Annotated in this window: 61 protein-coding genes (2 of these 61 cut by a window edge); 33 read left to right on the top strand and 28 right to left on the bottom strand. The window is 67.5% G+C overall.

Going from position 1 to position 54813, the window contains the following annotated elements; genetic code table 11:
• The 3 genes from AC07U4_RS09230 to AC07U4_RS09220 form a co-directional block, all read right to left on the bottom strand.
• Positions 1-176 carry the 5' portion of a nucleotidyl cyclase domain-containing protein gene (locus AC07U4_RS09230; RefSeq protein ID WP_495195222.1) on the bottom strand. 1378 nt of this gene lie to the left of the window's left edge, so only the first 176 of its 1554 coding nucleotides appear in the window; its start codon is at positions 174-176; its stop codon lies off the left edge, out of view.
• 191 nt (positions 177-367) lie between these two features.
• Complete coding sequence (locus AC07U4_RS09225; RefSeq protein ID WP_495195221.1) at positions 368-1288, bottom strand: CPBP family intramembrane glutamic endopeptidase; 921 nt, start codon at positions 1286-1288, stop codon at positions 368-370.
• Positions 1289-1888: 600 nt separating this feature from the next.
• Positions 1889-2983, bottom strand: coding sequence for an SGNH/GDSL hydrolase family protein (locus AC07U4_RS09220; RefSeq protein WP_495195220.1), 1095 nt, complete (start codon positions 2981-2983; stop codon positions 1889-1891).
• Positions 2984-3300: 317 nt separating this feature from the next.
• Here AC07U4_RS09220 and AC07U4_RS09215 point away from each other — a divergent pair, with 317 nt between their 5' ends.
• From AC07U4_RS09215 to AC07U4_RS09200, 4 genes are all read left to right on the top strand, one after another.
• Positions 3301-4146 carry an alpha/beta hydrolase gene (locus AC07U4_RS09215; RefSeq protein ID WP_495195219.1) on the top strand — a complete coding sequence of 282 codons (846 nt, stop codon included), beginning with the start codon at positions 3301-3303 and terminating at the stop codon, positions 4144-4146.
• A 467-nt stretch (positions 4147-4613) separates the two neighbouring features.
• Positions 4614-6200, top strand: coding sequence for a flavin monoamine oxidase family protein (locus AC07U4_RS09210; RefSeq protein WP_495195218.1), 1587 nt, complete (start codon positions 4614-4616; stop codon positions 6198-6200).
• Positions 6201-6566: 366 nt separating this feature from the next.
• Positions 6567-9146 (top strand): TonB-dependent receptor plug domain-containing protein, encoded by a 2580-nt coding sequence (locus AC07U4_RS09205; RefSeq protein ID WP_495195217.1) that lies wholly within the window; start codon positions 6567-6569, stop codon positions 9144-9146.
• 18 nt (positions 9147-9164) lie between these two features.
• A complete protein-coding gene (locus AC07U4_RS09200; RefSeq protein WP_495195216.1) occupies positions 9165-9674 on the top strand; it encodes a RidA family protein in 510 nt (169 codons plus the stop codon).
• Positions 9675-9745: 71 nt separating this feature from the next.
• On the opposite strand, the gene AC07U4_RS09195 is transcribed toward AC07U4_RS09200, so the two are convergent.
• Entirely contained in the window at positions 9746-10639 is an 894-nt protein-coding gene (locus AC07U4_RS09195; protein ID WP_495195215.1) for a LysR family transcriptional regulator, read from the bottom strand.
• A gap of 90 nt (positions 10640-10729) precedes the next feature.
• Here AC07U4_RS09195 and AC07U4_RS09190 point away from each other — a divergent pair, with 90 nt between their 5' ends.
• Positions 10730-11590, top strand: coding sequence for an aldo/keto reductase family oxidoreductase (locus tag AC07U4_RS09190; protein ID WP_495195214.1), 861 nt, complete (start codon positions 10730-10732; stop codon positions 11588-11590).
• Here the strand turns inward: AC07U4_RS09190 and AC07U4_RS09185 are convergent.
• Positions 11587-14841, bottom strand: coding sequence for a PAS domain S-box protein (locus AC07U4_RS09185; RefSeq protein ID WP_495195213.1), 3255 nt, complete (start codon positions 14839-14841; stop codon positions 11587-11589). The two genes, AC07U4_RS09190 and AC07U4_RS09185, sit on opposite strands and share 4 nt — an antisense overlap.
• Positions 14842-15079: 238 nt before the next feature.
• On the opposite strand from AC07U4_RS09185, the gene AC07U4_RS09180 reads away from it, so the two are divergent.
• Both AC07U4_RS09180 and rpsU read left to right on the top strand, forming a co-directional pair.
• Entirely contained in the window at positions 15080-15985 is a 906-nt protein-coding gene (locus AC07U4_RS09180; RefSeq protein ID WP_495195212.1) for an alpha/beta hydrolase, read from the top strand.
• A 34-nt stretch (positions 15986-16019) separates the two neighbouring features.
• Complete coding sequence (rpsU, locus tag AC07U4_RS09175) at positions 16020-16220, top strand: 30S ribosomal protein S21 (RefSeq protein WP_037535892.1); 201 nt, start codon at positions 16020-16022, stop codon at positions 16218-16220.
• 54 nt (positions 16221-16274) lie between these two features.
• Here the strand turns inward: rpsU and AC07U4_RS09170 are convergent, their stop codons facing one another.
• Positions 16275-16643: a DUF4440 domain-containing protein gene (locus AC07U4_RS09170; protein ID WP_495195211.1), complete on the bottom strand. Its 369-nt coding sequence runs from the start codon at positions 16641-16643 to the stop codon at positions 16275-16277.
• Between the two features lie 138 nt (positions 16644-16781).
• On the opposite strand from AC07U4_RS09170, the gene AC07U4_RS09165 reads away from it, so the two are divergent.
• A complete protein-coding gene (locus AC07U4_RS09165; RefSeq protein ID WP_495195210.1) occupies positions 16782-17012 on the top strand; it encodes a hypothetical protein in 231 nt (76 codons plus the stop codon).
• 10 nt (positions 17013-17022) lie between these two features.
• Here the strand turns inward: AC07U4_RS09165 and AC07U4_RS09160 are convergent, their stop codons facing one another.
• Positions 17023-17481: a MarR family winged helix-turn-helix transcriptional regulator gene (locus AC07U4_RS09160; RefSeq protein WP_495195209.1), complete on the bottom strand. Its 459-nt coding sequence runs from the start codon at positions 17479-17481 to the stop codon at positions 17023-17025.
• Between the two features lie 116 nt (positions 17482-17597).
• On the opposite strand from AC07U4_RS09160, the gene AC07U4_RS09155 reads away from it, so the two are divergent.
• Positions 17598-18023 carry an organic hydroperoxide resistance protein gene (locus tag AC07U4_RS09155; protein WP_495195208.1) on the top strand — a complete coding sequence of 142 codons (426 nt, stop codon included), beginning with the start codon at positions 17598-17600 and terminating at the stop codon, positions 18021-18023.
• A 123-nt stretch (positions 18024-18146) separates the two neighbouring features.
• Positions 18147-18611, top strand: a complete 465-nt coding sequence (locus tag AC07U4_RS09150) for a DUF4126 domain-containing protein (protein ID WP_495195207.1) — start codon at positions 18147-18149, stop codon at positions 18609-18611.
• Between the two features lie 10 nt (positions 18612-18621).
• Here the strand turns inward: AC07U4_RS09150 and AC07U4_RS09145 are convergent, their stop codons facing one another.
• Entirely contained in the window at positions 18622-19146 is a 525-nt protein-coding gene (locus tag AC07U4_RS09145; protein WP_495195206.1) for an MAPEG family protein, read from the bottom strand.
• A complete protein-coding gene (locus AC07U4_RS09140; RefSeq protein WP_495195205.1) occupies positions 19143-20357 on the bottom strand; it encodes a UbiH/UbiF/VisC/COQ6 family ubiquinone biosynthesis hydroxylase in 1215 nt (404 codons plus the stop codon). The genes AC07U4_RS09145 and AC07U4_RS09140 overlap by 4 nt, the downstream gene beginning before the upstream one ends.
• Before the next feature lie 132 nt (positions 20358-20489).
• Here AC07U4_RS09140 and AC07U4_RS09135 point away from each other — a divergent pair, with 132 nt between their 5' ends.
• The 4 genes from AC07U4_RS09135 (at position 20490) to ribA (ending at position 25667) form a co-directional block, all read left to right on the top strand.
• Entirely contained in the window at positions 20490-22811 is a 2322-nt protein-coding gene (locus AC07U4_RS09135) for a DNA translocase FtsK (RefSeq protein ID WP_495195204.1), read from the top strand.
• Between the two features lie 114 nt (positions 22812-22925).
• Positions 22926-23531, top strand: coding sequence for a LolA family protein (locus tag AC07U4_RS09130; RefSeq protein WP_137897593.1), 606 nt, complete (start codon positions 22926-22928; stop codon positions 23529-23531).
• A 286-nt stretch (positions 23532-23817) separates the two neighbouring features.
• Positions 23818-24609, top strand: a complete 792-nt coding sequence (locus AC07U4_RS09125; RefSeq protein WP_495179624.1) for an exodeoxyribonuclease III — start codon at positions 23818-23820, stop codon at positions 24607-24609.
• Entirely contained in the window at positions 24606-25667 is a 1062-nt protein-coding gene (ribA, locus tag AC07U4_RS09120; protein WP_495195203.1) for a GTP cyclohydrolase II, read from the top strand. The genes AC07U4_RS09125 and ribA overlap by 4 nt, the downstream gene beginning before the upstream one ends.
• A gap of 15 nt (positions 25668-25682) precedes the next feature.
• Here ribA and AC07U4_RS09115 read toward each other — a convergent pair whose 3' ends face one another.
• From AC07U4_RS09115 to AC07U4_RS09065, 11 genes are all read right to left on the bottom strand, one after another.
• Positions 25683-26174, bottom strand: coding sequence for an MmcB family DNA repair protein (locus tag AC07U4_RS09115; RefSeq protein ID WP_038664611.1), 492 nt, complete (start codon positions 26172-26174; stop codon positions 25683-25685).
• Positions 26175-26224: 50 nt separating this feature from the next.
• A complete protein-coding gene (locus tag AC07U4_RS09110) occupies positions 26225-26884 on the bottom strand; it encodes a cell wall hydrolase (protein ID WP_495195202.1) in 660 nt (219 codons plus the stop codon).
• 154 nt (positions 26885-27038) lie between these two features.
• Entirely contained in the window at positions 27039-27365 is a 327-nt protein-coding gene (locus AC07U4_RS09105; RefSeq protein WP_137897588.1) for a DUF1491 family protein, read from the bottom strand.
• Complete coding sequence (locus tag AC07U4_RS09100; RefSeq protein ID WP_038664619.1) at positions 27362-27817, bottom strand: PaaI family thioesterase; 456 nt, start codon at positions 27815-27817, stop codon at positions 27362-27364. Before AC07U4_RS09100 ends, AC07U4_RS09105 begins: the two co-directional genes overlap by 4 nt.
• Complete coding sequence (locus AC07U4_RS09095) at positions 27807-28271, bottom strand: PTS sugar transporter subunit IIA (protein WP_495195201.1); 465 nt, start codon at positions 28269-28271, stop codon at positions 27807-27809. The genes AC07U4_RS09100 and AC07U4_RS09095 overlap by 11 nt, the downstream gene beginning before the upstream one ends.
• A 64-nt stretch (positions 28272-28335) precedes the next feature.
• Entirely contained in the window at positions 28336-28944 is a 609-nt protein-coding gene (gene hpf, locus AC07U4_RS09090) for a ribosome hibernation-promoting factor, HPF/YfiA family (protein ID WP_038664624.1), read from the bottom strand.
• A 50-nt stretch (positions 28945-28994) separates the two neighbouring features.
• Entirely contained in the window at positions 28995-29687 is a 693-nt protein-coding gene (gene dnaQ / locus AC07U4_RS09085) for a DNA polymerase III subunit epsilon (protein ID WP_038664627.1), read from the bottom strand.
• 10 nt (positions 29688-29697) lie between these two features.
• Positions 29698-30288, bottom strand: a complete 591-nt coding sequence (gene coaE / locus AC07U4_RS09080) for a dephospho-CoA kinase (RefSeq protein ID WP_495195200.1) — start codon at positions 30286-30288, stop codon at positions 29698-29700.
• The gene (gene aroE, locus AC07U4_RS09075) at positions 30285-31127 is read right to left on the bottom strand and encodes a shikimate dehydrogenase (protein WP_495195199.1); all 843 of its coding nucleotides are present in this window, start codon (positions 31125-31127) and stop codon (positions 30285-30287) included. Before aroE ends, coaE begins: the two co-directional genes overlap by 4 nt.
• Positions 31124-31711: a Maf family protein gene (locus AC07U4_RS09070; RefSeq protein ID WP_495195198.1), complete on the bottom strand. Its 588-nt coding sequence runs from the start codon at positions 31709-31711 to the stop codon at positions 31124-31126. Before AC07U4_RS09070 ends, aroE begins: the two co-directional genes overlap by 4 nt.
• A gap of 346 nt (positions 31712-32057) precedes the next feature.
• Entirely contained in the window at positions 32058-32876 is an 819-nt protein-coding gene (locus tag AC07U4_RS09065) for a pyruvate, water dikinase regulatory protein (RefSeq protein ID WP_038664630.1), read from the bottom strand.
• 313 nt (positions 32877-33189) lie between these two features.
• On the opposite strand from AC07U4_RS09065, the gene hemE reads away from it, so the two are divergent.
• The 6 genes from hemE to AC07U4_RS09035 all read left to right on the top strand — a co-directional run bounded on the left by hemE (position 33190) and on the right by AC07U4_RS09035 (position 37490).
• A complete protein-coding gene (hemE, locus tag AC07U4_RS09060) occupies positions 33190-34209 on the top strand; it encodes a uroporphyrinogen decarboxylase (protein ID WP_495195197.1) in 1020 nt (339 codons plus the stop codon).
• Positions 34209-34655: a CopD family protein gene (locus tag AC07U4_RS09055; protein WP_495195196.1), complete on the top strand. Its 447-nt coding sequence runs from the start codon at positions 34209-34211 to the stop codon at positions 34653-34655. Before hemE ends, AC07U4_RS09055 begins: the two co-directional genes overlap by 1 nt.
• 39 nt (positions 34656-34694) lie before the next feature.
• Complete coding sequence (locus AC07U4_RS09050) at positions 34695-34952, top strand: type II toxin-antitoxin system ParD family antitoxin (RefSeq protein WP_495195195.1); 258 nt, start codon at positions 34695-34697, stop codon at positions 34950-34952.
• Complete coding sequence (locus AC07U4_RS09045) at positions 34949-35236, top strand: type II toxin-antitoxin system RelE/ParE family toxin (protein ID WP_495195194.1); 288 nt, start codon at positions 34949-34951, stop codon at positions 35234-35236. The genes AC07U4_RS09050 and AC07U4_RS09045 overlap by 4 nt, the downstream gene beginning before the upstream one ends.
• Positions 35237-35384: 148 nt before the next feature.
• Positions 35385-36641 (top strand): transcription termination factor Rho, encoded by a 1257-nt coding sequence (gene rho, locus AC07U4_RS09040; RefSeq protein ID WP_038664639.1) that lies wholly within the window; start codon positions 35385-35387, stop codon positions 36639-36641.
• Between the two features lie 147 nt (positions 36642-36788).
• On the top strand, positions 36789-37490 hold the full coding sequence (locus tag AC07U4_RS09035; protein WP_179944589.1) for a TerC family protein: 702 nt from the start codon (positions 36789-36791) through the stop codon (positions 37488-37490).
• Between the two features lie 37 nt (positions 37491-37527).
• Here the strand turns inward: AC07U4_RS09035 and AC07U4_RS09030 are convergent, their stop codons facing one another.
• Positions 37528-37695 carry a YegP family protein gene (locus AC07U4_RS09030; protein ID WP_137897647.1) on the bottom strand — a complete coding sequence of 56 codons (168 nt, stop codon included), beginning with the start codon at positions 37693-37695 and terminating at the stop codon, positions 37528-37530.
• Between the two features lie 103 nt (positions 37696-37798).
• Positions 37799-38521: a dienelactone hydrolase family protein gene (locus AC07U4_RS09025; protein WP_495195193.1), complete on the bottom strand. Its 723-nt coding sequence runs from the start codon at positions 38519-38521 to the stop codon at positions 37799-37801.
• Positions 38522-38593: 72 nt separating this feature from the next.
• On the opposite strand from AC07U4_RS09025, the gene AC07U4_RS09020 reads away from it, so the two are divergent.
• The 7 genes from AC07U4_RS09020 (at position 38594) to AC07U4_RS08990 (ending at position 45144) form a co-directional block, all read left to right on the top strand.
• A complete protein-coding gene (locus AC07U4_RS09020) occupies positions 38594-38836 on the top strand; it encodes a DUF6489 family protein (protein WP_038664647.1) in 243 nt (80 codons plus the stop codon).
• Entirely contained in the window at positions 38833-40104 is a 1272-nt protein-coding gene (mnmE, locus tag AC07U4_RS09015) for a tRNA uridine-5-carboxymethylaminomethyl(34) synthesis GTPase MnmE (protein WP_495195192.1), read from the top strand. Before AC07U4_RS09020 ends, mnmE begins: the two co-directional genes overlap by 4 nt.
• Positions 40105-40267: 163 nt before the next feature.
• The gene (mnmG, locus tag AC07U4_RS09010) at positions 40268-42103 is read left to right on the top strand and encodes a tRNA uridine-5-carboxymethylaminomethyl(34) synthesis enzyme MnmG (RefSeq protein ID WP_495195191.1); all 1836 of its coding nucleotides are present in this window, start codon (positions 40268-40270) and stop codon (positions 42101-42103) included.
• Positions 42100-42717: a 16S rRNA (guanine(527)-N(7))-methyltransferase RsmG gene (gene rsmG / locus AC07U4_RS09005; protein WP_495195190.1), complete on the top strand. Its 618-nt coding sequence runs from the start codon at positions 42100-42102 to the stop codon at positions 42715-42717. The genes mnmG and rsmG overlap by 4 nt, the downstream gene beginning before the upstream one ends.
• Positions 42714-43502 (top strand): ParA family protein, encoded by a 789-nt coding sequence (locus AC07U4_RS09000; protein ID WP_038664658.1) that lies wholly within the window; start codon positions 42714-42716, stop codon positions 43500-43502. Before rsmG ends, AC07U4_RS09000 begins: the two co-directional genes overlap by 4 nt.
• Positions 43499-44401, top strand: coding sequence for a ParB/RepB/Spo0J family partition protein (locus AC07U4_RS08995; RefSeq protein WP_038664661.1), 903 nt, complete (start codon positions 43499-43501; stop codon positions 44399-44401). The genes AC07U4_RS09000 and AC07U4_RS08995 overlap by 4 nt, the downstream gene beginning before the upstream one ends.
• Positions 44401-45144, top strand: coding sequence for a dienelactone hydrolase family protein (locus tag AC07U4_RS08990; protein ID WP_495195189.1), 744 nt, complete (start codon positions 44401-44403; stop codon positions 45142-45144). The genes AC07U4_RS08995 and AC07U4_RS08990 overlap by 1 nt, the downstream gene beginning before the upstream one ends.
• A gap of 13 nt (positions 45145-45157) precedes the next feature.
• Here the strand turns inward: AC07U4_RS08990 and holA are convergent, their stop codons facing one another.
• The 4 genes from holA to AC07U4_RS08970 are packed head-to-tail and all read right to left on the bottom strand — an operon-like array spanning position 45158 to position 49627.
• Entirely contained in the window at positions 45158-46177 is a 1020-nt protein-coding gene (gene holA, locus AC07U4_RS08985) for a DNA polymerase III subunit delta (RefSeq protein ID WP_495195188.1), read from the bottom strand.
• Positions 46174-46680 carry an LPS assembly lipoprotein LptE gene (gene lptE / locus AC07U4_RS08980; RefSeq protein WP_447797238.1) on the bottom strand — a complete coding sequence of 169 codons (507 nt, stop codon included), beginning with the start codon at positions 46678-46680 and terminating at the stop codon, positions 46174-46176. Before lptE ends, holA begins: the two co-directional genes overlap by 4 nt.
• A complete protein-coding gene (gene leuS, locus AC07U4_RS08975; RefSeq protein WP_495195187.1) occupies positions 46677-49175 on the bottom strand; it encodes a leucine--tRNA ligase in 2499 nt (832 codons plus the stop codon). Before leuS ends, lptE begins: the two co-directional genes overlap by 4 nt.
• A gap of 8 nt (positions 49176-49183) precedes the next feature.
• A complete protein-coding gene (locus tag AC07U4_RS08970) occupies positions 49184-49627 on the bottom strand; it encodes a DUF3576 domain-containing protein (RefSeq protein ID WP_038664675.1) in 444 nt (147 codons plus the stop codon).
• Between the two features lie 254 nt (positions 49628-49881).
• On the opposite strand from AC07U4_RS08970, the gene AC07U4_RS08965 reads away from it, so the two are divergent.
• Complete coding sequence (locus AC07U4_RS08965) at positions 49882-50562, top strand: hypothetical protein (protein WP_038664678.1); 681 nt, start codon at positions 49882-49884, stop codon at positions 50560-50562.
• A 51-nt stretch (positions 50563-50613) separates the two neighbouring features.
• Here the strand turns inward: AC07U4_RS08965 and AC07U4_RS08960 are convergent, their stop codons facing one another.
• Complete coding sequence (locus tag AC07U4_RS08960; RefSeq protein ID WP_495195186.1) at positions 50614-51132, bottom strand: thiamine phosphate synthase; 519 nt, start codon at positions 51130-51132, stop codon at positions 50614-50616.
• 20 nt (positions 51133-51152) lie between these two features.
• Here AC07U4_RS08960 and AC07U4_RS08955 point away from each other — a divergent pair, with 20 nt between their 5' ends.
• Together AC07U4_RS08955 and AC07U4_RS08950 are read left to right on the top strand one after the other, a co-directional pair.
• Positions 51153-51824 (top strand): YggS family pyridoxal phosphate-dependent enzyme, encoded by a 672-nt coding sequence (locus tag AC07U4_RS08955; RefSeq protein WP_495195185.1) that lies wholly within the window; start codon positions 51153-51155, stop codon positions 51822-51824.
• Positions 51821-52492, top strand: coding sequence for an HAD family hydrolase (locus AC07U4_RS08950; RefSeq protein WP_495195184.1), 672 nt, complete (start codon positions 51821-51823; stop codon positions 52490-52492). The genes AC07U4_RS08955 and AC07U4_RS08950 overlap by 4 nt, the downstream gene beginning before the upstream one ends.
• 68 nt (positions 52493-52560) lie before the next feature.
• Here AC07U4_RS08950 and AC07U4_RS08945 read toward each other — a convergent pair whose 3' ends face one another.
• Positions 52561-53157, bottom strand: a complete 597-nt coding sequence (locus tag AC07U4_RS08945) for an ankyrin repeat domain-containing protein (RefSeq protein ID WP_038664693.1) — start codon at positions 53155-53157, stop codon at positions 52561-52563.
• 63 nt (positions 53158-53220) lie between these two features.
• Here AC07U4_RS08945 and AC07U4_RS08940 point away from each other — a divergent pair, with 63 nt between their 5' ends.
• The 3 genes in view from AC07U4_RS08940 to AC07U4_RS08930 are tightly spaced (each overlapping or abutting the next) and all read left to right on the top strand, a layout consistent with a single transcriptional unit that may run on beyond the window.
• The gene (locus tag AC07U4_RS08940; protein ID WP_495195183.1) at positions 53221-53802 is read left to right on the top strand and encodes an SCO family protein; all 582 of its coding nucleotides are present in this window, start codon (positions 53221-53223) and stop codon (positions 53800-53802) included.
• On the top strand, positions 53799-54227 hold the full coding sequence (locus AC07U4_RS08935) for a YcgN family cysteine cluster protein (RefSeq protein WP_038664698.1): 429 nt from the start codon (positions 53799-53801) through the stop codon (positions 54225-54227). Before AC07U4_RS08940 ends, AC07U4_RS08935 begins: the two co-directional genes overlap by 4 nt.
• Positions 54224-54813, top strand: the 5' portion of a protein-coding gene (locus AC07U4_RS08930; protein WP_495195182.1) for a M48 family metallopeptidase. The gene runs 85 nt beyond the window's last position; 590 of the gene's 675 nt are visible here — the first part of the coding sequence; it begins with the start codon at positions 54224-54226; its stop codon lies off the right edge, out of view. Before AC07U4_RS08935 ends, AC07U4_RS08930 begins: the two co-directional genes overlap by 4 nt.

Genomic DNA, 54813 nt, shown 5'->3' with positions numbered 1-54813 from the left:
GCGTCGCCTGGCTTGAGGTCCCTGACCACAGGCGGAGTTTCCGCTTCGCCCATCTTCGCGCGAATCTCGCGGAGGCGGGGCAGGTACTCCTCTTCGAAAAGCTGGACTCGCATCTGCGGGGAAGACGCGATCGACGCTGCTATCCGGTTGCGGGCACGCGAGTGACTCCAGCTCACGCTGAACCTCTTTCTATCTGTTGGCGCTAGCCTTCGGGAGAACCCAGTGCTCACCCGCTTCCAGACGGCGAATACCACGGCCGCAATAGCTGGTGGAACAAAATGGCACCGGATCGACCACGATAGTCGTTGACACGCGTCCGAACATGCCGGCCGACACCGTACCCTTAGATGCTCAAGACCGAAGCGATCTACATCGTCGAAGCGCTACGAGGCGCTGTGCCGGCGTTCGATGCAAAGTGCCTTCCCCGTCTTGCGAGTACCAGCGTGCCTGCGAATACAAACAAGCCAATGCAGACCGCAGGTGCGGACGCCTCCGGCCCGAAAGAGCCGCCTGTCAGGACCCGTGATGCCCCCGTGACGGGTTCGCTGACAAGGAGACTGCCTGTGCTACCTATGCCGGAGACGCGCGCGCCGAAGACGGATCCCTGAACGAAGTTCCAGCCCGCGTGTGCGCCCACCGACATCCAGATGCGGCCTGTCAGGATATAGAAGCTGGCGAGCATCAATCCCGCCTCGACGGCGATGGCTAACGAGGAATAGAAGGTTGCATGATCGTTGCCGAGGTGGGCGGCGCTGAACACCGCGGCCGACACGATCAGTCCTGCCGTCATGCCGAAGGCACGAACAAGAAGACGGAAAATGACCAGCCGGGCCAGTAGCTCCTCGAGGAACCCTGTGCCTAGAGCTTCGCGAATGTCGTGCGCGCAGTCCGTCCAATGGCCCGGCTGTATGGCGTACCACCCAGCCAGCCACAGAGACAGGATTACCATAAGCATAGCTGCCGAGCCGATGACGATGCCCGTGACGAGCTCGGTAGGATGGAAGGACAGCTGCAGCTCCGTCGCCGGCCGGCGCTCGCCCCATCGAACGAGACCGGCATAGGTGAGATAGGCGAGAATCGTACAGACGAATGCCATAGCCAGAAGCAGGGCCGGATTGGCATTGATCGACCGGACTATCGTCTGAAGCGATATGACGAAGGCGATGATCGCGAGGCAGAGCAGCATCCAGGTGAGCGAGCGGAGCCAGACCAGCTTGCCTTCCTTGAGAACGCCACACATCGCGCGATACGAAGGTACCTCAGTAGGCTGAAGGTGTTCTTCGGTCACAGTCTTACCGTCCTCATATCCGCGGGCCGCGAAGGGAAGCGGAGCGGATGACGACGGCGATTAGATCGCGCCATACATGATCACGAACGGGGTAGTTCAACCATCGTATGCCTTACGGGACGACGTCGATGACGTCAGGCGGAGAGCTAGGTCTGCGACGCACAAGTCGATGCTAATGTTGCGGAACGGGTTCGCCAGGCAGCCGCATCACCTTGGTCGGCAAGACGGTTAAGTGGTCTTGAGCTGCGAACGATGCATTCTTAAGTGGCGCCGTCGACAGCCTCGCCCTCGGGAAAGGGCGGCCACGCCATGCAAGCGTTAAGTGGTTTCCGCATTTCTTCGCTGCACCGTCGTGCAGTCACCTGTCGCGCGGTGATCTGGCCATCCGGTCGCGTGCGATCTCCTCTTCTACTACGGTCTTGTACGGCGTGTGCTGGCCATTCTGCGCTGCTGGAACGACCCGGCATGATAGCCGCCGTGTGCGACAACCGCTGCCGTCCAGACGGACGGACACCACGTGATATCTCGCGGACTGCGTCAGAAGCCGGGATTCAAGCTTCGATCATCGTCGAGAGCGGCATCGCAGCGGTACGCGCCACGTCAGCCGCCCCACGCGCCTATCTGCGTGTCGATCGCTCCGGCGATCCGTTCAGCGATGACCTTCTGATCCGCCAACGACGGGTGTGAGTTGCAACCGGTGAATGACAGGCCATTCACAGGGACGTAGGCGAGCCGCTGCTCGCCGGACGAGCGCAATAGATGGACGACCTTCGTGACTTCCGCCTCGATCTCGCCGTCGGCGAGGTCCGTCGCCCATAGCACGATCAGCGCGTTTGGATTTCGCGCGCGAAGCGACTGCACAAAGCTCACATATCTCGCCTCGTAATTCGCATGAAGCGTCGCGCGCGTGGCCCATGTCTCGCCGGTATGAAGCGGCGTGGTGAAGTCGTTGGTACCCAGCGCAACGACGATCACTTGCGGGTGCCATTGGGGCTCGGCCGCGCGCGATCGGCGATCGAACATCGCATAGGGATAGGCGTCGGGCAGCGTATCCGCCGCAAAGCCGTTGTAATTGCGGACGACGCCCCGCCCGGAGATCGCGTTGATCTCGTAATCCGCTCCGTAGCGGCGTGCCAGGAGCGCACCGAAGCCGCGCGACGTGTCGGTGGTCCTCCAGACGTCATCCTGCGTGCATTCGCGCGTGGCTGACGTCACCCCGTAGCCGACCGTATGGGAGTCGCCGATGAATTCGATCTGGCGGGCGCGGCGCGGCGGCGATGTCGCCACCGGGCGCTGGGCAGCGTAGAACGGTCCCAATGCCGTCGGCCCGGCCTGGCTTTCCGAAGCGACCTCGACACGCAGTTCATGCCGGCCGCGAGGAAGTCCGTCGATACGGTACAAACCTGGTGCGGGCCTCACAAGCGTATCGATCATCCGCCCGTCGACGAGGATGTGCAGCCCGACTTCGCCCGGACCGATCTTGAAGAAGGCTGCCGCCCCTTCGAAGACAGTCTCGAAATAGCTGCCCGGCCACTGCCGGACGAATTCGTCGCCCTTCCGCTCGACGCGTCCATGAACCTGTACCGGCAAGATCGACAGATGCGCCGGGAGCACCTCGACACGCTCGACCTGACGCGCCGCAGCAAATCCGACGGGCGCGATCGCCATCGTCAGCGCCGTCGCGATCCCGGTCACCAGCCTGTGCTTCCTCACCTTACTCTCCCGACGTGTCGCCGCTGCCTATCACGGCTTCCGGCCTGCGCCAGAACGCCCCCATGCGATAGGCAGGATCGCCAGACATCGTTCGCCCGCTGCCAAACCGGAAAACCGTCTGTCGAACATGCGGTGATCCCGTCACCATTTCAGTCGAGACCAAGGTCGCAATGGCTACTTGGGGTCAGCGGCATCAGTGTCGGCCCGATGTGCCCGTCCAGAGCGGCTTCCCGTCTTTCAGGCTCGTGGGACGTTCACCAAGAGGACCCTGCCCAGTGCCATGCCCGCGCCACCTCCTTGTGCTCTTCCTCGCGCTGGCGTGTCCGGTGAGCGCCGCGACGGATGCAGACACCGCCGCCATTCCGATATGGCCCAAGGCCGCGCCGGGTTCGGAGCGACGTGCCGCCGAACCCGAGCAACTGGAAGCCGGAGCCTATGTCCATAACGTCCACCTCCCGTCGCTGACGGTCTCCCGCCCCGATGCCCGGCGCGCCAACGGCGCCGCCATCATCGTCGTGCCCGGTGGCGGTCATCGGATGCTGGTCTTCCAGAACGAGGGCATGGTTCCAGCCCGGGCGCTGAACCGCTACGGTATCACGACCTTCGTCCTCAAATACCGGCTCGCGCGCGAAGCCGGCTCCACCTATACGATCGAGGGCGATGCCGTTGCGGATGCCAGGCGCGCGATCCGATGGGTCCGCGCCCACGCCAAAGATTATGGTGTCGACCCGCACAGGATTGGCATCATGGGCTTTTCCGCCGGCGGGGAACTGGTGTCACTGCTCGCCGACAATCCTCAGCCAGGCGCGCCGGCACCGGCCGATGCGGTCGACCGCCAGAGCGGCCGGCCCGATTTCCAGATCCTGATCTATCCCGGACCGCTCGGTATACCGGCACGATCCGCAGCAGGTGCGCCACCCGCCTTCATCGCTGCCGGTACCCTTGATCGCTGCTGCGCGCCGCCGGCGCTCACGCTCTACACCCAGCTTCGCGAGGCCGGCGTCTCCGCCGAACTCCACATGTTCGCCAGCACGGACCATGGTTTCAACGTCGCCGTGCACAACGATCGTATCTCGATACAGCATTGGCCCGATCGTCTGGCCGACTGGCTGAGCGACGAGGGATGGCTGAACGCAGGCCACTGATCGTTCGTGGGGCATCCCGGTCGGCGATCTGTGTCGGAGGGCAATGACGTATTCCCTCAGCGCTTCCGGACGGATCGGCGACGGCTCTCTGCGTGCACGAAATTCCGCCCGAGCGGCCCGCATCATTCCGCGTAAGAGCCGCCGCCCTCGCCGAGCCGCTCTGCACCTTCGCGTAAGCTTCATCATAGCCGCGCTCCGTGCCGCCCTACCCCCCAGCGAGCACGATCCCACCGACGACGGTTTCGTGACACACGAGTGACAAACTTGTTGCAGCGCAAGAAAATCTTTGGTTTACTCCGAATCGTACACAGCACCGGTAGCTAATAGCCTGATTGTTTCGCGTATCGCCGTGAACGCGCACAAGCGTTGCGAGCATTGGAGCGGGATGTCTGGGGTGTCTGCCGCCGACGGGGCGGGGTTCGCAGCATGCTGCGACCAGGGGGACGCTCTTCATGGTAACACGCAGAATGATTCTGACCCGGCTGGGTATGGCCGGGGGATTGGGCGCGACGTTCGGCGCCATGCAGGCATTGGGGCTCGCCGGCACCGCGCAGGCACAGGACATGAGCGGCCTCGTACCGACGCTGGGACGCGGGCGGCACGTCGTGGTGCTGGGCGCCGGCATCGCCGGCCTGACCTCCGCCTACGAACTCGAACAGGCCGGTTTCCTCGTCACGTTGCTCGAAGCACGCAAACGGGTCGGCGGACGGGCCTGGACGGTGCGCGACGGCGACAAAATCGAGATGAACGGCGAGGAGACGCAAACCGCCAAATTCTCGGACGGCGTCTATTTCAACGCCGGACCGGCGCGTATCCCCAGTTTTCACCAGGGACTGCTCGGCTACGCCAAGAAGTTCGGCGTGCCGCTCGAAGTCGAGGTCAATTCCAGCCGCTCCGCCTATGTCATGGCGGACGACGGATCCAAGATCCGCATGCGGACCGCGATCAACGATATGCGCGGCCGGATCGCCGAACTGCTCGCGAAGGCGATCCGCAAGGGGTCGCTCGACACCGAACTGACCGCAGTCGACCGCGAGAAGCTGCTGCCGTTCATCAAGGCCTATGGTGACCTCGGCGAGGATGGGTCGTTCGCGGGAACCGAACGCTCCGGCTTCGGCTCGGCGCCCGGCGCGGGCGTTACCTTCGCCTCGCCGTCGACGGCGATGCCGCTCGACCAGCTGCTGGCCAATCAGCGGCTGCCGATGACGCTGTTCGAAGACAATCTCTATATGCAGGCGACGATGTTCGAGCCGGTCGGCGGTATGGACCGGATCCATGCGGCGATGGACAATGCGCTGCGGCGTCCGGCGTTGCGCGGCGCCGAGGTCACGCGCATCCGCCAGCGCAGCGGCGATGTCGAGGTGGTCTATCGCGACACCGCGAGCGGCGCGGTCGAAACGGTCGTGGCGGACTATCTGATCTGCACCATCCCCTTCCCGGTGCTCGCCAAGATCGACACCAACTTCTCGACCAAGCTCAAGACGACGATCGCCAACGTCCAATATGATTATTCGAACAAGGTCGCATTCGAAAGTCCGCGCTTCTGGGAGCGCGAGCAGATCTACGGCGGCATCTCGTTCGTCGGCGGGCCGACGACGCTGATCTGGTATCCGTCCGCCGGGTTGCACAGCGAACGCGGCATGCTGCTCGGCTGCTATTCCTCCGGGCCGACCGCAGCGGAGTTCCAGAAGCGGCCGATCGCCGAACAGATCGCCTTCTCCCGCGGCGTCATCGACAAGCTCCATCCCGGGCATGGCGCCGATCTGGTCAACGGCCTCGCGGTCAATTGGCACAAGATTCCCTATAGTCTCGGGCCGTGGCCGGACTGGAATGCGGGCAGCGCCAACGGCCGACAGGAAGGCCATATCGACACCGCCGCATTCCGCCTGCTGCAGGCACCGGAGGGGCGGGTCTATTTCGCCAGCGCTGCGCTCAGCCAGACGCCGGGCTGGCAGGAGGGCGGCATCCAGTCGGCGCGGGCGCAGGTGCTTGCGCTTGCCCGCCGCGTGACCGCGGAGGCGCTCGTCACCCCAGCCGGTCGGCGCGCGGCATGACGGTCGTCGCCCCGGCGCCGGCTTTCGCGGCGCTCCACTGTGCGGGCGAGCCCTTCGAGGGTGGACACGATTACCGCGCGACCGCCAGGTAAATGCCGATCCGCGGCATCGCCGCGGCGTTTCCTGACCTCACGACCAAAGCTTTGTGGTGAAAATGCATCACATTCGTCCTGTTGAACTACAGAATTAATCGAACATGACGAATCTGTTGCAAACATCAGATAAATGTAAAAACTGAACGAGTTAGCAAATCGACCGCTAAATATCCCGGAACAATGGTTCCGGGAGCGGGGTAACGCGTGCCTAGATCAAATATTATCGGGATGAGGATGGCGAGGCTGACCTGAAAACATTTGGGGGCTGACCATGAGTTTCTATATCGGAACGTCACGTGCCGCGATCGCGGCCATGCTCTTCATCGCTCACGCGACGGCAGCGAACGGTCAAACGCTGACCCCGATCGCGACGCCGGTCGAACCGACGCCGTCGCCGCTCGCCGACGGCGAACCGCAGCAGGACAATAGCGACATCATCGTCACCGGCACGCGCGCCGGCGGCATCACCGCCGCGGAAAGCGCCGCGCCGATCAAGGTGCTCGATGCCGATGCGCTGAGCCATGTCGGCCAGCCCAACCTCAACCAGGTGCTCACCCAGCTGGTGCCGTCGTTCACCGCGCAGGCGTTCGGCGGCGACACCGCCAATCTCACGCTGTCGGCGCGGCTGCGCGGACTCAGCCCCAACCACACGTTGGTGCTGGTCAACGGCAAGCGCCGACACGGCACGTCGAACCTCGCCGTGCTCGGCGGCCCATATCAGGGCGCCGCGACCGCCGACCTCGACCTGATTAGCCCGTCATCGATCAAGCGGATCGAGGTGCTGGAGGACGGTGCCGCCGCGCAATATGGCTCGGATGCGATCGCCGGCGTCATCAACATCATCCTCAAGGACGACAAGGAAGGGGGCGATGGTTATGTCACCGCCGGCAAGAACTACGACGTCGGCGGCGAGACCTATGCCGGCACCTTGCACGTCGCCACCAAGATCGGCGACTCCGGCTACCTCAACATCACCGCCTTCCATCGCTTCCACGACTTCACCCAGATCGGCGGTCTCGATCGCCGCGTCACCGATCGCAACGGCAACCTGCTCACCAGCACCTCCAGCCCGTCGCTGAGCGCGATCCAGCAGCAGCTCTACCCGGGGATGGACCGCTTCCCCTATGTCAACCGCATCAACGGCGACGCCCAATCGCGGCTGACCAACCTGCAATACAACACCGCCTATGATTTCGGCGGCGGCGAGATCTACAGCTTCGGCACCTATTCGAAGCGGATCGCCAGCGCCTATGAGAACGTGCGCGTGCCGACGCGCGTGTCGCGCACCGTCGCCGGAGTGACGACCTATTTCGACCCCGAGGGCGACACGCCGGTCAACGGCTTCAGCCCGCGCGAGAAGATCCGCGAGGACGATATGGCGTTCACCGGCGGCATCCGCGGCATGGTGGACGGCTTCCATTATGATCTGTCGACGACCTTCGGCCAGGACAAGAACGCGATCTACACCGTCGATTCCGCCAATGCCTCGCTCTATGCCGACACCGGCTTCACGCCGACCAGCTTCTACGACGGCTTCTTCAAATCGACCGAATTCACCGTCAACGCCGACATCACGCACGAGATCGACGCCGGCCTCGCCACCCCGATCAATCTCGCCTTCGGCGGGGAATATCGCAAGAACGTCTACCAGATCGGCTCGGGCGATCCGGCGTCGATCTACAAGGAGGGCGGTCAATCCTATCCTGGCTTCCGCCCGTCGGACGCCGGCGTCAACGGACGCGAATCCGCTGCGGGCTATGTCGATATCGCAGCCAATCCGATCGACGGCCTCAAGCTCGACGTCGCCGGTCGCTACGAACATTATTCCGATTTCGGCAGCAAGTTCATCTACAAGGGCACCGGTCGCTACGACTTTTCGCCGGCCTTCGCGCTCCGCGGCACCTTCTCGACCGGGTTCCGCGCACCCACGCTCGCCGAATCCTATTATTCGGCGACCAACGTCTCGCCGACCGCCGCCTTCGTGCAACTGCCCGCCAATTCGGCGGCGGCCAAGCTGATCGGCTTCCAGAACCTCAAGCCGGAGAAATCGACCAATTACTCGCTCGGCACGGTCATCCGTCCCGTCGACCGGCTGACCATCACGCTCGACGCCTATCAGGTGAAGATCCGCGACCGCATCCTGGGTACCGGTTCGATCTACGGCAGCGGCGGTGCGGTCAACTTCCCGATCGTGACCCAGGCGATCATCGCCAACGGCAACGTGCTCGATCCGACCGTCAGCCAGACCGGCATCAACATCTTCACCAACGGCGCCAACACCCGCACCCGCGGCGTCGATCTGGTGGTGAGCTACGCCACCGATTTCGGGGATTACGGCAAGGCGAACTGGACGGTGTCGGGCAATTACAACGAAACGAAGCTCACCCGGCTGATCGCCGCCCCCGCCGCGCTGACCAATCCTGCCACCGGCACGGCCATTCCGCTGTTCGACGCCGGCGCGCAGAGCAACATCGAAACCGCGTCGCCCAAGGTGAAGGTGATCACCTCGGTCCTCTACTCGATCGACAAATTCTCGGCGACGCTGCGCGGCACGGTCTATGGCAAGAGCTCGGCCAAGCTGACCCCCGATGGCGGCACCTATTACGAACAGACGATCGGCACCGCGTTCATCGGCGATATCGAATTGAACTACGACATCACGCCCGATCTGGGCCTGGCGCTGGGTGCCAACAACGTCTTCAACAAGCGGCCGCCGACCGTGCCGCTGGTCCCCGGCACCACCAATGCGACGCTGGTGAACGGTGGCAACGTCCTCGACGCGCCGCTGACCTTCAGCCCCTACGGCATCAACGGCGGCTATTATTACGCGCGCCTCAACGTATCGTTCTGACACGAGGATCATGGGAGAATGGCTTTGAAGACGCGCATCATGGGGGCCGCGTTCGCCGCGGCCGCCCTCCTGACCACGCCAACGGCGGCGCAGACCGTCGTCAAACACGCCAGCACGCCGGCGGGGCTGATCCTGCAATCGGTGACGGTGAAGCCCGGCGCGACCACGCTGTACCTCAGCGGCCAGTTGGCCGCACCGCTCGACCCCACGAAGAAGGTGCCGCCCGCCCAACTCACCATCGCCGACTTCGGCGACACCAGGACGCAGACGCTGAGCGTACTCGGCAAGATCAAGGCGATCCTGGCCGAACATGGCTTTGCGATGCGCGACATCGTCAAGCTCACCGTCTTCGTCGCCGGCGATCCCAAATTGGGTGGCAAAATGGATTTCGCCGGCATGAACGATGGCTTCAAACAATATTTCGGGACCGCGGAGAACCCGACCACCGTCGCGCGCTCGACGATCCAGGTCGCGGCTTTGGCAGGGCCGGCCTATCTCGTCGAAATAGAAGCAACGGCGGCGAAGTGAACACTGCCGCACATGCCGACGAGTGACACGACAAAGCCAACCCTCGGGCCGCTTTTCGCGGGTTCGTTTGCCTAGCGGATGAAGTCGAGGAACGCGCGAAGCGGCGGCGGGACAAGGCGGCGGCCGGAATAATAAAGGAAGGGGCCGGAGAAGGGCTGCCACCATTCCTCCAGCACGGGCACGAGCGTGCCGCGGTCGAGGAGCGGGCGCAGCCAGTCTTCGAACAGGTGGACGACACCACTCCCCGCCGCCGCCATGTCGACGATGAGGTCGGTCGCGCCGCCGACGCTGGCGATCAGCGGTCCCTGCGGCTCGATCCGGACGATGTCGCCGGCGCGCTCGAACTCCCACGGGCTGGTCGTTGCACCGCTGCTGAAGCGGCCGCGCAGACAGGCATGGCCGAGCAGGTCGCGCGGATGCGTCGGCCGACCGCGGGCGTCGAGATAGGCGGGGGCGGCGGCGGTCGCGAACCGCTGGATGCGCGGGCCGATCGGCACCGCGATCATATCCTGTTCGAGCCGCTCGTCGTAGCGGATGCCGGCGTCGCAGCCCGAGGCGACCATGTCGACGAAGCCGTCCTCGGCGACGATCTCGACGTGGATGTCGGGATAGGCGGCGAGGAAGCCGGGCAGGATCGCGGGCAGCACCAGCCGCGCCGCGCTGACCGGCACGTTGAGCCGCAGCGTACCGGCCGGACGGTCGCGGAGCAGATGGACCATGTCGAGCGCCGCCGCGACCTCGCCAAGCGCCGGCGTCAGCCGTTCGATCAGCCGCGATCCCGCCTCGGTCGGCGTGACGCTGCGCGTCGTACGGTGGAACAGGCGAACGCCGAGCCGCGCCTCGAGCCGCCGCACCGCCTCGCTCAGCGTCGATGCGCTCGATCCCGTCGCGCGCGCCGCATCGCGAAACCCGCGTGCGCGCGCGACGGCGAGGAACGCGTTGAGGTCGGCGAGATCTGCCATCATCGTTCGGTTTTCCGCACAGCCCGTCCGGATCATGCCGGCTTATCGCCTTGATCCGCAACGCCTAACTCGCGGCAGAACAAGGAGACGGACATGACCGACCAGACCTATCCCCTCGGCCAGCGCCACGTGAAGCGGCTCGGCTATGGCGCGATGCAGCTCGCCGGCCCCGGCGTCTTCGGACCGCCGCGCGATCGCGACGAGGCGCTCGCGGTGCTGCGCGCCGCGGTGGCGGCGGGCGTCGACCATATCGATACCAGCGACTTCTACGGCCCGCACGTCACCAACCAGCTCATCCGCGAGGCGCTGTCGCCCTATCCGCAGGATCTGGTGATCGTCACCAAGATCGGCGCGCGGCGCGGCGCGGACGGATCGTGGCTGCCGGCCTTCGCCCGCGACGAACTGGTCGCGGCGGTCGAGGACAATCTGCGCAACCTCGGACGCGAGACGCTCGACGTCGTCAACCTGCGGCTGATGTTCGATGCGCATGGGCCGGCGGAAGGCTCGCTCGCCGCGCCGCTCGCCGTCGTCGCCGATCTCCAACGGCAGGGGCTGGTGCGGCAGATCGGGATCAGCAACGTCACGCCGGCCCAGATTGCGGAGGCGCGCGGCATCGCCGAGATCGTCTGCGTGCAGAACCAGTATAATCTCGCCCACCGCGACGACGATGCGGTGATCGATATGCTGGCGGCGGCGGGCATCGCTTACGTGCCGTTCTTCCCGCTCGGCGGCTTCAGCCCGCTCCAGTCCGCAGCCTTGTCGGCAGTGGCGACCGAGCTGTCGGCGACACCGATGCAGGTCGCGCTCGCCTGGCTGTTGCAGCGCTCGCCCAACATCCTGCTGATCCCCGGCACGTCGTCGCGCGCGCATCTGCACGAGAATCTGGCGGCGGCGGCGCTCGTCCTGCCCGAGGCGGCGATCGCCACGCTCGATGCGATTGGCCGACCCGCCTAATCGCCGGCGATCGGCGTGCCCTCGATCATCCCGCGGATGCGCGCGGTGAGCGCGTCGATCGCGAAGGGCTTGGTGATCATCTGCATGCCGGGTTCGAGGAAGCCGTTGGCGATCGTCGCATTCTCGGCATAGCCGGTCATGAACAGCACCTTCAGCTCGGGGCGCTGCTGGCGTGCGGCATCGGCGACCTGGCGGCCGTTGAGGCCGGGCAGGCCGATATCGGTGACGAGCAGGTCGACGCGCATGCCGGACTGGAGCAGCTTCAGCCCCGCAGGGCCGTCCGCCGCCTCGACCGCGCGATAGCCGAGGTCGCGCAGCACCTCGACGACGAGGTCGCGCACCGCCGTCTCGTCCTCGACGACCAGCACCGTTTCGCCCGCGCCGCGATGCGCGTCATCCGGCACAGCGAGGATCGCGTCGGGGGCGTCCGCCTCACCATGGTGGCGCGGCAGATACACTTTGATCGCGGTGCCGCGGCCGAGCTCGGAATAGATGCGGACATGGCCCTCCGACTGGCGGGCGAAACCGTAAATCATCGACAGGCCCAGGCCGGTGCCCTGGCCGATCGGCTTGGTGGTGAAAAAGGGTTCGAAGGCGCGCGCGATCGTCTCGGGCGCCATGCCGGCGCCGGTGTCGGTGACGCAGACGCAGACATAGTCGCCCGCGCCGACCTCGCGCTGCTGCGCGACATAGGCGGCGTCGAGCTGCGCGTTGCACGTCTCGATGGTCAGCGTGCCGCCGTCGGGCATCGCGTCGCGCGCGTTGATCGCGAGGTTGAGGATCGCGCTTTCGAGCTGGTGCGGATCGCAGCGCGTCCGCCACAGCCCGACCGCGCCGACCATCTCGAGCGCGATGCTCTCGCCGATCGTGCGGCGGAGCAGTTCCTCCATGCCGGCGACCAGCCGGTTGGCGTCGACCGCTTTGGGGTCGAGCGGCTGGCGGCGGGAGAAAGCGAGCAGCCGATGGGTCAGCGCCGCGGCGCGATTGGCGGAGGTGATCGCGGCGGTGGCATAGCGTTCGACCTTGTCGGTCTCGCCGCGCGCGAGGCGCCGCTGCAGCAGGTCGAGCGAGCCGATGACTCCGGTCAGCAGATTGTTGAAATCATGCGCGATCCCGCCGGTGAGCTGCCCGACCGCCTCCATCTTCTGCGCCTGACGCAACTGCTCCTCAGCCTGTGCCAACGCCGCCGCCTGTGCCTTTTCGGCGGTGACGTTGCGGCCGGAGGCATAGGTCATGTCGCCTGCCGGCGCCGCCACCCAGGCGATCCAGCGGATCGAGCCGTCCTTGTGGCGATAGCGGTTCTCGACATCCGCCTTGCCGCCCGCGGCGGCACGGCGATAGGCGCCGATCGTCTCGTCATGATCCTCGGCGACGATGAAGTCGCTGACGTGGTGGCCGACCAGCTCGTCGGCGGCATAACCGAGCATCCGCGTCCACGCCGGATTGGCGCGGCGGATCACCCCGGCGGCATCCATCACCAGCATCAGGTCGGGCGACGTCTCCCACATCCGGTCACGCTCGGCGGTGCGTTCGGTGACCTCGTCGCCCAGCCGTTCGTTGAGCCGCTGCAACGCCTCCTCGGCGGCGCGACGGGCGGAGATGTCGTTGAACAGCACGGCGACGCGGCGATCGGCGGGGGCGCCGACGCGGAAGGCCGCGATGTCGAACCAGCGGCCGAGCGCCGCCGACCCCTGTTCGAACCGGATCGGTTCACCACTGACGGCGACGCGGCCGTAGATCTCATACCAATGCTCCTCGAGCTCGGGCATCGATTCGCGCAGCCAGCGGCCGTGGATCGCCGCGGTGAAACCGGTCTGGCGGTAGAAGGCGGGATTGGCTTCGACGACGCGATAGTCGGTCGGGGTGTCGGCGGTGCCCGGTGCGACCTCGACGACGCAGAAGCCCGATTCGATCGATTCGAACAGCGTGCGATAGCGCGCCTCGCTATCGGCGAGCCGCCGCTCCGCCTCGCGCCGATCGTGGATGTCGATCACCGAGCCGATATAGCCGAGAAAGACGCCATCCGGCCCGAAGCGCGGCGAGGCGGCGTCGATCGCCCAATGATAGCTGCCGTCGGCATGGCGCAGCCGATAGTCGAGGCGGAACGGCACGCGTGCCGCATGCGCCGCACGGAAGATACGCGCCGCCTCCGCCCGATCGTCGGGATGGGTGACGTCGAGCCAGCCGGCGCCCTGCGCCTCGGCGGGGGTCTGGCCGGTGAAATCGTACCAGCGGCGGTTGAGATAGGTGCAATGGCCGTCGTGATCGGTGACCCACATCATCACCGGCGCATGATCGGCCATGTTGCGGAAGCGCGCCTCGCTGTCGACCAGCTCGCTGCGGGTGCGCGCCAGTTCCTCCGCCTGGGTGCGGGCGCGCGTCTCGTCGCGCGCGATCTTGAGGAAGCCGCTGTGGCCGCCGTCGCGCTCGATGATCGGATGCGTCGAACCGGTCATGAACACGCGCGTGCCGTCGGCGCGCAGGTGCCAGCGCACGTCGGGCGCGCAGCCTTCGGCGGCGGCGGTGGCGCATTCGCGCGCGGGGATACCGGCGCGGCGATCCTCGGGCAGGAACAGATCGTCGATCGGCCGGCCGATCGCCTGCTGCTCGGTCCATTCGAACGATGCCTCCGCGCCGGCGGACCAGCCGGTGATGCGGCGATCGGTGTCGGTGGTGACGATCGCATAATCGCGGGCGCTGTCGAGGATCAGCCGCAGCCGCTCCTCGCTGGCGCGCAACTGGTCGTAGCGGCGATCGCGCGCCTCGACCGCACGGCGGAGATCGAGCTGCGCCATCACCTGCCGCGAGAGGACGCGCAGCGTTTCCTGATGGAGATCGGTGAACGGGCGGACGCGATGGTCGAGCACGCACAGGGTGCCGATCGCCAGCCCGTCCTCGGTCTTGAGCAGCGCACCGGCATAGGCACGGATATGCGGTTCGCCGACTACCAGCGGGTTGCAGTCGAAGCGGGCGTCGCGGGTGAGATCCGGCACGACGAGCAGATCGTCCTCCAGCAGCGCCCTGGCGCAGAACGAACTTTCCAGCGGCGTCGCGCGCACACCGAGACCCACCTCGGCCTTGAAGAACTGGCGGTCGGCGGCGATCAGGTTGATCACCGCGATCGGCGCATCGCACAACCGGGCGGTCAGCGCGGCGAGTTCGTCGAACGACGCCTCACGCGGCGTATCCATCACCGCATAGCGCGCCAGCGCTGCCAGCCTCCGCGTCTCCCGCTCGTTGATGGCGTCCATATCGGTCGATGATCCAGCCATATGCGGGGGTGTGCGGTCGACGACCGCCCTCGATCATGTACCGAAATGGCCCGAAACCGGCAATGGCCGCGGCGCGGCGTTGGTCCCGCCGTCGGCAGTGGATAAAGCGCCAATGGTCTCAGCATCTTACCCTCGTCGCCAGGCGCATTTCCGCTGGTCAAGGTCGAGCGGGCGGGGCACCCTGCCCTCGCCTCCGCTCCAACCTTCGGTGTCGATCATGCGCTTTCCTCTCGCCGTCGCGCTGCTGGCAAGCGGTACCGTCGCCGCCCAGCCACCCGAACGGGGTACCGGCCGCTATCCCGCCTTATTCGAGGAGCGGGCCGACCTGCCCGACCATGTCGTCTATCGCCCGGCCGATCTGACACGGCTGAAGGGCGAGCGGCTCGGCATCTACGTCTGGGGAAACGGCGGGTGCAGCGCCGACGGGACGAGTTCGCGCAATCACCTGCTGGAGATCGCCTCGCACGGCTATCTGGTCATCGCCGCTGGCCGCATCCCCGGTGCGACGCCGGCGCCGCCACCCGCCACCGCATCCGCCGCCCCATCGACCACCACGCCCGCAGCCCGGCTGGCGGTGGCGACGCCGACGCGGCTGCTGGCCGACGCAATCGACTGGGCGCAGCGGGAGAACGGCCGCACCGGCAGTCCGCTCCGCGGCCATATCGCGGTCGATCAGGTGGCGGCGTTGGGCTGGAGCTGCGGCGGACTGCAGGCGCTGGCGACCGCGCAGGATCCGCGCGTCAGGACCGCGATCATCATGAACAGCGGCTTCTTCCCCGATGGCGCCAATCCGATCGCCGGGATCGTCTCGGATAAGGCGTTGCTCGCCGGGCTGCACGGCCCCGTCCTTTACGTGCTCGGCGGCCCGACCGACATCGCCGCCGCGAACGGCACCGACGATTTCCGGCGAATCGATCGCGTCCCCGCGGCGCTGGTCAACATCCCCGTCGGCCATGGCGGAACCTATATGCAACCGCATGGCGGAGTCGGCGCGATCGTCGCAACCAACTGGCTCGACTGGCAGTTGAAGGGCAAAACCGCCGCAAAAGCCGCTTTCGTGGGCCGGAATTGCCGATTCTGCCACGATCCGCGGTTGACGCTGGCGCGCAAGAACTTCAATTAGGCGCATTGGTGCCCACCGAAAGCAAAGACCTTCCATGCAGATCATCGTTCGCGACAATAATGTCGATCAAGCCCTCCGCGCCCTGAAGAAGAAGCTCCAGCGGGAGGGTGTCTACCGCGAGATGAAGCTCCGCCGGCATTACGAGAAGCCGTCGGAAAAGCGCGCCCGCGAGCATGCCGCCGCGGTGAGCCGTGCGCGCAAGGCCGATCGCAAGCGCGCCGAACGCGACCGCTGATCCCCGTCGAATGATGCCACCGCCGTCCGGCCCCCGCCGGACGGCGGTGGTGCGTCAGCCGTTCGCGACCGCCTTGGCGAGAACCGGACTCTGCTGATGCTGGACGACCCGCCACACCTCGTGCTCGAGTCGGCGGATCGTCGAGGTGCAATGCGCCTCATAGGCTTCGCCGTCGCGCTGCGCGTGGACGTGATAGCCGATGACGATCAGGCCCTCCTGCGGCCGTGAGACCTGACGCTCGCTCAGCTCCGCCGCGTTCCATACCGGCGTATCGGCGACCGCATCGATCGCCTCGCTGCCGCACAGCACGAACGGCGGCCGCGGCAGCACCATGACGACCTCGGGGTCGACCTTCTCGCGGTAATTGTCGGGACCCTTGGTCCACAGGCTCTGCTCGAAGCTCCACAAACGGCTGTCGTCCATCGCATTCTCTCCCATGAGGTCAGGGAGGAAGCGGGGCGCGACCCCGAATGTTCCCGCCGCGCCCGACGCAAATCGCCTGCCCCGGCCGCGTCACCAACCGCGCCATGGTGCGTTGGCGCCTCTCTCACAGGAGGCATCATGACCGACGACATCGCCATTCGTACCCGCCAGCGCGAGATCGCCACCGAGCATCTGCTGTTCAAGCTGATGGAATATGTCGAGGCGCGCCATCCCGGGCTGCTCGACTATATGGAGCGCAGCCTCGATCATCTCGGCGATCCCGCGGGTGACGGCAGCAAGGACGACGATGCCGTGCGCACGATCGCCCAGCGCATGATCGTCGGTGCCCGCGCCGAGCGCAAAGGCTGACGCTCGCCGGTCAGGCGGCGGCCGGTTCCGCCGCCGGATCGCGCGCCAGCGCCCGGCGCAGCGCGGTCACCTCCGCGTTGAGCGCCGCGAGCCGCTCGCGGCTGATTCCGGTGCGTTCGACGATCATCGGCGCGAGGCAGCCGGTCTCTCGCCAACGCTCGCGGCCTTCGGCGGTCAGGCGCACGCGGACCTGACGCTCGTCGGCGGGATTGCGCAGCCGCGTGACCAGCCCCGCCGCCTCCATCCGCTTCGCCAGCGGCGTGATCGTGCTCGGCTCGAGCGCGAGCCGTTCGGCGATCGTGCCGACCGGCACGCCGTCCTCGGCGCCGCTCACCACCTGGAGCACCAGGAATTGCGGATAGGTGATGCCGAGGCGATCGAGCACCGGCTTGTAGGCGCGGTTGATCGCGATCGTCGCGGCGTACAGCGAGAAGCACAATTGTTCATCGAGCGGCAGCGGGCCGGGCATCGTCACTCTCCTTGCCAGCGGCTTAGCACGAGAATGATTATCGCGACAAATAGTTCTGGACGAGAGGGTACGCCCATCATAGATAGTTATCGCGATAACCAAACAGGAGATTGATCATGTCGGTCGACGTCAAATACAGCACCACCGCCACCGCCACGGGCGGTCGCGACGGTCATGCCCGCTCGGACGACGGCAGGATCGACGTCCAGCTCGCCACTCCCAGGGAACTCGGCGGCGCTGGCGGCGACGGCAGCAATCCCGAACAATTGTTCGCCGCGGGCTATTCGGCCTGTTTCATCGGCGCGTTGAAGGCGGCGGGCCGCGAGCTCAAGGTCAAGGTCCCCGACGACGTCACGGTCACCGCCAAGGTCGGCATCGGACCACGCTCCGAGGGCGGCTTCGGGATCACCGCCGATCTGCAGGTGTCGCTGCCCGGCGTCGAGCGCGAGCAGGCCCAGACGCTGGTCGACGCTGCGCACCAGATCTGCCCCTATTCCAACGCCACCCGCGGCAACCTCGACGTCGGCCTGACGCTGGTCTGATCGGCGCCCATGCCCTCCCCGCCAGGGTGGGGAGGGCACAATCGCCGCCGCGCGTCAGCCCAATCGGGATACGGATGCGATCGTACGGATTGTAGCCTGCGAACCCGTTTCGGAGAGCATTGCATGATCCGCTCGTTTCTCATCGGCTTGGTCGCCGGCCAGCGCGGCATCACCCCGCTGGCGGTGATCGCCACCGCCACCCGCCGGGAGGAGATTGCGGCGACGCTGCCCTTGCAGACCTTGTTGCGCAATCCGGTGATCGCCGCCGGCACCGCGGCCTTCGCCGCGGCGGAGATGGCGGGTGACAAGATGAAGACCGCGCCCGACCGGATCGTGCCGATCGGCCTCGCCGTGCGCAGCGTCACCGCAGCCTATGCCGGCGCTGCGCTGGCGCCGCGCGACAAGAAGGTGCTCGGCGCCGCGGTGGCGGTTGGCAGCGCGCTCGCCGCATCCTATTTCGGCTGGCGGCTGCGCTGTGCGGCGATGGCGCGCTACGGCCAGACCGCCACCGGCTTCGTCGAGGATGCGATCGTCTTCGGCGCCGGTCTGGCGATCGCCAATCCCAAATTGGTGTCCGGCAAGGCCTGACCGGCGGCCTTTACTGCACCGTAGCGATGGCTGCCATCAGCAGCGCGGCGACGCTGGGATAGAAGGTCAGCGTGAAGCCCAGCGCGCGCGCCTCGGCACCGTCGCGATAGCCGGTCCAGAACAACAGCCGCCCGGCGGTGAAACAGGCGGCGAACAGCGCCACCGGCACCCGCGCATGATCGCTCAGCAAGGTCAGCGCGCCATAAGCGACGAGGGCGAGCAGCACCTGTTCGGCGGTGTTGCGCAGGATCGCGTTGGCGGCATCGACCTGTGGATCCGCGCCGTTGCGGCCATCGATCGCCCCGTCGGAGACGAAACGCCGCCGCGCTACATCACCGATCGCCGCCGCCAGCCACAGGCCGAGCACCAGGGCGGCGATGCCGAGCGTGGTCAGCCGGCTTTCGAGGATCGCCGCCGCGCTGCGGCTATAGCCGAGGATCGCCGCGGCGATCGTCAGCCCCAGGCCGATGCCGATCCCGCGCGCGACGCCGGTCTGCGCCTTGCGCAAGCGCGGGGCGGGCACCGGCTCGCTCACACCAGCAATCCCTGCAGCAATTTGGGCAAAGTGCCGGTTTCGCCCCGCGCCTCGGCCATGAAGCGGTTCTTGAGCGGCGGCACCTTGTCGACCGCACCGATGCCGAAGCGGCGGACCGCGCTGGCGGTCTTGCCGGGGATGCCGAACAGGCGGGTCAGCGTGTCGGTGGCGGCAGCGACCATGAACGTATCGAGCCCGCGCCAGCGCTGATAGCGCTCGAGCAACGCGGGGTCGCCGAGATCGAGGCCGAGCCGCTTGCCCTCGACGAGCACCTCGGCGAGCGTCGCGACGTCGCGCAGGCCGAGATTGAGCCCCTGCCCCGCGATCGGATGGATGCCGTGCGCCGCGTCGCCGACCAGCACCAGCCGTTCGGCGGTGACCCGCGCGGCATGGTGGAAGCCGAGCGGATAGCTCGCACGCGGACTCGGCGCGGTCAGTTCGCCGAGGAAGCCGCCCATCCGCTTGCTCGCCTCGGCGAGGAAGGCGCGGTCGCCGAGCTTCATCATCGCCGGACCGTCCTCGCCCTTCACCGACCAGACGATCGCCGAGCGATGGCCGATCTCGTCGTCGGGCAGCGGCAGCAGCGCGAACGGCCCCGAGGGGTAGAAGATCTCGTAGGCGATATCCTCGTGTGGATATTCGTGGTGGAAGGCGCCGACGATTGCGGCGTGATCGTACTGCCAGCGCGCGACGGTGATCCCGGCCGCCTCGCGCGTCGGCGAGTTGCGCCCCTCCGCTGCGATCAGCAGCGGCGCGGTGACCGTCGCCCCCGAATCGAGCGTCGCGGTGACGCCCGCGGGTCCGCGCACGACGTCGACCGCGCGCGTTTGCATGCGGAGATCGACATGCTTCGCCGCGCTCGCGGCCTCGAACAAGGCGGTCCGCAACCGCTTGTTTTCGTACATCGTACCGAGCGCGCCGTCGCCCGCGTCGGGACGGAAATCGAGCTTGCCCGGCTCCAGCCCGTCGCTGACCCGGATGTGGCGGATCGCGCAGCCATGGCCGGCGAGCACCGCGCCGATGCCGATCGCATCGAGCATCCGCCCGCTCGCGCTGGCGATCGCCGAGGCGCGCCCGTCGAAGCCCGGCGCGAGCATCACCGCCGGATCGGCGGGATCGATGACGATGCTGGTCAGCCCATGCGCATCGAGCGCGAGCGCGAGCGTCGCGCCGACCAGGCCACCGCCCAGGATGATGACGTCCGTGTCCATATCGTCTCCCTACGCCTGCCGCGCGCAGGTGCCAACGGTGGCATGCGTCGATCCGTCGCAGCCAACCGCCTTGACGTAACGCGCGCGCGGCCCGATGATTCCCGTGCATTTCGCACATTGAAGGGATCGGGGATGGCGAGCCGTGCGCAGCCAGGGCTGTTGCGTGAGACGGTGAAGGCAGGGGCGGTACGCGGCGGTGCCTTGATCACCGCGATCGCGCTGTTCCTCGTCACCGCGCTGATGGTGCTGGCGCTGACCAGCTATCATGCCAGCGACGCGTCGCTCAACACCGCCTCGGGCGGGCCGATCCTCAACCTCGCGGGACCGCCGGGGGCGTGGTTCGCCGATCTCGCGCTGACGCTGTTCGGGCCGGCGGTGGCGCTGCTGCTGCCGATCGCGCCGATCGTCGCGATGCGGCTGTGGCGCGACCAGCCGCCGGGTCGCTGGCTGGCGATGCTGCGCAACGCCGCGATCGGCGTCGCGCTGATGGCCGCGGCGCTCGCCTTCGTCTCCGATTCGTCGGTGCTGGCGCTGCCCGCCGGCTGGGGCGGCGTGATCGGCCTGTCGGTCGCGCATCTCGTCCAATGGGGGCTGGGCTTCCTCGGCCAGCCCGGCGCCGAACGCTGGATCGCGCGCGGCGTCGGCCTGATCGCCGGCGTCGCCGGCATCGTCATCTGGGCGAAGAGCCTCGAGATCGACCTCGGCGAGCGCCGTTTCCGCCTGCGCCGGACGCGCGTCGCCGCCGATGGCGAGGATCTGCTCGACGCCTATGACGATAGCGACGACGAGGAAGACGAGGAGCCGCTGCAACTCGCGCGCAAGGTGATCGAGCCACGCGCCGTCGCCGAACCCGACACCCGCCCCGCGCCGGTCATCGCCGACCGCGCGGTGGCGCCGTCGGCCGCCAAGCCCAAGCCGCGCCAGCAGAGCCTCGACCTCGGTCACACCTATACGCTGCCGCAGCTCGACCTGCTCACCCCCGCGCCGCCGGCGCCCAAGGGGCAGATCGACAAGGCGGCGCTGGAACGCAATGCGCGGCTGCTCGAGAACGTGCTCGACGATTTCAAGGTGCACGGCGTCATCAACGAGGTGCGCCCCGGCCCGGTCGTGACAATGTACGAGCTGGAACCCGCCCCCGGCATCAAGGCGAGCCGCGTCATCGCGCTCGCCGACGATATCGCGCGCAACATGTCGGCAGTATCGGCGCGCGTCGCGGTGATCCCGGGGCGCAACGTCATCGGCATCGAGCTGCCCAACCAGAAGCGCGAATCGGTATCGCTGCACGAACTGGTCGGCAGCCAGACGTTCGAGGATCAGGCCGCGCAATTGCCGATCATCCTCGGCAAGAACATCGCCGGCGATCCGGTGATCGCCGATCTCGCACCGATGCCGCATCTGCTGGTCGCGGGTACCACCGGCTCGGGCAAGTCGGTCGGGCTCAACTGCATGATCCTGTCGCTGCTCTACCGGCTGACGCCGGAACAGTGCCGTATGATCATGATCGACCCCAAGATGCTCGAATTGAGCATGTACGACGACATTCCGCATCTGTTGTCGCCGGTCGTCACCGATCCGGCCAAGGCGGTGCGCGCGCTCAAATGGGCGGTCGAGACGATGGAGGACCGCTATCGCCAGATGTCGTCGGTCGGCGTGCGCAGCCTCGCCGGCTTCAACGACAAGGTCCGCGCCGCCAAGGCGAAGGGCCAGCGGCTCGGCCGCCGCGTGCAGACCGGCTATCATCCCGAGACCGGCCAGCCGGTCTATGAGGAAGAGCAGCTCGATTACGAACCGCTGCCGCAGATCGTCGTCATCGTCGACGAGCTCGCCGATCTGATGATGACCGCAGGCAAGGAGGTGGAATTCCTGATCCAGCGGCTCGCGCAGAAGGCGCGCGCGGCGGGCATCCACCTCATCATGGCGACGCAGCGGCCGTCGGTCGACGTCATCACCGGCGTCATCAAGGCGAACCTGCCGACGCGGATCAGCTTCCACGTCACCAGCAAGATCGATTCGCGCACCATCCTCGGCGAACAGGGCGCCGAACAGCTGCTCGGCAAGGGCGATATGCTCTATATGCCCGGCGGCAAGGGCATCGTCCGCGTCCACGGCCCGTTCGTCAGCGACGACGAGGTGCGCGCCATCGCCGATCACTGGCGCAGCCAGGGTCAGCCCGACTATATCACCTCGGTCACCGAGGAGCCCGAGGACGGCTTCACGCTGGAAGGATCGCCGGAAGGCGAGGATTCGGCCGAGGACCAGCAATATCGCGCAGCGATCCAGCTGGTGTGCGAATCGCAGAAGGCGTCGACGAGCTGGCTGCAACGCCAGTTGCGCATCGGCTACAATTCGGCGGCACGACTGATCGAGAAGATGGAGAAGGACGGCATCGTCAGCCGCCCCGACCACGTCGGCCGTCGCGAGGTGCTGCGCGATACCGAAGGGCACGCGATCTGAGCGAACGGTTTCCCCGACCCTTCGTCCTGAGCCGGTCGAAGGGTGGGGGACGGACCCTCCCCGCCCCTTGCGCGGTTAAGCGGTCGTTCAATGCCACAGGACCACAGGACCCGCATGATCCGATACGCTCTAGCAATCGCCGCGATCGTGGCTCCCGCCGCGCTGCCGGCCCAGGCGACCGGCGACCTCGCCGCGGTACAGCGCCACCTCCAGTCGATCACGACGATGACGGCGGACTTCACCCAGACCGACCGCAACGGCAAGGTGCTGACCGGCACCTTCACGCTCAAGAAGCCCGGCAAGCTGCGCTTCCAATATGAGAAGGGCGTGCCGATCCTGATCGTCGCGGAGGGCGGCGCGCTGACCTTCATCGACTATTCCGTCCGCCAGGTGCAGCGCTGGCCGATCAAGAACTCGCCGCTGGGGGTCCTGCTCGATCCCGGCCGCGACATCACCCGCTATGCCCGGGTGGTGCAGACCGGCAACGATCGCGTCGTCTCGGTCGAGGCGAACGATCCCAAACATCCCGAGATCGGCCGGATCACGATGATCTTCGCGCGCGACGCCGCGGCGCCGGCGGGGCTGGCGTTGCAGGGCTGGGTGCAGCTCGACAGCCAGAACAACCGCACGACGATTCGCCTCGCCAATCAGCGCTTCGGCGGGGCGGTTAGCGACGGAACGTTCAAATGGGTCGACCCGCGGAGGGCAAATACCCGATAATGAACGGGAAGTCCCGGCGCCATTCATCGCCGCGACAGGTTCGCGCGGGTAGAAGCCTCCTCGCGGATGTGGGGCGTCCGGGATTTTTCCCCCTGTTGCCCGGATGACTAGACCCACTTCCCGCCTGCGTGACGAACGCCAGGTCGGCCCTCGCTCCATGCCCCCGGAGCGGGGGCCTTTCCGTTTCCGGCCCCTATCGGCGGTCCTTGCCGGCTTGATGGGATGGTGCGGCACGCCGATCCGTTAGGATGTCGTCGCTCTGGCGATACCCGCTGGCGCTCGCTACATGGCGGCGGTGAAGATCGTCTCCTGGAATATCAATTCCGTCCGCTTCCGGATCGCCATCGTCGAGCAGTTCCTGCGCGAGGCGGAGCCCGATATCCTGTGCCTGCAGGAAACCAAGGTGGTCGACGAGGACTTCCCGTTCGAGATGTTCCGCAGCCTCGGCTACGACCATATCGTCATCCATGGCCAGCGCATGCACCATGGCGTCGCGATCCTCAGCCGGGTGCCGATTGCCGAGGACGACCGCTTCGACTGGCAGGCCAATCGCGAGGCGCGCCACGTCGGCGTCCGCCTGCCTAACGGCGTGCGGCTGGAGAACGTCTACGTTCCCGCCGGCGGCGACGTGCCCGATCGCGATGTGAACCCCAAGTTCGGGCAGAAGCTCGATTTTCTCGAGCGGATGACCGATTGGTCGGCACGCCTGGATGGCCCGACGATCCTCACCGGCGACTTCAACATCGCACCGTTGCCGAGCGACGTGTGGAGCCACAAGGCGCTGCTCAAGACGGTCAGCCATACGCCGATCGAGGTCGCGGCGCTCGACCGGTTGCAGGCGTCGAACGACTGGGTCGATCTCGGCCGCCACTTCCACCCTGCCCCGGCGCGGCTGCATACCTGGTGGAGCTATCGCTCGCCCGATTTCACCAAGAACGATCGCGGCCGGCGGCTGGATCATATGTGGGCGAGCGGCGACGCGGCCAAGGCGGCGCGCGCTCATACGGTGTTCGAGGATTGCCGCAGCTGGCTGACGCCGTCGGACCATGTGCCGATCATGACCGAGTTCGCCTTTTGAGCGGCGCACGCGACGTCGCGCGGGCGATCGACGCGCTGCGCCGCGGCTGGCCGATCGCGATCCATGCCCCCGGCGAGCCCCCCCTGCCCCTGCTCGCGGTCGAGACCGCCGATCCGTGCGGACGGGAGACCTTCATGACGGGCGGGGTCGGTCCGCTGCTGATCTCGGACGGTCGCGCCGCGACGCTGAAGCTGACCAATCAGCTCGCCGCCGCCGATCCCGATACGCCGGTAGTAATCGAGGCGGCGCCGTGGCTCGACTTCAGCACCGCGGTGGCGCTCGCCGATCCGCAATTTGATCTGGCGACGCCGCTCAAGGGGCCGTTCCGCACCACGGCGGTGACGCGGCCCGCCGCGAGCCTCGCCGCGATCCGGCTGGCGCGGATCGCCGGGCTGCTCCCCGCCTTCTTCATCGACGGCAGCGGTCCCGAAGTCACGATCGCCCCCGCGGCGATCGACGCGCATCAGGACGCGCGCGCGCTGCACCTCGCCACACGCGCGCGCCTGCCGGTCGACGGTGCCGAGGATGCGGAGATCGTCGCCTTCCGCGCGCCCGACTCGAGCGACGAGCATGTCGCGCTGCTGATCGGCCAGCCCGATGGCAATCCGCCGCTGGTGCGGTTGCACAGCGAATGTCTGACCGGCGACGTGCTCGGCAGCCTCAAATGCGATTGCGGCCCGCAATTGCGCGCCGCGATCGCGGCGATCGCGGCGAACGGCTGGGGCATCCTACTCTATCTGCGACAGGAGGGGCGCGGGATTGGGCTGGTCAACAAGCTGCGCGCCTATGCCCTGCAGGATCAGGGATTCGATACCGTCGACGCCAACGTGCGGCTGGGCTTTGCGATCGACGCGCGCGATTTCGGCGTGGCGGCACGGATGCTGGACCTGCTCGGGCAGCGGGCGGTGCGGTTGATGACCAACAATCCGGCGAAAGTGGCGGGACTGGAAGCGGCCGGGGTACGCGTGGTGGAGCGGGTGCCGCACCAGCTGCCGCCCAACCCGCATAACGCGCGCTATCTCGCGACCAAGCGCGATCGGACCGGGCACCAATTGTAAGCCTGGCCCTCTACGCTATGCGCTGAACGCTTCGGGATCGACGAGTCCGGTCAGGCGGCGCGCCGCGCGGCGCGCGAAGGCCAGGGTGCCGCGTTTGCGCACATGTGCAGGAAGCGGCACGGTATGCGCCTCGCGGATGATCGCGGCGTCATAGCGGTCGGCGACGATCACCCCGGTGCGTTCGGGCAGGAACGCCGCACCGTCGAGCGGCGCGGTGTCGAACCCCGCCGGCACCGCCCAATAATAACGGTCGCAATGCGCGAGATAGTCCGGCCACTTGCCGTCGCCGAGCAGGTCGGCGCGCGACACCTTGATCTCGACCACGATCAGCTGGCCGCGCGCGTCGATCGCCATCAGGTCGGCGCGACGGCCGCCCTCGAGCGGGACCTCGGCTATGGTGGTGATATCGTGGCGCAGCAGCATCCGCGTCACGCCGCGGGCGACATCCGCAGCACAGATCGCGGGATCGCCGCCGTCCAAACACGAAGCGGGGGCCATGTCCAACATGACCCCCGCTTAGGAACATTATGCGAACAGGACAAGCCTGCCCGGATCGATCAACGATAGAAGACGTGGTTGCCGATCATCGCGATCTTGGTGACGTTGCCGGCGGGGCGGCGGTTGGGCGTGTTGAAGAACAGCGCCTTGGGGGCGGGGCTTTCCCACGCCGCGGCGAGCGCGATCTTGGCGACGGCGAGCGCGGTGCGATAGGCGGCGCGGCCTTCGTCGATCGACGGGATCTCACCGCCACGCACGAAGCTGAACTGGCCGCGCTGCTTGACCACCGAGCAGACCTCGGTCGGGAAACGGCCCGACTTCGAGCGGTTGATGATCACGTTGGCGACGGCGAGCTGTCCGGCGAGCGGCTCGCCCTTCGATTCGAAATAGATCGCGCCGGCGAGGCAGCGCTGCGTCGCGTCGACCCGGTCGGCGTCCTGCGCGGCGACGGCTTCGGCGAGGGTGTTGAAACGGTCGTCTTCGGCCTGCTGCTCCGTGGGGATCGGCTCGACCGTCGCGGCGGCCTGCGGCGTGGCGCTGGCGGCGGGAACGGGAACCGACACGGGGCTGACCGTGTTGATGATCTGAATGGTCGAGGCCGGCGCGGGAATCGACGTCCGGTCGATGTCCGAGGCCTTGACGGGCGAGCTGTGGCTGATGAGGCCCGCCAGAGAGAAAGTCATCGCCGCGATGGCCGCGGCGCGCTGCATAATCGTCATCTACGTATTCGATATGCGGTTGGACCACGGACCCGATCGGCCAAGCCGATCGTCCGGGCATCCCCCCGACTGCGTCACCGACCCGGATCGCACCCAGGCACAGCACAACGCGCATTCACTGTGCGCGTGGCCTTCGTCACACCGCTGTCATGAGTCAATTCGACGCGATCGTTTCAGCGGCGAACCGTTCGGCTTCCGGGATGTCCAGTTCGATTACCCACAAATCCGGATCGGATTGGCGCCGCCGCCGCCAATAGGCCTCGGCATCCTCGGTCTGGTCCGAATCGGTCAGAGTGGCTTGCCCGTCGAAGTCGATCCGGCGTTCGAGCACACGCGTCGGGCCGTGGCGATCCTCGATCAGCAGCAGGATCGCGCCGCCCTGAGCCTCGCCCTTGGCACGCACCATCGCGATGCCGCCAGCGTCGTTGACCCGCCTCAGCAGCGCGCCGACGATCAGATGCGTCGGCAGCCGGCCGGTCATGCGCTCCGATAGCCGGGCAGGCCCGACAGCGCGATCTGCGAGCGCATGAAGGTGCCGGTACCGCGCGCGACCTCCTCGCCCTCGGCGTCGATCAGCCGCGCGTCGGCGACGTAGACGCGGCGCTTGCCGCTGATCCAGCGGCCCTCGGCGACGACCGGCCCGGCCTTCAGCGGCCGGGTCAGCAGCAGGTTGAACGCGGTGGTGAGCAGGAAGCGGTCGGTGACGAGGCTGTTCGCCGCATAGAAAGCGGCGTCGTCGAGCATCTTGAAATAGCTGGTGCCATGGACCGCGCCGGCGGCGTGATAATGATCCTCGGTCAGCCGGAAGTGGATGCGCGCGACGCCTGCCTCGACGATCTCCAGGCGGGATTCGAACAGGCGGTTGATCGGCGCCGCGGCATAGAGCGATTCCAGCGCGCGATAATGCGCCAGCGCGCCGGCGTCAGGCGGCATCGCGCGCGGCGTCGGCGGTAAACAGGGCATAGAGCGCATCGCGCGATCCCGCGCCGCGCAACTTGGCGAGGAAGGTGCGGTCGCGCAGCCGCCGCGAGACGCGGGCGAGCGCCTTGAGATGCTCCGCCCCCGCGTCGACCGGTGAGACCAGCATGAAGACGAGATCGACCGGCAGGTCGTCGACCGCATCGAATTCGATCGGCTGGGCGAGTCGCATGAAGACTCCGGTGACGCCGGACACATCGGGCAGGCGGGCGTGGGGGATGGCGACGCCGCCGCCGAAGCCGGTCGAGCCGAGCTTCTCGCGCGCCGCCAGCCGCTCGGCGGCCAGTCGGCCGTCGAGGCCGAGCGCGTCCGCGGCGGTGCAGAGCTGGGTGAACAGCGCCTTCTTGTGCGCGACGGCCACGCCCTCATAGACCGCCTCGGGGCGCAGCAGATCGCTGAAGTCGTGCATGCGTTACTCGAATAAACGAAAGGCCCCGCCGGGCCTCTAACGGAACCGGCGGGGCGGGGGAAGGTCAGCGTGCGGCGGACTGGACCGCCTGCTCGCGCTGCGGCTCGACCCAACCGATCGTGCCGTCGCCGCGGCGATAGACCATGTTGTACGAACCGGTACCCGCATTGCGGAACAGCAGCGCCGCGGTGTTGCGCAGATCGAGCATCATCACCGCATCGGACACGCTGGCATCGGGCACGTCGACGCGCGTCTCGGCGATGATCAGCGGTGCGTCGCCGACATCCTCCTCGCTCGGGGCCGATTCCTGGAACAGGGTGTAACCGGCATTGTCATAGCCCATGTCCTCCTGGATCGCCGCGGCCTCGCCGGCGTGGCGGTCCTTGAGGCGGCGCATGTAGCGGCGCAGCTGCGTCTCGATCTTGGCGGCCGCCCCGTCGAACGCGGGATGCGCCTCCTGCGCCTGGTGACTGCCCTTGAGCACCAGGCCCTTCATGACGTGGACGACGATATCGCATTTGAAGCCGACGTCGTGCGGCCCCTTGCCGAACGTCACCTCGGCGGAGATGGCGCGTTCGAAATGCTTGGTGGCGATACCCTGGAGTCGGTCGCTCACATGATCCTTGAGCGCGTCGCCGGTCGCGACCTGATGACCAGAAATCCGGATATCCATTATATTCTCCATCATTGTGGGCTGGCCTGTTGGCCTTCACCCGGTTGACGTCATTCCAACGCCCCGACCCCCCAAAGCGGATCCTGTAACTTCGAAACAAATGCTGCGTGCGCTGCAAGTTCCGCGTCCGACGGGCGGAAAACGCGCGGCGGACGGACGGTGACGGGGCGGCGTACCGCGACCTGCGTCGTGGTGGCGATGGGCGCGTCGCTGACCAGGCCGAGCCCGATCTGGCGACCGCCGAGCAGTTCGACATAGACCTGCGCAAGGAGCTGCGCATCGAGCAGCGCGCCGTGGAGGACGCGGTGCGACCGATCCACGCCGAAGCGCGAACACAAAGCGTCGAGCGTATGCTTGGCGCCGGGATGGCGGCTGCGCGCGATCTGCAGCGTGTCGACCATCCGTTTGACGTGGACGATCGGCCGGCCGCAGCGCTGGAGCTCGCCGTTGAGGAAGGAGAAGTCGAAGCCGGCGTTATGCGCGACCAGCGGCGCGTCGCCGAGGAATTCGATCAGCTCGTCCACACCCTGCGCGAACTTCGGCTTGTCGCTGAGGAAGGCTTCGGAGATGCCGTGCACCGCCTGCGCTTCGGCGGGCATGTTGCGTTCCGGGTGATAATAAGCGTGGAAGGTGCGGCCGGTCTCGACGCGGTTGACCATCTCGACGCAGCCGATCTCCACCAGCCGGTCACCACCGGCGAAGCTCAGGCCGGTGGTTTCGGTGTCGAAGACGATCTCGCGCATCCCACCTTTATCAGCCTGCCGGCGGCGCCATGCAAGCGATGACGTGGCGAACCGCCGCACGCGTCCGCTCAAGCGGGACGTCGGTGGCGATGACATAGGTGGCGCGGGCGCGCTTGTCGGCGTCGGGGAGCTGGCGGGCGAGGATCGCGTCGAACTTGGCCGCGGTCATGCCGGGGCGGGCGAGCGTCCGCGCGCGCTGGACCTCGGGCGCGGCGGAGACGACCGCGACGGCGTCGACGTGGCGGTCGCCGCCCGTTTCGAAGAGCAGCGGCACGTCGAAGACGACGAGCGGCGCACCGGCATGGGCGGCGAGGAAGGCGGCGCGCTCCCCGGCGACGGCGGGATGGACGATCGCCTCGAGCCGCTTCATCGCGGCATCGTCGCCGAGGACCGCGGCGGCGAGGGCAGGGCGATTCACTCCCTCCGCACCGGTGGTGCCGGGAAAGGCCGCCGCGATCGCCGCGACGAGCCGGCCGCCGGGGCCTTGCAGGCGATGAACCGCGGCATCGGCGTCGAAGACGGGGACGCCCTCGGCCGCGAACATCGCCGCCACCGTCGACTTGCCCATGCCGATCGAGCCGGTGAGGCCCAATATCGTCACGCCAGCAGTGCCTCGCGCAGGTCGTCGTCGCGATCGCGCGGCGGTTCGGCGCCGAAGAACAGTTCGAAGGCGAGGGCGGCCTGGCCGATCAGCATCTCGAGCCCGTCGACCGTCTCCAGTCCGCGGGCGCGGGCGGCGGCGAGGAGGGGCGTCTCGAGCGGCGAATAGACGATGTCGTAGACGACGCTATCTTCACCAAGTTCACGCAGATCGAGGTCGAGCGGGGGCTGGCCGGTCATGCCGAGCGTGCTGGCGTTGACCAGCAGGCCGGTGTCCGGGGGCAAAGGGGCCGACAGCGGCAGCGCCTGGCCCTTGAGCCCGAAGGCCGATAACAAAACGCCTGCTTTCAATACGTTACGATTGAGCAGCGTGACCGGGCCGACCGCCATCCGGGCGAGCGCGAACAGGATCGCGCGCGCCGCGCCACCGGCGCCGATCACCGTCACCGCGCGGCCGGTGAAATCGAAACCGGCGAGCGGTGCGTAGAAGCCGCCGGCGTCGGTGTTGGTACCGACCGCGACGCCATCCTCGGCGCGGAAGACGGTGTTGAGCGCGCCGATGCCGCCGCGCACGTCGCCGCGATCGTCGACATGGTCGAGCGCGGCGAGCTTGTGCGGCATGGTGACGTTGCAGCCGCGCCAGTCCGGGTCGTCACGACGTGCGGCGAAGAAGGCGGGCAGGTCCTCTGCCGTCACCAGCGTCTTGCGATAGTCCGCGTCGAGGCCGAGCTGATCGAGCCAGAAGCGATGGATGATCGGCGATTTCGACTGGGCGATGGGGTCGCCGATCACTTCTGCGTAGGGCCGGCCTTCGCCGGCGGGGGCATAGGGAAGGGTCATGCGGGGATCATTTCGCGGGTCCGGAGATAGTCGAGGACGTTGAGCAGCGGCAGGCCGAGCACGGTGAACTGGCTGCCCTCGATCCGGCTGAACAGCTGCGCGCCGGGGCCTTCGATCCGGTAGCAGCCGACGCAGCCGGCGATCGCCGGCCATTCCATGTCGAGATACGATTGGATGAAGCCGGGGGAGAGCGGGCGGACGTGCATCTTCGCCGCCTCGACGTGGCGCCAGACCGGGCGGCCGTTCTCGGCGATCACCGCGGCGCTCCACAGATCGTGGCGCGCGCCCGACATGCGGGTCAGGTGATCGGCGGCCTGGTCGCGGCTTTCGGGCTTGTCGAGCAGGCTGCCGTCGGCGAGCGCGACGACGCTGTCGCTGCCGAGCACGAGCTGGCCGGGATAGCGGAGGCTGACCTTGACCGCCTTCAGTTCGGCGAGCGCGTCGGCGAGGTCGCGCGGCTTGCTGCCGGCGAGGGCGGCCTTGGCGGCCTCCTCGTCGACGCCGGCGGCGGTCGCCTCGAACGGCACGCCGGCGGCGGCGAGCATCGCGCGACGGGAGGCGCTCTGCGAGGCGAGGAGAATCATGCGGGGGCTTTCGTCATTGCGGTGTTTGTCCCCGCTTTGTCGTCCCGGCGCAGGCGGGGAGCCATGGGGGCGATGCGGCTGGTTGTGGCGCGCCACGTCGGCCGCCCGTGTCCATGGGTCCCCGGCTTTCGCCGGGATGACGGAAAGGGGGTCTTTGCAGACCGGACGTCATCCCCGCGGAGGCAGGTGCTTTTGCAGATGACCATTTGGCGTGTTGCGACAGAATTTACATTCCCGTCATGCCGGACTTGATCCGGCATCCCGCTTCTTCCCGCCGCCTGAAGAAGCGGGACCCCGGCGCAAGGCCGGGGTGACGGAGCGGGGGCGGGGGCCGTGCGCATCGCGGTCACGTCCGCGTCGCCTTGCGGTCGTTGGCCAGCGCGATGATCGCGGCGGCGGTTTCCTCGATCGAGCGGCGGGTGACGTCGATCACCGGCCAGCCGTTGTCGGCGAACATGCGGCGCGCATAAGCGATCTCGCGCGTCACCGCTTCCTCCTCGACATAGGGGGTGTCGGGCATCTGGTTGAGCGAGAGCAGGCGGTTGCGGCGGATCTGGATCAGCCGGTCGGCGCTGGTGGTGAGGCCGACGACCAGCGGATTCTTCAGCGTGAACAGGATGCGCGGCGGCGGGCTCTCGACCACCACCGGGATGTTCGCGGTCTTCCAGCCGCGGTTGGCGAGATAGATCGAGGTCGGCGTCTTCGACGAGCGCGAGACGCCGGCGAGGACGATCTCCGCTTCCTCCCAATCCTCCGAGGCGATGCCGTCGTCGTGCGCGATCGTCCACTGGATCGCGTCGACGCGCGCGAAATAGGCGGCGTCGAGCACGTGCTGGCGACCGGGGCGCGCCTTGGCCTGCTGGCCGAGCAGACCGGACAAGGCGTCGTTGACCGGATCGAGCGGCGCCACCGCGGGCAGGCCGAGCGCGAGGCAGCGCTGTTCGAGGATGCGGCGCGTCGCGACGTTGACCAGCGTGAAGACCACCAGCCCCGGATTCTGCGCGATCTCCTGCAGGATGCGTTCGAGGTGCGCCTCGGTCCGCACCATCGGCCAGAAATGGCGGACCGTCTCGACGTCGTCATATTGGGCGAGCGCCGCCTTGGCGATGTTCTCCAGCGTCTCGCCGGTCGAGTCCGAGAGGAGGTGGAGGTGGAGGCGCATCATCGCGCGCTCCGGGGCAGACCTGTGGACAACATGGGCATAAGGGATAGGGCAAGTCGGCACCCCCGCCAAGCGACCCGGCGGCGGTGGACAACCCGCATTCCATCCACAATTGCGCACACAGGGCATGGTTTTATCCACAGGCTGTGGATCGTGTTGACGGCCTGCCCCGAATCCCCGGTGAATCCCCGATCCTTGCCGGTCAACCTGTGGGTGATTACGGGACGAAACGCTTTATCCCGCGTTCCACGTGCCAACCACTGCAACAATCTTTTCTAGATTCTTCTTAGATAGGAAGAAGGCCCTGTCCGATCCTGTGAACAAGCCGCTCCTTGCCGTCCTCAAGGGTGCGAAACCGTCAGTGCCGCCGATGTGGCTCATGCGTCAGGCGGGGCGCTACCTTCCCGAGTATCGCGCGCTGCGGGCGGAGAAGGGCGGCTTCCTGGCGCTCGCCACCGATCCCGAGGCGGCGGCGGAAGTGACGGTGCAACCGATCCGGCGCTTCGGCTTCGACGGCGCCATCCTGTTCTCCGACATCCTGATGGTGCCCTGGGCGCTGGGCCAGGATCTGACCTTCGGGCCGGGCGAGGGACCGCGGCTGACGCCACCACTCGTCGATCACGCGCTGGCGGCGCTGCAGCGGGTGCCTGAGCGGCTCGAGCCGGTTTACGGTACGTGCGAGCGGGTGGCCGCCGCCTTGCCGCCCGAGACGACGTTTCTGGGCTTTGCGGGGTCACCGTGGACGGTTGCGACCTATATGGTCGCGGGCGCCGGGTCGAAGGACCAGAGCGAGACGCGCGGCTTCGCTTATGCCGACCCGGCGGCGTTCGATGCGATCATCGCTGCGATCGTGACGATGACGATCGACTATCTGGCGCGGCAGATCGCGGCGGGCGTCGAGGCGGTGCAGCTGTTCGACAGCTGGGCGGGGTCACTGTCGCCGGCACAGTTCGAACGCTGGGTGATCGCCCCCAATGCGGCGATCGTCGCGGGCCTGCGCGCGCGCTGTCCGGAGGCGTGCATCATCGGCTTTCCCAAGGGGGCAGGCGGCAAGCTGCCGGCCTATGCCCGCGAGACCGGCGTCGATGCGATCGGGCTCGACGAGACGGTCGATCCGCTGTGGGCGGATGCAATGCTGCCCGCGGGGCTGCCGGTGCAGGGCAATCTCGATCCGCTGGCGCTGCTCGCCGGCGGGGCGGCGCTGGACGACGGGATCGACCGGGTGCTCGCGGCGTTCCGCGACCGGCCGCACGTCTTCAACCTGGGGCACGGCATCGGCCAGTTCACGCCGATCGCGCATGTCGAGCATCTGGTCGCGCGGGTGAGGGGATCGTGATGGAGTTGTTGTCAGGCGCCTATCTGTGGATCGTCGCGGCGCATGTGATCTTCGTCATCTTCTGGATGGCGGGGCTGTTCATGCTGCCGCGCTATCTGGTCTATCATCAGGAGGCGCTGGTCGCCGGGCGGACCGAGGAGGCGGCCTTGTGGGTCGAGCGCGAGAGCAAGCTGCGCGTGATCATCCTGACCCCGGCGATGATCGTGGTGTGGGTGCTCGGGCTGACGCTGGCGACGATCGGCCAACATTGGAGCGAGGGGTGGCTGCACGCCAAATTGCTCTTCGTGCTGGTGCTGTCGGGCTATCACGGCTGGGCTGTGGGCTATGCCAAGACGCTGGCGCGGGGCGTGATGAGGCTCGACGGGCGGCGGTTGCGGATGATCAACGAGGTGCCGGCGCTGGCCGGTGCGGTGATCGTCGTACTGGTGTTCGTAAAGCCGTTTTGATAATAGTTGATAGCTACCGGGGCGTTGCTGGAGGCGGTGATGATCAGTGCGGATTTGGGGCAGCAGCTCGAGACATTCGTCGCCGACCTAGTGCAGACCGGGCGGTATAATTCGAAGAGCGAGGTGCTGCGGGAAGGCGTGCGTCTCGTTCAGGAGCGCGAAGCGCGGCTGCGTGCCTTACATACCGCCATCGATCTGGGATTGGCGGATGCCGATGCCGGGCGCACCTATCCGGCGGAGGAGGTGTTTGCGGAACTGGAAGCACGCTATCGGGCGATGCTTCCGCACGGCGAATGATCGTCCAGTTCACCAAAGAGGCGAGGGCGGACCTTCGGGAGATCGGCGATTACGTCGCAAAGACCGATCCCGTTCGAGCGGTTGGCCTCGTGCAGGCTTTGCAAGCGAAATGCGGGCAGCTAACCAGCTTGCCGCGCGGATTTCCATTGGTTCAACGCTTTGAAAAGCGGGGCGTACGACATCGCAGCCATGGCAGCTATCTGATCTTCTATTTGATCGAGGGTGATGCCGTCCTCATCCTCCGCGTCTTGCACGGTGCGCGCGATTACGCCGGCTTGCTCTAAGTCCGCTTGACGAACCCCCTCCACGCTCTTACCTCCTGAACACGCGTAGAGCTGCCGTCCGGTGGTTCCGCGTTCCTCCTTGGCTATCGTCGCTGCGAGTCCTTCGCCGATTTGAGCCACTCCCCCGCTTACGCATTCGGATTATTCCATGCATCTTAGAGACTTGAAGAAAAAGACCCCCGCCGAGCTGGTCAGCATGGCCGAAGAGCTGGGGGTCGAGGGCGCCTCGACGCTGCGCAAGCAGGATCTGCTGTTCGCGATCCTGAAGGTGCAGGCCGAGAATGGCGACCAGATCATGGGCCTCGGCACGATCGAGGTCCTGCAGGACGGCTTCGGCTTCCTGCGCAGCCCCGAGGCCAATTACCTCGCCGGGCCGGACGACATCTACGTCTCGCCCAACCAGGTCCGCAAGCACGGCCTGCGCACCGGCGACACCGTCGAGGGCGAGATCCGCGCGCCCAAGGACGGCGAGCGCTATTTCGCGCTGACCAAGCTGACCAGCGTCAATTTCGACGATCCCGAGGCGGTCCGCCATCGCGTCAATTTCGACAACCTCACGCCGCTCTATCCGGAATCGAAGCTGACGCTCGACCCGGCCGATCCGACGCAGAAGGACAAGTCGGCGCGCGTCATCGACATCGTCTCGCCGCAGGGCAAGGGCCAGCGCACGCTGATCGTCGCGCCGCCGCGCGTCGGCAAGACGGTGATGCTCCAGAACATCGCGCGCGCGATCTCGGACAATCACCCCGAGGTGTTCCTGATCGTGCTGCTGATCGACGAGCGGCCCGAAGAGGTCACCGACATGCAGCGCAGCGTGAAGGGCGAAGTGGTGTCGTCGACCTTCGACGAGCCGGCGCAGCGCCACGTCCAGGTCGCCGAGATGGTGATCGAAAAGGCCAAGCGCCTCGTCGAGCACAAGAAGGACGTCGTGATCCTGCTCGACAGCATCACCCGCCTCGGCCGCGCGTACAACACCGTCGTGCCGTCGTCGGGCAAGGTACTGACCGGCGGTGTCGACGCCAACGCCTTGCAGCGCCCCAAGCGCTTCTTCGGCGCGGCGCGCAACATCGAGGAGGGCGGCTCGCTGTCGATCATCGCCACTGCGCTGATCGACACCGGCAGCCGCATGGACGAGGTGATCTTCGAGGAGTTCAAGGGCACCGGCAATTCCGAGATCGTGCTCGACCGCAAGGTCGCGGACAAGCGCGTCTTCCCGGCGCTCGACGTCGGCAAGTCGGGCACCCGCAAGGAAGAACTGCTGGTCGACAAGGACAAGCTCTCCAAACAGTGGGTGCTGCGCCGCATCCTCATGCAGATGGGGACGATCGACGCGATGGAATTCCTGCTCGACAAGATGAAGAATTCGAAGACCAACGAGGATTTCTTCGACAGCATGAACCAGTAACCCGTGCGTTCGCCCCGTGCCGGTCGATCCATCGGCCGGCGCGCGGGGGCCATCACGATAGCGCGACGCGCGGAAGCATGGCTTTCGCGCGTCGCTGCGTTATGGACCTATGATCAACCGGGAGTTTGAAACGTGTCCATCATCGCCATGCTGAGCGCCGCCGCCGCCAGCGGGCCGGGGTCTCCGGCCGAGATCTGGCAGCATATCCTCAACGACTTTTCCAATATCGGCTCCCCCGCCGCGCTCGCCGCCTTCATCCAGGTGCTGATGATCGACGTGGTGCTCGCCGGCGACAATGCGATCGTCGTCGGCGCGCTTGCCGCGGGCCTGCCGGTCGATCAGCGCAAGAAGGTGATCCTGATCGGGATCATGGCGGCGCTGGTGCTGCGTATCGTCTTCGCGCTGGCGGTGAGCTGGCTGCTCGGCGTGATCGGGCTGATCTTCGCGGGCGGCATCCTGCTGCTCTGGGTGGCGTGGAAGATGTGGCGCGAGCTGCGCGAGCACGGCAACGCCGGTTCGCCCGAGGTGGACGGCGACGAGACGTCGGGGCTGAAGCCTGCCAAGAGCTTCGCCGCGGCGGCCTGGGCGGTGGCGGTCGCCGATGTCTCGATGAGCCTCGACAACGTGCTGGCGGTCGCCGGTGCGGCGCGCGAGCATCCCGGCATCCTGATCATCGGCCTGCTGCTGTCGGTGGCGATGATGGGGATCGCGGCGAACCTGATCGCCAAATATATCGAGCGTTACCGCTGGATCGCCTATGTCGGGCTGCTGGTGATCCTCTACGTCGCGGGCAAGATGATTTACGAAGGGGTCGTCGACCCACAGGTCGGGGTGCTGACCTTGTTCTGATGCAGAAAGGGGGGCCGTCGAGCCCCCCTTTTTCGTTCTAGCGTCGGTAGACCGGCGTCGTCGCGTTCGTACCCTTCACAAGATTGATCGCGTTGTCGCAGCCCGATTCGTAGACGTAGCCTTCGCCGGATGCGATGATCTCATGATTGGCGGCCTTCAACCGCCAACGCCATTGCGCGCCCTGCTGATACTTTTCGAAATACATGCTTTTCCTCTCCTGGCGGCTCATCGACCGCCAGAAGAGAATAAGAAGTAAAATCAATGTTTCGCAGCGGCTTTCGTATCCAATTCGGCGCTATCGCGCGGGCTTAGCCGAGATGCTCCGCGAAGAAGGCGGCGGTGCGTTCGTCGGCGAGGCGGGCGGCGTCCTCGGAGCGGCGGTTGCCGAATTGCGCGGCGAAGCCGTGATCCTCGCCGGGGTAATCGTGGAGCGTCACCTTGGGGTGATCGTCGAGGCCGGCGTGCATCCGGCCCTGTGCGTCCTTGTCGACGAAATGATCCTCCTGCGGCACGTGGAGGAGGACGGGATTGGCGATGGCATGTTTCTCGCCGAGCAGCCCGTCGATGCCGACGCCGTAATAGCCAACCGAGGCGTCGACGTCGGTGCGGGCGGCGGTCATGAAGGCGAGGCGGCCGCCGAGGCAATAGCCGACCGCGCCGACCTTGGCGGCGAGCCCGGTGCCCGTCTGGGCGTCGTTGAGCAGCGTCCGCGCGGTGCGGATCGTCGCCTCGATGTCGCGGACGCCGGCGCCCTGATCGAATTGGCCCATCAGCCCGAGCGCCTGCTGCATTTCGGCGGGGACGTCGGGATCGAGCTGGATGCCCGGCGCGATCTGCCAGAACAGGTCGGGGGCGAGGGCGAGATAGCCGTCGGCGGCGAAGGCGTCCGCCTTGGCGCGAATGCCGGCGTTGACGCCGAAAATCTCCTGGATGACGACGATCGCCGCGCGTGGCGTACCGACGGGTTCGGCGACGTAGACGTCGAAGCGGCCGCGGTCGTCGCGTGTCTCGATCTGGATGGTCTTGGTCATGGGGGTCCTCTCGCGCGTAAGAGCGCGCTGAGCTATGCAGCGGGGCTGAAGGCTGCTCAAGGGGCGACGCGTATGAAGCTGACGGTGAACGTGGATCTGACCCCGGAGGAGGCGCGGCGGGCGATGGGACTGCCCGATCTGACGCCGCTGCACGATCGCTATGTCGCGTCACTGCTCGAAGCGATGAACGGACAGGTGCGACCCGAGCTGCTCGAGACGATGATGAAGAACTGGGCGCCGATGGGCGATGCCGGACTGGCGATGTGGCGGCAGATGTTCGACCAGGCAACCGGCGGGGGGAAGACGGGCAATTGAGCGACACGATCTTCGCGCTGTCGAGCGGTGCGGCGCCCGCGGGGATCGGCGTGATCCGGGTGAGCGGGGCGCAGGCGTTCGCCGCAGTGGCGCGGATCGCGGGCAGCGTGCCACCGGCGCGGACCGCGCGGGTGCGCGCGTTGCGCGATGCGGAGGGTGCGCTGCTCGACCGCGCGTTGGTGCTGGCGTTTCCCGGGCCGGCGAGTGCGACGGGCGAGGACCTAGCCGAACTGCATTGTCACGGCGGGCGGGCGGTGATCGCGGCGATGCTGCGCGTGCTCGGGATGCAGCCCGGATTGCGTCCGGCGCTGGCCGGTGAGTTTACCCGGCGGGCGCTGACCAACGGGCGGATCGATCTGGCGGAGGCGGCGGGCCTCGCCGACCTGCTGTCGGCGGATACCGAGCGGCAGCGGGTCGCGGCGCTTGCCGCGGCGGAAGGGATGGTCAGCCAGCGCGTGCGCAGCTGGCTCGACCGGTTGGCGATGCTCGCCGCAGTGACCGAGGCGCAGCTCGACTTCGCCGATGAGGACGATGTCGGCACCGATCAGATGGGTGCGGTGCGCGAAGGGCTGGCGAACCTTGCGGCGGACCTGCGCGGCGTGCTCGCGATGCCGCCGGTCGAGCGCTTGCGCGATGGCGTACAGGTCGTGCTCGCCGGACCGCCGAACAGCGGCAAGTCGACGCTGATCAATCTGCTCAGTCAGCGCGAGGTCGCGATCGTCTCGGCGATCGCGGGGACGACGCGCGACCGGATCGAGGCGACGGTGACACGGGCCGGCCTCGTCTATGTGCTGACCGATACCGCGGGGCTGACCGAGAGCGACGATCCCATCGAGCGGATCGGGGTGGAGCGCGCGGCAGGAGCGATCGTGCGCGCCGATTTGTTGCTGTGGCTCGGCGATGATGCGCCGCCGCGCGCGGACGCGATCTGGGTGCAGGCGCGGAGCGATGCGCCGGGGCGGGGGGCGATTATCGATGCGGACGTTGCCGTGGCGCAGTCCGATGCGGCGAGCGTCGAGCGGCTCTGGGAGATGATCGCGGCGCGGGCGGAGGCGTTGATGCCGCGGGGGGATGCGATCGCGTTTCGGGAAAGCGAGCGGGCGGCCTGTGCGGCAGCGCTGGCGGCGATCGAGCGGGACGAGGCGGATGCCTTGATCGTCGCGGAGCAGCTGCGGCTGGCGATACGGGCGCTCGGCGGGATACTCGGGATCGACGCGACGGAGGTGATGCTCGACACGTTATTCGGGCGCTTTTGCATTGGGAAGTGATGTTCCACGTGGAACGTCGCGATCGATAGCGGGGTTAGGGCGGGTGCCGCGGAGGAACATTCGCGGGTGAATGTTCCACGTGAAACATAGAATTGGCGCCCAAATGTCGTGTTCCACGTGGAACACTTTTGACCTCCGGTCTCTGCTCGCATAGGCGAACGGCATGTATGACGTGATCGTCGTTGGCGGTGGCCACGCCGGAACCGAAGCCGCCGCGGCTGCCGCGCGGCGGGGCGCCCGGACCCTTCTTCTCAGTCATGACCGCGGACAGATCGGCGCGATGTCGTGCAATCCCGCGATTGGCGGCCTCGGCAAGGGGCATATCGTCCGCGAGGTCGATGCCTTCGACGGGCTGATCGGGCGGGCCGCCGATGCCGCGGCGATCCATTATCGGATGCTCAATCGCAGCAAGGGCGCGGCGGTGCAGGGGCCGCGGGTGCAGGCCGACCGCCGGCGCTATGCTGCGGCGATCCGGCGGATGCTTGCCGGGCTGCCGATGCTGACGATCGCCGAGGGGGATGTCGAGGCGCTTAGTCTCAATGGCGCGCGCGTCGATGGTGTCGTGCTGGGTGACGGCAGCCGCATCGGTGGCAGGACGGTGGTATTGGCCACGGGTACGTTCCTTGGCGGGCGCATGTTCCGTGGCGACGAGCGTCACGAGGGTGGCCGGATCGGCGAGCGGCCGGCGCGCAAGCTCGCCGAGCAATTGCGCGCGCTGGCGCTGCCGCTCAGCCGGTTGAAGACCGGGACGCCGCCGCGGCTCGACGGGCGGACGATCGATTGGGCGCAGCTCGAGGAACAGCGGTCGGACGTCCAGCTCTGGACGATGTCGCCGATGACCGAACGCCGGCTGCTGCCGCAGATCGCCTGCGCGGTGACGCGGACGACCGCGGCGACGCATGACCTGATCCGTGGCGGGCTCGACCGGTCGCCGCTGTTCGGCGGTGCGATCGAAGGGCAGGGGCCGCGCTACTGTCCCTCGATCGAGGACAAGGTGCATCGCTTCGGCGACCGTGACGGGCATCAGGTGTTCCTCGAACCCGAGGGGCTGGACGATACCACCGTCTATCCCAACGGCCTGTCGACCTCGCTGCCGACCGACGTGCAGGCGGCGATGATCCGCAGTATTGCCGGACTGGAGCGGGCGCGGATCACCATGCCCGGCTATGCGGTGGAATATGATTACCTCGACCCGCGGGCGCTCGATGCGACGCTGGCGCTGGCGGCGATCCCCGGCGTCTATTGCGCGGGCCAGCTCAACGGCACGACGGGCTATGAGGAGGCGGCGGGGCAGGGGCTCGTCGCGGGCCTCAATGCTGCGGCCACGGCATGCGATCTGGCGCCGTGCGTGCTCGACCGCGCGTCGAGCTATACCGGCGTCATGATCGACGACCTTGTCCTGCAAGGCGTCACCGAGCCGTATCGGATGCTGACCGCGCGCGCGGAATACCGGCTGTCGTTGCGCGCCGACAATGCCGAGACGCGGCTTGGTCCGATTGCCGAGATGCTCGGGTGCCTCGGTGACGAGCGGCTGGCGCAGCAGCGTCGCCGGGGGGAGGCAAAAGCGGCGGTGCGCGACGCGCTGACGCAGACGGTCACCGCCGCGGGGATTGCGGCGGCGGGCGTCCATGTCGCGCAGGATGGCAGCCGTCGTAGCCTGTACGAATGGCTGCGGATGGGCGAGCTCGATCTCGACCGCGTCGCGCCGGGGGTGCGGCAGATGGCACCGGCGGCGATCGTCGACGAGGTCGTCGAGGATGCGCGCTATGCTCCCTATATCGAGCGACAGGCGGAGGAGGTCGCGCGGATGCGCCGCGACGAGGCGGTGCCCCTCGCGGCGGAGCTGGATTATGCGGCGATCCCCGGATTGTCGAACGAGATGATCGACCGGCTCGGCAAGGCGCGTCCGGCGTCGCTCGGCGCGGCGGCGCGGGTGCGCGGCGTAACGCCCGCGGCGCTGTCGGCGATCTATCTTTATGCGCAGCGGCGGGCCGCATGACCGAGGATGACGCACGGGCCTGGTTCGTCGATCGGTTCGGCGAGACCAAGACCGCACAGGTGGCGACCTTCCTCGACCTCGTTCGCGAAGAGAACGAACTCCAGAATTTGATCTCGCCGGCGAGCGTCGCGTCCATCTGGGCGCGGCACGGGGTGGATTCGGCGCAGTTATTGTTCCACGTGAAACACTCGGGTGGGTCGTGGCTCGATATCGGGACCGGCGGTGGTTTCCCCGGAATGGTGGTCGCGATCTTGCGCGACGATCCGGTGACGATGGTTGAACCGCGCAAGAAGCGGGCGGCGTTCCTGCAAGCGTGTGTCGAGCGGCTTGAGTTGCATCATGCCACCGTTTCGGCGGCCAAGGTCGAGGGGATCGAAGGGCGGTTCGCGATAATCTCGGCACGCGCGGTCGCATCGGTAGAAAAGCTTTTGCAAGCGGCCGAGCATTGCGCCACACCAGCAACACGCTGGATCCTCCCCCGCGGACGGATCGAGGCCGAAGAATTGGCCCGCCTACAGCGTGACCGGACCAGAATGTTTCACGTGGAACATAGTTTGACCGATCCTCAATCCTCGATCCTGATCGTGGATCGCAACCAAGGACGCGCGCGATGACCTGTATTGCGGTGGCCAACCAGAAGGGCGGCGTGGGCAAGACCACCAGTGCGATCAACCTCGCCACCGCTCTGTCGGCGACGGGCAAGACCGTATTGCTGATCGACCTCGATCCGCAGGGCAATGCCTCGACCGGGCTCGGGATCAGCCAGGCGCAGCGTGGCCGCTCGAGCTATCACGTGCTGATCGGCGAGGCCGAGATCGGCGACACGGTGATCACCACCAAGGTGCCGCGGCTCGATCTGGTGCCGGCGACGCAGGATCTGTCGGGAGCGGAGATCGAGCTGGTCGAGTTCGAACACCGGACGCATCGTCTCGATCGCGCGCTCGCACAGACCAAGGACCGCTGGGATATCGTGCTGATCGATTGTCCGCCGTCGCTGGGGCTGCTGACGATCAACGCGATGGTCGCCGCGGACAAATTGCTGGTGCCGCTGCAATGCGAATTCTTCGCGCTGGAGGGGCTGTCGCAATTGCTGACGACCGTCGAGCGCATCCGCGAGCGGTTCAATCCCGGCCTGGCGATCCTCGGCGTTGCGCTGACGATGTACGATCGCCGCAACCGGCTGACCGAGCAGGTGTCGGCCGACGTGCGTGCGGTGCTGGGGCAGGTGGTGTTCGATACGGTGATTCCGCGCAACGTCCGCCTGTCGGAGGCGCCGAGCCACGGGCTGCCGGCGCTGATCTACGATTATCGCTGTTCGGGGTCGCAGGCCTATATCGATCTCGCCCGCGAGCTGATCGCGCGTCTGCCGCAGCCTCCCGCAACCGCGGCGGCGGCATGAGCGATGCGGCGAAGCGCAGCCGGCCCGCGGGGCTCGGCCGTGGCCTGAGCGCGCTGCTCGGCGAGATGGCGAGCGAGGCCCCGGTCAGTCCCGGTGCCGAGGGCAAGGTCCCGTCCGGCGTGCGCATGTTGCCGGTCAGCGCGCTGACCCCGCATCCCGGCCAGCCGCGGCGCCATTTCGACGATGCGCTGCTCGACGAGCTGGCGGCATCGATCGCGTCGCGCGGGCTGATCCAGCCGATCGTCGTGCGACCGCATGGCCACGATTATCAGATCGTCGCGGGCGAGCGGCGCTGGCGGGCGGCGCAGCGTGCGCGGCTGCACGAGGTGCCCGTCGTCGTCCGCGACTTCGACGATGCGCAGACGCTCGAGATCGCGCTGATCGAGAACATCCAGCGCCAGGATCTCAATGCGATCGAAGAGGCGCAGGCCTATCAGCGGCTCGCCGGCGAATATGGCCATACGCAGGAGGCGCTCGCCAAGATCGTCCACAAGTCGCGCAGCCACGTCGCTAACCTATTGAGATTGTTGGAATTACCTGAGGCGGTGCAGGATCGGGTGACCGATGGCTCGCTGTCGATGGGGCATGCGCGCGCGTTGCTCGGGTCGCGCGACGTCGAGATGCTCGCCGAACAGGTGGTGGCGCGCGGCCTGTCGGTGCGCGAGACCGAAAAGCTCGCCAAGGGCGCCAAGCCGGAGCGGGCAGGGGGCAATCGCGACCGTTCGCCGGCACCCGCACCGGACGCGGACATCGCGGCGCTGGAACGGCAATTGTCCGATCTGCTCGGGCTGCACGTCCGCATCGCGCATAGCGAGAAGGGCGGGACGATCACGCTGACCTATTCGACGCTCGATCAGCTCGACATGGTCTGCCAGCGGCTGACCGGGGATTCGATCTGATGATCCTGCGCAGCGACGAACAGGACGATCTGCCGACCGCGGCGGGTGGGACGATGCGGGTGCATTGGTTCCGGCCGGCGGGGGAGGGGCGGTTCCCCGGGCTGGTGCTCTATTCGGAGATCTACCAGGTCACCGACCCGATCCGGCGGCTGGCGGCGTTCTTCGCCGGCCATGGCTATGTCGTCGCGGTGCCCGAGGTCTATCACGACTATGAGGCGCCGGGGACGGTGTTGCGCTACGATGCCGAAGGCACCGCGCGCGGCAACGATCTCAAGGTCACCAAGCCGGTCGCGGGCTTCGATGCCGATGCAGCGTTGGTGCTGGATGCGTTGGCCGGGCATTCGGCCTGTTCGGGGCGGCTGGGGACGGTCGGCGTCTGTCTCGGCGGGCATCTCGCCTATCGCGCGGCGCTCGACCCGCGGGTGAGCGCGGCGGCGTTTTTCTATCCGACCGATATCCATTCGGGTCTGTTGGGCGCCGGGCGGTCGGACGACAGCCTCGCGCGGATGGCGGAGTTGCGCGCCGAGACGCTGTTCGTATTCGGGCGGCAGGACCCGCATGTGCCCTTCGCCGGGCGCGAGACGATCCGGGCGCGGCTCGAGGCGGTCGGCGCGACCTACGAATGGCATGAGGTGAACGGACAGCATGCCTTCCTGCGCGACGAGGGGCCGCGCTACGATCCGGCGTTGTTCGTCGCGGCGACGGGCTGGGCCTTGGCTCTGTTCGGGCGGGTGCTGCGCTAGGATCTCGCGGGGGCTAACCCCGGCGTTCGACGCTCCGCGTCAGCTCGGTCAGCGCATGATCCGCCAGCACGCTGCCGGCATTGCCGCTCGCCATGATCGCGCGTTCGGCATGGCGGACGCGGGTGAGCGCGGTGGCGAGCATCGCCGGCGTCCAGCGGCGCAGCGTCTGTGCGGTGGCGGCTTCCTCCTTGAAGAAGATGCGGTGGCGTTTGAAGACGGTGTCCTGCGTCGCGCCGGCATCGATCTCCGCCTTCATCTCGGCGAGCGTCATCAGCCGCCGGGCAAGCAGGCGCAGCCAGGGGATGGGGGAGGTGCCCGCCTCGCCCAACCGGCCGAGTTCGGCGCCGAGCGCGGCGGTATGGCCGCTGACGACCGCCTCGACCACCTGCGTCATTTCCGCCTCGCCGAGATCGGCACCGATCGCGTCAAGCGCGGCGTCGTCGAGGTCGTGCGGGCGATCGGGGGCGGCGTCGAGGAACAGCGCCACTTTCTCGATCTCGCGCGCCAGCACCGCGCGATCGCCACCACAGGTCGCCGCTAGCCGCGCCGCGGCGCTGTTGGTCGGGCGCAGGCCCTGGTCGCGCGCCATCGCCGCCGCGAGCCGTTCAAGATCGGCGGCGCTCGGTTCATAGGCGGCGAAGGCCATCGCACGGCGGGAATCGATCGCCAGCTTGACGATCTTGGCGGTCGACTTGACCGTAGGCGCAAGCGCAACCACCGGGTTGCCGGCATGATCCGCCGCGAGCAGCGCGGTGAATGCGTCGAGGCATTCCTCGCCCGCCGGCGAAACGCGGATATGCCGCGCACCGCCGAACAACGACATCGACGCCGCCTCGTCGGACAGGCGCGCCGGGTCGGAGCGGAGCGTCGCACCGTCGAGATCGATGCGTTCCGCCTCCGGCCCCATCGCCTTGGCGAACAAGGCGGCGAGTTCGGCGGTCGCCGAGCCGTCCGGCCCGTGCAGCAGGTACAGGCGGATATCGGGCGAGGGGCGTTCGAGCGCGGACCTTATGTCGCGCGCATTGGCTTTCATCGTGCCGGGCGGCTGCGCGCGTAGACGGCGACGCGCGCGACGATCTGGTCGGCGACGATGCCGGCGAGCCGTTCGAGCGCGGTATTCTCCGCCGCGATCGTCGCATATTCGGACTGGACGACGTCGATGCCCGCGTCCGACCCGGCGGTGTCGTCGAGCAGCACGCTGCCGTCGGCGAGGTTCACCAGCTGGAAGCGCGCGCGCAAGGTGCGGCGTTCGCGAGTGACGCTGTCGTCGCGGCGCACGCCGAAGCCGGCGATCTTGTCGTCGAGCCGCACGTCGAGCCGATATTGCGGCGTGCCGCCGGCGGCGAGCCGGTCGCGCAGCGCGTTGCTCATCAGCCAGCCCGATTTGCCGTCGATCGGCGTCACCTCGATATGCGCGAGCGTGCCGGCGACGGCGCCGCCCGACCCGCCGCTGTAGAGCGGGCGCAGGCCGCAACCCGACACGAGCAGCGCGAGCGGCGCGAGGAGCAGGATGGTCCTGATCGGAGCCTTGGTCATGCGACGATGTTCACGAGGCGTCCGGGCACGACGATCACCTTCCTGGGGGGCTTGCCGTCGAGCAGGCGCGCGATCTTGTCGGCGGCGAGCGCGGCGGCCTCGATATCCTCGCGCGCCATGTCCTTGGGCAAAGTCAGCGTGTCGCGCAGCTTGCCGTTGACCTGCACCGCGATCGTCACTTCGTCCTCGACGAGCAATTTGGGGTCGACCTCGGGCCAGGCGGCGTCGGCGATCAGTCCGTCAAAGCCCTTGGCGGCCCACGCTTCCTCGGCGACATGCGGCACCATCGGCGCGACCAGCAGCATCAGCGTGTAGATCGCATTGTTGCGCGACGGGCTCGGCTCCGCGCGTTCGATCGCGGTGCAGAGTTCGTACAGCTTGGCGACCGCCTTGTTGAAGGCGAGCGCCTCGATATCCTGTTCGATGCCGAGGATCGTCTGGTGCAGCTTGCGGTCGAGCGCGACGTCGCCGCCCTCGCCGGGGGCCGCGCCATCGCCGTCGAACAGCCGCCACAACCGCTGGATGAAGCGCCACGCGCCCTCGATCCCCGATTCGCTCCACGGCAGGTCGCGCTCGGGCGGCGAATCGGACAGCATGAACCAGCGCGTCGCGTCGGCACCGTAACGATCGACGATCGGCTCGGGATCGACGGTGTTCTTCTTCGACTTCGACATCTTCTCGACGCGGCCGATAGTGACCGGCTGGCCGGTGGCGACCTCGAGCCCGTCGCGGACGTCATCGGGAGAGAGCCAGCGGTTGTCCGTCGATTTGTACGTCTCGTGCGTCACCATGCCCTGCGTGAACAGGCCGGTGAACGGCTCGGCGATATCGAGCTGCCCCATATGCTTGAGCGCGCGCGTCCAGAAGCGTGCGTAGAGCAGGTGGAGGATCGCATGCTCGACCCCGCCGATATACTGGCCGACTGGCAGCCAGCTCTCGGCGACCGCACGATCGAACGGCCGGTCCTTGGGCTGGCTGGCGAAGCGGATGAAATACCACGACGAATCCGCGAAGGTATCGAGCGTGTCGGTCTCGCGCACCGCCGGCTTGCCGCATGCCGGGCAAGCGACGTGCTTCCACGTCTGATGCCGGTCGAGCGGATTGCCGGGGACGGCGAAGGACACGTCCTCGGGCAGCACGACGGGAAGCTGGTCCTTGGGGACCGGCTGCACGCCGCATGCCTCGCAATGGATGATCGGGATCGGCGTGCCCCAATAGCGCTGGCGGCTGACGCCCCAGTCGCGCAGGCGATAGACGGTTGAGCCCTTGCCCCAGCCACCGGCTTCGGCGCGACGGATTACCTCGCGCTTGGCATCCTCGACGTCCATGCCGTCGAGGAAGTGCGAGTTCACCAGAGCGCCGGGGCCGGTATAGGCCTCGTCACCGGTGAAGACGGGATCGGTCTGGTCGCCGTCGGAGACGACGCGCTGCACGGGAATGTCGTATTTGCGCGCGAAGTCGAGATCGCGCTGGTCGTGCGCGGGGACGCCCATCACCGCGCCGGTGCCGTAATCCATCAGCACGAAATTCGCGATGTAGATCGGCAACCGGCGGGTTGCGTCGAACGGATGCGCGGCAGTGAGGCCGGTGTCGAAGCCGAGCTTCTCCTGCGTTTCCAGCTCGGCGGCGGTGGTGCCGCCCTGCTTGCAGCGCTCGATGAATGCCGCGACCTCGGGCCGCTCGGCGATCGATTGCGCGATCGGGTGATCCGCGGCGACCGCGACGAAGCTCGCGCCGAAGATCGTGTCGGGGCGGGTCGAGAAGACCTCGACCGTGCCGCCGTCCGACACCGCGAAGCCGAAGGTCAGCCCCTGGCTCTTGCCGATCCAGTTCTCCTGCATCAGCTTGACCTTGTCGGGCCAGTGTTCGAGCTTGCCGAGCCCCTCGATCAGCTCGTCGGCGAAGTCGGTGATCTTCAGGAACCACTGGCTGAGCTTGCGCTTCTCGACCAGCGCCCCCGAACGCCAGCCGCGCCCGTCGATCACCTGTTCGTTGGCGAGCACGGTCATGTCGACCGGGTCCCAATTGACCGCCGATTCCTTGCGATAGACCAGCCCGGCGGCGAACATGTCGAGGAACAGCGCCTGTTCGTGGCCGTAATAATCGGGTTCGCAGGTGGCGAGCTCGCGGCTCCAGTCGAGCGCGAAGCCGAGCCGCTTCAGCTGCGCCTTCATCGTCGCGATATTCTCGCGCGTCCAGCTGCCGGGATGGACCTGCTTTTCCATCGCCGCATTTTCGGCGGGCATGCCGAACGCATCCCAGCCCATCGGATGGAGCACTTCGTAGCCGCGCATCCGGCGGAAGCGCGCGAGCACGTCGCCCATCGTGTAATTGCGCACGTGCCCCATGTGGATGCGCCCCGACGGATAGGGGAACATCTCGAGCACGTAGCTCTGCGGCTTGCCGCTATCGTCGCGGGCGGCAAAGGTCTGGCGGTCGTCCCAGACCTTCTGCCAGGTCGAGTCCGCTTGCAGCGCGTTGAAACGCGTAACCATGGTCTGGATTAGCCCGCGATGGACGCGCGGCGCAGATCGCGGGCCCGGGTGAGGATGACGTCTTCGAGCTTCTGCGTGGTCGCGGCGGCGACGGGGGCGGAGACCCACTGACCGTTGCGATTGACCTCGCGCAGCGCCGCGACGCGGACCGCATCGGCGCGCAGATCCTGGTCGAGGATCGAGACGGTCACCTTCATCCGCTCGGTCGGCACCTGCGGGTTGACGTACCAGTCGGTGACGATGACGCCGCCGTTGGAATCGGTCTGGACCAGCGGCATGAACGACAGCGTGTCGAGGCTCGCGCGCCACAGATAGGCGTTGACGCCGATCGTCGTCACCTTCGACGCGGCGAGGTCGGTCTTGGCGACGGCGTTGCCACCGCGGCCGCCGCAAGCGGCGAGCGGCAGCGCAATGGCGGCGACCATGAGGGCGGTGCGCAACGAGCGGATCATGGGCGTAACTGTCCTGCGATAAAAAGGGCGCTTTTCGCTCTATAGATGCAGGGGGGGACCCGCAAGCGACGCGTCGTGACCGCGATGGGACCGAGATCTGTGGGACTAATGCAACAGTCGGGGGAAATGATGCATCGGACGATCAAGGTTCCATATTGGTGTGGGCCTGAATCGTGTTAGGCGCGTTGCAGCGGGAGTCGAGGGGACTGCTAGTGTTTGCCAAGCGTGCCATGGGGCGTGCAGTGACTGGAGTGATGACGGCGACGCTCTGCGTTACCGCTATCATGGTCGCGCCCGCTTTCGGCGCCAGCGAACGCCCCGCCCCCGCCAAGCGGCCGATGGTGTCGCGCTTCGCCGGCTCTTTCACGCCCGCCGCCGCCGATCCGCGGCTCGCCGCGGCGATCGCGCGCGGTGGCCTCGACGAGGCCGATTTCCGCTTCACGCCCGCCGAGGCGCAGCAGGACAAACGCGCGGTGACCGTCGCGGTCCGTGCCCGCTCGACGCGCACCGCCTTTGCCGACGCCGGTCGCAGCAGCGCCGTGGCCGCACCGACGGTGGGCATCCAGCCGATCGCCTATAACCTCGGCGTGTCGGTGGGCTGGAAGCGGTTTGCGGTGTCGGGTGCGGTCAACCGCATCGATCTGGGGCCGATCCCGGGCAGCCGCGAATCGACCGACGTGGCGGTCAGCTATCGTGCGGGTCGTGCGAGCAGCCGTCTGGTCGCCGTAGCCGACCGGCCGCTGGAGAATACGCCCAAGCTGACGCAGGAACTGCCGAGCTATTCGGTCGACGTCAGCAGCTCCTATTCGCTGACGCGCAATCTCGATGTGACCGCCGGCATGCGCTACCGCTCGGATCGCGAGCGGCTGGCGCGGCTTGACGACGATCGGCGCGACAGCCAGTCGGTCTACGTCGGGACGGCGTTCCGCTTCTGATCTGATGCGTGATCGGGCCGGGCTGGTCCGATCGTGATCCGCGCGGGGCGATCAGCGGGCCGTCAGCCCGTCGATCGCCGCCCAGCCATCGAATCCGTAATGCCGCAGTCTCAGCCAGCGCGCCGCCGTCATTCCACCCAAAGCGACGCGCCGGCCGCCGCCGCCCTGCGCCAGCAACACGGCGCTGCGCACGCCGAGCGGTTTTGCATTCGGATGCGACCGCGTCGCGTGGACCGGCGAGACGAACAGCCACGTCGCCCCCGCACGCCGCGCTGCGACCGCCTGTCGCCGATCGTGGACCGGATGGGTTGCGGCACGGGGTCCGCCATGCGCCGGCGCACCCGGTAACCCACCAGCGGCGCTGATCCGCAGACCACGCGCCTGCGCCAGCCGCCGTACCCGCAGGAACAGCCGGTGCCGTTCGCCTCGCGACAGGCCGTAATGGCGGAACACCACGCCGGCGCCCGGCGGCAGCGCGCGCAGCGTCGCGAACAGCGCATCGTCGATCCGCGGATCGGTCATCAGCCAGGCGTGGCGGCGGGGATCGATATTGCGGTTCAGATTGGCCACCGCGCCGCTATAGGGCGCTCATGACCGCCGCCACCAGCCCGCTCGACCACGTCACCGCCGGCATCGCGCACGCCGCGCGTCTCGCCGGCCGCGAACCCGCCGCCGTCACGCTGATCGCCGTGTCCAAGACGCATGACGCCGAGACGATCCGGCCGCTGCTCGACGCGGGCCAGCGCGTGTTCGGCGAGAATCGGGTGCAGGAGACCGCCGCCAAATGGCCGGCGTTGCGCGATTCGTATCCCGGCGTCGCGCTGCACCTGATCGGCCAGCTCCAGTCGAACAAGGCGGACGAGGCGGTGGCGCTGTTCGACGCGATCCATGCGGTCGACCGGCCGTCGCTGGTCGAGGCGCTCGGCAAGGCGATGGCGAAGACCGGGCGGCGGCCCGATTGCTTCCTGCAGGTCAATATCGGTGCCGAGGACCAGAAAGGCGGTTGCGCGATCGCCGATCTGCCGGCGCTGCTGGAGCAGGCGCGCGCCGCCGGGCTGCCGGTGGCCGGGTTGATGTGCATCCCCCCCGCGGAGGTCGAGCCGGCGCCCTATTTCGCGCTGCTCGCCAGACTGGCGCGCGAGGCGGGACTCGAAGGGCTCAGCATGGGCATGTCGTCGGACTACGAGACCGCGGTGACGCTCGGCGCCACCCACGTGCGGGTGGGCAGCGCCTTGTTCGGCGCACGGGGAGACAAGGCATGACGTTCAAGGGCTTGTTGTTCGACTTCGACGGTGTGCTGATCGAGAGCGAATATGCCGGCAACCGCCAGATCGCCGAATGGCTGAGCGCGGCGGGGCATCCGACCACGCCGGAACAATCGATGGCCAATTTCATGGGGCTGGCCGGCGCCGACTTCCGCACCGCGGTCGAGGGCTGGATCGGCGGCCCGCTGCCCGACAGCTTCACTGCCGCGCGGCAGGCGGAGGATGCGCGCGCGATGGCCGAGGGGATCGACGCGGTCGCCGGGGCGGTGGCGTTCGTCCGGTCGCTCCCCACCGACCTGCCGCGCGCGGTGGTGTCGTCGAGCCCGACCGCGTGGATCCGCCGTCATCTCGACCATATCGGCCTGTCGGATGCGTTCGGCGACCATATCTACAGCGGCCGCGAGCATGTCACGAAGGGCAAGCCGGCGCCCGATCTCTATTGGTATGGCGCGAGGGCGATCGGCGTCGATATCGCCGATTGCGCGATCCTCGAGGATTCGCCGGTCGGCGCGACCGGTGCGGTGGCATCGGGCGGCTATGTCATCGGCCTGTGCGCGGGAACGCATTGCGGCATCGGCCATGACGCGCGGTTGCGCGCGCTCGGCGTGGATGCGGTGGCGTCCGACTTCGGCGAGGTGGCGCGGTTACTGGGGCTGCAAGGCTGAGCGCGGTGCTTCGACCGGCCCGGCACGAGCGGTGAGATCGCCGCCCGCGACCGAACCTGTCGGAGCGATCAGAATTTCGGCCCGGCCACCTGCGCGCGTGCCTTCTTGGGCGCATCCTTGAACAGCGCGATCATCGTCGGGTTGCGCGAGTCGCGCAGCGCATAGGCGCGCGCCGACATGCCGGCGAGATTGTCGGTCTGGTCGGGATCGGCGCCCTTGGCGAGCAACTTGCGCGCGATCGGCTCGTTGCGCGCGTTGACCGCGACGATCAGCGGCGTCTGGCCCGAGCTGTTAGCGAGATTAATGTTGGCATTGTAGGTCAGCAGTAGATCGACCAGATCCTCGCGCCCCGCCTGCGCCGCGAGGACCAGCGGCGTATTGCCCTTGGCGTCGCGGATGTTGGGGTCCGCCTTATGCTGCAGCAGATATTGCATGTAGAGACTGCCGGAATGGCCGACGAGGATGTGCAGCGCGCCCTTGCCGGTGGTCACCGCCTTGGTGTTGATGATCGTGCTGCCCGGCGTCTCGATCATCGTCGTGACCTCTTTGCCGTCTTCCTTCTCGATCGCGGAAAGGAATTTGTAGCTCTCCGATTGCTGCTGCGCCGCGGCCGGCACGGCGATGGTGGAGAGCGCGAGCGCGAGAAGAAGGCGCGAACGGTTCATGGCGGGGTCCCTGACGACGAAAGCTTGCAGCCCTGCCGGTAACAGATCAGAGCTGGCGTGGTCATGAACATTCTGCGTCTCGCCCCGCTCGCCGCCGTCGCCCTGGTCGCCTGTCATGCCGCGCCGCAGGAGGCGCCGCCGCTGGCGGGCGCCAAGATCGGCGGCCCGTTCACGCTGGTCGACCAAGACGGCCGGACCGTCAGCGATCGCGATTTCGCGGGCAAATACCGCATCATGTATTTCGGCTACACCTTCTGTCCCGACGTCTGCCCGACCGACGCGGCGACGATCGGCAAGGCGGTGGCGGAGCTCGACGGCAGCGACGCCGATCTCGCCCGCCGCATCGTGCCGATCTTCGTCACCGTCGATCCCGAGCGCGACACGCCCAAGGTCCTGAAGAGCTTCACCGCCGCCTTCCATCCGCGCATGGTCGGGCTGACCGGCACGCCGGCGCAGATCGCGGCGGTATCGAAGGCCTATGGCGTCTATGCCGGCAAGGGCGAGACACAGCCGGGTGGCGGCTATCTGGTGAACCACAGCCGCACCACCTATCTGATGGACCCGGACGGCAAGCCGCTTGCGCTGCTGCCGACCGAGCAGGGGCCGCATGCCGTGGCCGCCGAGATCAAGCGCTGGGCGAAATGAGCAAATTCTGGGAGTTGCCGATCGAGCAGCTCGACCGCGGCCAATGGGAAGCCTTGTGCGACGGCTGCGGCAAATGCTGCATCCACAAGCTGGAGGACGAGGAGACGGGCGAGATCGTCCCGACCAACGTCGCCTGTCGCCTGCTCGACCGGCGCAGCGGCTTCTGTTCGGACTATAAGCACCGTCACGCCTATGTCCCCGAATGCGTGCGGCTGACCGCGGGCAACGTCCGCGGCATCGACTGGCTGCCGTCGACCTGCGCCTATCGGCTGCGCGCGGCGGGCGAGCCGCTGCGCGACTGGCATTATCTCATCAGCGGGGATCGCGAATCGGTGCATGCCGCCGGCATTTCGGTGCGCGGCTGGACGGTGAGCGAGGACGATGTCGGCGATATGGAGAACCATATCGTCGAACGCGAATTGTGAGCGAGCCGTTCGAGGTCGTGCGGCACCCGACCGCGCGGCGCATCCGCCTGTCGCTCGATCCGGCGAGCGGGCGGGCACGGCTGGTGGTGCCCAAGCGCGCGGCGTTGAAGCCGGCGCTCGCCTGGGCGCAGGGCAAGACCGAATGGATCGCGCAGCAGCGCGCGCGTTTGCCGCAGCCGCGCCCGTTCATACCCGGCATGGCGCTGACCGTCGCCGACCAAGTGCTGACGATCGGCTGGCAACCGGGCAGCCGCCGCCGAGTCGAGGTGGACGGCGACATCCTGTCGCTCTCCGGCCCGCTCGACACGCTGCCGCGGCGGGTGGAGACGTGGCTCAAACGGCAGGCGCTCGACCTGCTCACCCGCGAGACCGCGGACTATGCCGCCAAGGCCGGCGTCACCGTCGCCCGCGTCGCGATCGGCGATGCCCGCGGCCGCTGGGGCAGCTGCGCGCACGATGGCGCGATCCGCTACAGCTGGCGGCTGATCCTCGCCCCCGGCTGGGTCCGCCGCGCGACGGTGGCGCATGAGGTCGCGCATCGCGTCCACATGAACCATGCGCCGGTGTTCCACGCGCTCGTCGCGCG

It is taken from the genome of Sphingomonas sp. GW821-FHT02B09 (assembly GCF_059421875.1).
Note: the sequence above shows the minus strand (reverse complement) of the source record. Positions and strands in the feature narration are given on the sequence as shown.

What these genes read in the sequence shown, in the direction of transcription:
- holA (WP_495195188.1), bottom strand. Translation starts at nt 46,177, where the DNA reads ATGAAAGCCAATGCGCGCGACATAAGGTCCGCGCTCGAACGCCCCTCG.
- AC07U4_RS09185 (WP_495195213.1), bottom strand. Translation starts at nt 14,841, where the DNA reads ATGGACGCCATCAACGAGCGGGAGACGCGGAGGCTGGCAGCGCTGGCG.
- AC07U4_RS09200 (WP_495195216.1), top strand. Translation starts at nt 9,165, where the DNA reads ATGGCTTTGAAGACGCGCATCATGGGGGCCGCGTTCGCCGCGGCCGCC.
- AC07U4_RS09020 (WP_038664647.1), top strand. Translation starts at nt 38,594, where the DNA reads ATGAAGCTGACGGTGAACGTGGATCTGACCCCGGAGGAGGCGCGGCGG.
- AC07U4_RS09150 (WP_495195207.1), top strand. Translation starts at nt 18,147, where the DNA reads ATGATCCGCTCGTTTCTCATCGGCTTGGTCGCCGGCCAGCGCGGCATC.
- AC07U4_RS09115 (WP_038664611.1), bottom strand. Translation starts at nt 26,174, where the DNA reads ATGTTGGACATGGCCCCCGCTTCGTGTTTGGACGGCGGCGATCCCGCG.
- AC07U4_RS09155 (WP_495195208.1), top strand. Translation starts at nt 17,598, where the DNA reads ATGTCGGTCGACGTCAAATACAGCACCACCGCCACCGCCACGGGCGGT.
- dnaQ (WP_038664627.1), bottom strand. Translation starts at nt 29,687, where the DNA reads ATGCGCGAGATCGTCTTCGACACCGAAACCACCGGCCTGAGCTTCGCC.
- AC07U4_RS09210 (WP_495195218.1), top strand. Translation starts at nt 4,614, where the DNA reads ATGATTCTGACCCGGCTGGGTATGGCCGGGGGATTGGGCGCGACGTTC.
- AC07U4_RS09105 (WP_137897588.1), bottom strand. Translation starts at nt 27,365, where the DNA reads ATGACCGGCCGGCTGCCGACGCATCTGATCGTCGGCGCGCTGCTGAGG.
- AC07U4_RS09195 (WP_495195215.1), bottom strand. Translation starts at nt 10,639, where the DNA reads ATGATGGCAGATCTCGCCGACCTCAACGCGTTCCTCGCCGTCGCGCGC.
- AC07U4_RS09190 (WP_495195214.1), top strand. Translation starts at nt 10,730, where the DNA reads ATGACCGACCAGACCTATCCCCTCGGCCAGCGCCACGTGAAGCGGCTC.
- AC07U4_RS09140 (WP_495195205.1), bottom strand. Translation starts at nt 20,357, where the DNA reads ATGGACACGGACGTCATCATCCTGGGCGGTGGCCTGGTCGGCGCGACG.
- AC07U4_RS09130 (WP_137897593.1), top strand. Translation starts at nt 22,926, where the DNA reads ATGATCCGATACGCTCTAGCAATCGCCGCGATCGTGGCTCCCGCCGCG.
- AC07U4_RS09070 (WP_495195198.1), bottom strand. Translation starts at nt 31,711, where the DNA reads ATGATTCTCCTCGCCTCGCAGAGCGCCTCCCGTCGCGCGATGCTCGCC.
- aroE (WP_495195199.1), bottom strand. Translation starts at nt 31,127, where the DNA reads ATGACCCTTCCCTATGCCCCCGCCGGCGAAGGCCGGCCCTACGCAGAA.
- AC07U4_RS09000 (WP_038664658.1), top strand. Translation starts at nt 42,714, where the DNA reads ATGACCTGTATTGCGGTGGCCAACCAGAAGGGCGGCGTGGGCAAGACC.
- AC07U4_RS09165 (WP_495195210.1), top strand. Translation starts at nt 16,782, where the DNA reads ATGACCGACGACATCGCCATTCGTACCCGCCAGCGCGAGATCGCCACC.
- AC07U4_RS09035 (WP_179944589.1), top strand. Translation starts at nt 36,789, where the DNA reads ATGCTGAGCGCCGCCGCCGCCAGCGGGCCGGGGTCTCCGGCCGAGATC.
- AC07U4_RS08945 (WP_038664693.1), bottom strand. Translation starts at nt 53,157, where the DNA reads ATGAACCGTTCGCGCCTTCTTCTCGCGCTCGCGCTCTCCACCATCGCC.
- AC07U4_RS09135 (WP_495195204.1), top strand. Translation starts at nt 20,490, where the DNA reads ATGGCGAGCCGTGCGCAGCCAGGGCTGTTGCGTGAGACGGTGAAGGCA.
- AC07U4_RS08995 (WP_038664661.1), top strand. Translation starts at nt 43,499, where the DNA reads ATGAGCGATGCGGCGAAGCGCAGCCGGCCCGCGGGGCTCGGCCGTGGC.
- AC07U4_RS09160 (WP_495195209.1), bottom strand. Translation starts at nt 17,481, where the DNA reads ATGCCCGGCCCGCTGCCGCTCGATGAACAATTGTGCTTCTCGCTGTAC.
- AC07U4_RS09095 (WP_495195201.1), bottom strand. Translation starts at nt 28,271, where the DNA reads ATGCACGACTTCAGCGATCTGCTGCGCCCCGAGGCGGTCTATGAGGGC.
- AC07U4_RS08935 (WP_038664698.1), top strand. Translation starts at nt 53,799, where the DNA reads ATGAGCAAATTCTGGGAGTTGCCGATCGAGCAGCTCGACCGCGGCCAA.
- rsmG (WP_495195190.1), top strand. Translation starts at nt 42,100, where the DNA reads ATGACCGAGGATGACGCACGGGCCTGGTTCGTCGATCGGTTCGGCGAG.
- AC07U4_RS08940 (WP_495195183.1), top strand. Translation starts at nt 53,221, where the DNA reads ATGAACATTCTGCGTCTCGCCCCGCTCGCCGCCGTCGCCCTGGTCGCC.
- leuS (WP_495195187.1), bottom strand. Translation starts at nt 49,175, where the DNA reads ATGGTTACGCGTTTCAACGCGCTGCAAGCGGACTCGACCTGGCAGAAG.
- mnmG (WP_495195191.1), top strand. Translation starts at nt 40,268, where the DNA reads ATGTATGACGTGATCGTCGTTGGCGGTGGCCACGCCGGAACCGAAGCC.
- AC07U4_RS08955 (WP_495195185.1), top strand. Translation starts at nt 51,153, where the DNA reads ATGACCGCCGCCACCAGCCCGCTCGACCACGTCACCGCCGGCATCGCG.
- rho (WP_038664639.1), top strand. Translation starts at nt 35,385, where the DNA reads ATGCATCTTAGAGACTTGAAGAAAAAGACCCCCGCCGAGCTGGTCAGC.
- lptE (WP_447797238.1), bottom strand. Translation starts at nt 46,680, where the DNA reads ATGACCAAGGCTCCGATCAGGACCATCCTGCTCCTCGCGCCGCTCGCG.
- AC07U4_RS09025 (WP_495195193.1), bottom strand. Translation starts at nt 38,521, where the DNA reads ATGACCAAGACCATCCAGATCGAGACACGCGACGACCGCGGCCGCTTC.
- hpf (WP_038664624.1), bottom strand. Translation starts at nt 28,944, where the DNA reads ATGGATATCCGGATTTCTGGTCATCAGGTCGCGACCGGCGACGCGCTC.
- AC07U4_RS08965 (WP_038664678.1), top strand. Translation starts at nt 49,882, where the DNA reads ATGACGGCGACGCTCTGCGTTACCGCTATCATGGTCGCGCCCGCTTTC.
- rpsU (WP_037535892.1), top strand. Translation starts at nt 16,020, where the DNA reads ATGCAGATCATCGTTCGCGACAATAATGTCGATCAAGCCCTCCGCGCC.
- AC07U4_RS09205 (WP_495195217.1), top strand. Translation starts at nt 6,567, where the DNA reads ATGAGTTTCTATATCGGAACGTCACGTGCCGCGATCGCGGCCATGCTC.
- AC07U4_RS09050 (WP_495195195.1), top strand. Translation starts at nt 34,695, where the DNA reads ATGATCAGTGCGGATTTGGGGCAGCAGCTCGAGACATTCGTCGCCGAC.
- AC07U4_RS09170 (WP_495195211.1), bottom strand. Translation starts at nt 16,643, where the DNA reads ATGGACGACAGCCGTTTGTGGAGCTTCGAGCAGAGCCTGTGGACCAAG.
- AC07U4_RS09180 (WP_495195212.1), top strand. Translation starts at nt 15,080, where the DNA reads ATGCGCTTTCCTCTCGCCGTCGCGCTGCTGGCAAGCGGTACCGTCGCC.
- AC07U4_RS08950 (WP_495195184.1), top strand. Translation starts at nt 51,821, where the DNA reads ATGACGTTCAAGGGCTTGTTGTTCGACTTCGACGGTGTGCTGATCGAG.
- AC07U4_RS09055 (WP_495195196.1), top strand. Translation starts at nt 34,209, where the DNA reads ATGGAGTTGTTGTCAGGCGCCTATCTGTGGATCGTCGCGGCGCATGTG.
- AC07U4_RS08990 (WP_495195189.1), top strand. Translation starts at nt 44,401, where the DNA reads ATGATCCTGCGCAGCGACGAACAGGACGATCTGCCGACCGCGGCGGGT.
- AC07U4_RS09110 (WP_495195202.1), bottom strand. Translation starts at nt 26,884, where the DNA reads ATGACGATTATGCAGCGCGCCGCGGCCATCGCGGCGATGACTTTCTCT.
- AC07U4_RS09125 (WP_495179624.1), top strand. Translation starts at nt 23,818, where the DNA reads ATGGCGGCGGTGAAGATCGTCTCCTGGAATATCAATTCCGTCCGCTTC.
- AC07U4_RS09045 (WP_495195194.1), top strand. Translation starts at nt 34,949, where the DNA reads ATGATCGTCCAGTTCACCAAAGAGGCGAGGGCGGACCTTCGGGAGATC.
- AC07U4_RS09030 (WP_137897647.1), bottom strand. Translation starts at nt 37,695, where the DNA reads ATGTATTTCGAAAAGTATCAGCAGGGCGCGCAATGGCGTTGGCGGTTG.
- AC07U4_RS09100 (WP_038664619.1), bottom strand. Translation starts at nt 27,817, where the DNA reads ATGCCGCCTGACGCCGGCGCGCTGGCGCATTATCGCGCGCTGGAATCG.
- AC07U4_RS09065 (WP_038664630.1), bottom strand. Translation starts at nt 32,876, where the DNA reads ATGATGCGCCTCCACCTCCACCTCCTCTCGGACTCGACCGGCGAGACG.
- AC07U4_RS08970 (WP_038664675.1), bottom strand. Translation starts at nt 49,627, where the DNA reads ATGATCCGCTCGTTGCGCACCGCCCTCATGGTCGCCGCCATTGCGCTG.